Below are 55101 nucleotides of genomic sequence, written 5' to 3'. Positions count from 1 at the left end.
GTCGGCGACCGCCGACACGGTGGCGGCACTGGGGCGGCGGGTCTTCTCGCTGCACCGCAGCTTCCCCGTCATACACAGGCGCAGCACCGTGAGCAGGTTGGCCTGCGCCGCGAGCTCGGTGTGCCGGACCTGTGGAGTGCCGGTGGGTTCCTGTTGCTGTTCGACCGGTATCACTGCTCGTCTTTCCCGACTCGTGCCGCTTGCGTCCCGTTCGAGGCGTCCGGCCACGCAGCCGTTCTCGGCCCTGGGTGCTACCGACTGGTCCACCGGCCCCACCGCGCTCGGACAAGAGCGTACGGGCCGACCTTCCGTCCCCGGCGTTCGGGTCTTGGGCTACTACACGGCAACGAGGCGCACTCGGTCGCCGCAGAGCTTCGTCATGTCGTCGATGTCCGAGGTGAGCATGACGACCGGGCGGCGCTGCCGCAGCGCCATCTCGGCCACGGCCGCGTCGATGGCGTATTTGTGACCATGAAGCCCGGCATTGATCAGCAAGGCTGAGGCGGCCTTTGCCTCCTCGTCGCCGATGTGCACGATCCGCACGCCGGACAGGACCCAGGCGAGCCGCGCCTTGTCGGTCCGGCGATGCACCGCTTCGATGATGGTCAGTGCGCTGATGACGACCTCCATGCCCCGCTTGCGGGCTTCGGCGACGAGGGCGACGACGGGCTCGTGATCACTGACGAACTTCGACAGGCCCTCGCAGTCGAGAACGAGGGTGCCTTCGTGGCTCAGCTTGCGGCGGGCCACTGCCCCTCCTCGGCGAACACCTCGTCGAAGACCCGGCGTGCCCGCTCCTGCTCGTGCTCGGAGATCGGCCCCTGACGGCGTTCGTAGTCGGCCAGGTACTCATCCAGGATTTGACCGCGCAGCTCGCGCTCCACCGCTTCGGTGATGAACGCGGAGAACTCACGCTTGCCGACTCGTCGGCGGATCGCCTCCGCCGTCCCCTCGGGGAGGGAGAGGCTGACCCTGGTGGCTGGCCCTTCGCCGACGTTGTAAGGAATCTCGCTCATGGGATCGACATTATCAAACAAGTAGGAATTCTGCGTGAGTGCAGCACCCACCGAACGACGTGAGCCACCCACCCGTCATCTCGCGGTCTCAGTTCTGGTCTCATTCACCCGCGTTCAGTTGCGTCCAGACGTCACTGAACAATCCGATCCACCGCAGGTCAGAACGCCCCCGTTCTCCGCCGAACCCCCGGACGAACATTTGGAAAGCGTGTTGGGGGCAACCCCTCACGAGTTCGAATCTCGTATCCTCCGCAGCCGCCTGACCAGGCGAAACGAAGAGCCGGACCGCTCATAGCGGTCCGGCTCTTCGGTATGCCCTGGTTGCAGTTTCGGTTGCATTTATAGGCGACATTTAGGACACATCCTCAAGCACGAAAGGCGCACGCTCAGGTCCTGCAGGGCGACCGACACAGACCCTGAGGAGCTTTGACACCGAACGCGGTCATGGCCCCGCGCCCGTCGATGCGTTATGCACCCATCGCGGCCTGACCTGCGACGACTCTGATTTCTGCGGATCCACGCGGATCTGCCCATGGCCCCGGAGCGATCTCGCGGTTACAGCCCGATCATCCGGACCTTGCTGTCGCACAGCCGGGTCAGGTCATCGACATCCGACGTGAGGATGGCGACCGGGCCAGGCTGACGCAAGGCCGCTTCCGCGACGGTGGCGTCGATCGCGTACTTGTGTCCGTGCAGATCGGCACCCTTGAGCAGTTGGGCCGCCGCCTTGGCCGCCGCCTCCGTGATCGGCTCCACCTTGACCCGGGAGAGCGCCCATTGCAGTCGGGGCAGGTTCACCCTGGCGTGGCTCACCTCCACGATGGTGTTGGCGCTGACGACAAGGTCCGCTCCCATGTCGTGGAACACCTGGAACATCGCCAGAACCTTCCGGTCCTGCGCCATCCAGGCCGACAGCCCCTCGCTGTCCAGGACGAGGGTCTCGATGTGCCCGCTCACGCGGCGCTCGCGCCGCCGGCGGCCGACGTCGTACCGAAGATCCGCGCCCGCGCCTCGGCCAGCTCTTCCTCGCTGAAGGCCCCGTGCTCGTCTGTGTAGCTGCGCAGGTCAGCCCCCAGGAGCTGGTGCCGGATCTGTCTGGCGACCGCTTCGGCCACGTAGCCGGAGATGTTGTCCGTGATCTTCTTCAGCTCCGCCACCTGCTCGGTGGGGAGTGTCACCGTGATCCGTGTGGTGTCAGCCATAGCCGCAAGCATACTGCGGTATGCGTGCCGCGTGCTGTCTGTTCCCTGCAGTCGGCCCCGATCAGCGGCAGTCGGGACGACTGTCCGTTCGAGCAGGGGCTCAGCTGGGCAGTTGTACGACGCGCCGGTTCAGCGGGCCCAGTAGCGGTATGCCTCGATCCATTGCGAGCCCTCGGGGACGGGTTCCGGCAGCGGCAGGTCCAGAATTCCGATGTCCTGTCGGACCGGCCCCCGGGCGCAGCGTGCGACTACGCGTCCGTCCTCGGCCAGACCGACACCGACCACGCTCACCTCGACGCCGAGAACAGTCGTGGTGAACGGCACGGCAAGGCTCTCTTCGATCACCGTGAAGAAGCCGGTGAGCTGCTCATCCTCGCCGTAGGCGTCGACAGTGGCCTCCTCGACCAACGCCTCCAGCGCGGCTGGGTCCCAGGTGCTCATGGCATCACCGTAGCGCTGCACCGTACGTATGAGGACCGGTGTGTTCAGCAGCGGCGCATCCGTCGTGGTGCCGTCGCCGGCAGTCAGGCCAAGGCTCGTGGTTGCCAGCGTGTGACATTGCCTGGTGGAGTTCGGTAGTGAGCGGCCCAGGGGAGGGTCCGGCAAGCGACAGGGCGGAAGAGAGTGGCACGAGTCGTCTACGAGAGCCGAGTACGGGCGTGAGGAGCGCACCGCCGCTGGCCCGGCAGGAAACATCCGCCTTCGTGAGGGAGTTGCTCGGCGCCGGCTGGGCGGCGGTGTTCCTGCCCGGTGAGCCCGCCCGCCTCGGGCGGCTGTTGTTGTGGAAGCCGACCGGGGCAGCAGCCGGAGACAGTGTGGCGCCCACCGGCCTTGAGACCGAGGCGGTGGAGCTGGTCCTGCCGCACGGCCGCTCGGTCAGGCGGCGCAGGGTCGAGGGTTACGCGCTGCCTGTCGCCGTCGCTGTCTCCGCCCTGGTCAATGCGGAGCCGACGCATCCCTCCGGCGCCGCCTGGCAGGCCGCCACTCGCTTCGCGCTGCGATTGCTCGCCGACGGCCGCCTCCACCCGGCCCTCACCCCCGCCGGTTACGACACCTGGCAGGTGGGTCCCTTCACCGCCGCCCAGCGCCGGACACTGGACGCCCTGGCCGCCGCCTTCCCGCCACACGCCCACTGCCTGCCCGAGCCCGGCCCTGCTCCGGTACGGATCGCCGAACCAGCCGCTCTGGTACGCCAGTTCTGCGACGCGGTCGCCGATGATCTGGTCCGTACGCCGGCCGCGCCGCTCGCCATGGGAGCGCTGCCGTACGCCTGGCGCGAGGCCCGCGCCGTGCCCGCCTTGCGTGAATGGGCCGAGGAGACCCGGGCGGCGCTCACCGCCGAGGTCCGCGTCTCCCTGCGCGTCGACGTACCCGAAGGACGCCGACGGCAGTTCCGGGCAGTCCTGCAACTGCACACCGCGGCGGACCCGGCGCTCGTCGTCGAGGCCGCACGGCTCTGGAGCGAGCCGGCCGAAGTGGAACGGCTGCTCGGCCCACGCGTCGAGACCGAGACCCTTCTCGCCCTGCGCCGCGGCGCCCGCGCCTGGCCCCCGCTGCGGAGGCTGCTCGACGGTGCCGCTCCCGATCAGCTCCGGTTGGCCGACGACGAAGCCTTCGATCTCCTTGGGGACGCCACGGACGCGCTGCGCGCGGCCGGTGTCGACGTGCACTGGCCGCGCGACCTGGTCAAGGCGCTCACCGCGACCGCGGAGATCGGGCAGCGCACCGCCCCCGGTTCCGCCGCGGGCGGCCTGCTGGACACCGAGGCCCTCCTCGACTTCCGCTGGCAGGTCTCCCTTGGCGGCGAGCCGCTCACCGAGGCCGAGATGGATGCTCTCGCGGAGTCACGCCGTCCCCTCGTCCGGCTTCGCGACCAGTGGGTGGTCGCCGACCCGAAGCTGGTGGCCCGCGCCAGGCGCCGCCGGATGGAACCGCTCACCCCCATGGAGGCGTTGAGCGCCGCGCTGACCGGCGAGTCCGAGAGGGACGGTGACCAGGTCCCCTGTACGGCGGTCGGTGCGCTCGGCGAACTGGTCGCTCGTATCCGCGATCCCGAGTCCCGCACTCCCGTGCCCCAGCCCGCCGCACTCAAGGCCACGTTGCGCGAGTACCAGAAGCGGGGCCTGGCCTGGCTGGCCGAGATGTGCGCACTCGGCCTCGGCGGCTGTCTCGCCGACGACATGGGCCTGGGCAAGACCATCACCTTGCTCGCTCTGCACCTGCACCGCCAGAGCGACCCCACCACCGCGGGCCCCACCCTGGTCGTCTGCCCGGCCTCCCTGCTCGGCAACTGGCAGCGCGAGGCCGCCAGATTCGCACCGCTCACCCCCGTACGCCGTTACCACGGCGGGGACCGCCACCTGGGGGACCTGGCCGGCGACGAGATCGTCCTGGTCACCTACGGGGTGCTGCGCCGCGACCGCGAAGTGCTCGCTGAGACAGCCTGGTCGCTGGTGGCCGCCGACGAGGCCCAGCACGTCAAGAACCCCTACGCCGTCACCGCCCGCGAACTGCGTGCCCTGCCCGCCCGTGCCCGCGTCGCTCTCACCGGCACCCCCGTGGAGAACAACCTCTCCGAGCTGTGGGCACTCCTCGACTGGACCACCCCCGGGCTCCTCGGCTCACTCACGGCCTTCCGTGACCGGCATGCCCGCGCCATCGAGGCGGGCGCGGATCCCGAGGCAGCCGAGCGCCTGTCCCGTCTCGTACGTCCCTTCCTGTTGCGCCGCAAGAAGTCCGACCCGGGCATCGCGCCCGAACTGCCGCCCAAGACCGAGACCGACCACGTCGTCCCGCTGACGGCCGAGCAGACCAGCCTGTACGAGGCACAGGTCCGCGAGACCATGGCGAAGATCGCGGAGTCGGAGGGCATCGCCAGGCGCGGTCTGGTGCTCAAGCTGCTCACCGCGCTGAAGCAGATCTGCAACCACCCCGCCCAGTATTTGAAAGAGCCCCAGCACGGGAACGAGCACGGCCCGCGCCAGTCCGCTCCCCTGCGGGGCCGCTCCGGCAAGCTCGACCTGCTCGACGAACTCCTCGACACCATCACCGCCGAAGGCGAATCCGTACTGGTCTTCACGCAGTACAGACAGATGGCGGCGCTGCTGGAGAAGCATCTCGCCGAACGCGGCGTCCCCACTCTCTTCCTCCACGGTGCCACCCCCGTCGCGCGGCGCGAGGAGATGGTGGACAGCTTCCAGCGCGGTGAAGTGCCGGTGTTCCTGCTGTCGTTGAAGGCGGCGGGCACCGGACTCAATCTCACCCGCGCCACTCACGTCGTGCACTACGACCGCTGGTGGAACCCGGCCGTCGAGGACCAGGCCACCGACCGCGCCTACCGCATTGGCCAGGACAAACCCGTCCAGGTACACAAGCTCCTCGCGGAGGGAACCGTGGAGGACAAGGTGGCGAAACTGCTCGAAGCCAAACGCGCCCTCGCCGACGCCGTCGTCGGCTCCGGCGAGGCGGCCCTGACCGAACTGTCCGACGCCGACCTCGCCGAACTCGTCGCCCTGGGAAGGCAGTCATGAGCCCCGCTGTCCCCGGCCCGCGCCGTGCGCCCGCCCGCGGCAAGCGAGCCTTCGCCGCGACCTGGTGGGGCCAGGCATGGGTGGCCGCCCTGGAGGACTCCACCCTGGACGCCGGACGGCTCTCGCGCGGACGCACCTACGCCCGCAAAGGCATGGTCGGCCCGGTCACCGTCGCTCCGGGCAAGGTCAGTGCCGCTGTCCAGGGCAGCCGCCCGCGCCCGTACCGCTCCTCAGTCCACCTGCCCGTCCTCACCGACCCTCAGTGGGACACCCTGCTCGACACGATCGCGGCCCGCGCCGGACATCTCGCGGCACTTCTCGACGCCGAGATGCCCGCCGAACTCGTGGACGACGCCCGGCACGCAGGCGTCCCACTGCTCCCACTGCCCACCGAGCTGGATCCGGAGTGCTCCTGCCCCGACTGGGGATACCCCTGCAAGCACGCCGCCGCGCTCTGCTACGCCATCGCCGCCACCATCGACACCGACCCGTTCGTGCTCTTCGCGCTGCGCGGCCGCGGTCGCGAGGAGGTCTTCGCCCAGCTGCGCGGACTCCGTACGGCAGCACAGGAGACGGCCGCCCCACCGGCACCGGCCGGCATCCCGGCCGCCGCCGCGTACGCCCGCTGGGCCGAAGAACCCCCCGAACTGCCCGAACTCCCGGAACCCGCCGCCCACACCACAGCACTGCCCGTCGCCCCGCCACCCGGCACCGGCCTGGCCGCCGCGGACCTGGAACGCCTCATGGCCGATACCACCGCGCGCGCCGCCCGGCTCCTCGCGGGCGACACCGCCGACCTGTACCTGAGTCAGCACCAGGACGCCGTGCGCATCGCCGCGAGCAACGCCGGCCCCGAGTGGCTCCACTACCTGATCCGGAACACCGGCACCAACGCCACTGCCTTCGCACGCCTCACCCGCGCCTGGCGCCACGGCGGCCTCACGGGCGTCACCGTCGCCGAACAGCCCTACGCCCCCGACCCGACGGTGATGAAGGCCACCCGCGCCGCCCTGGGCACGGCCCTCTCCGAGATGACCGACTCCCCCACACACCTCAGAACCTGGCGCAACCGCCTCACCCTCACCCACCACGGCATCCAGCTGCGTCTGGGGCCCGACGCCCGCTGGTACCCCTACCTCCAGGACGACGACGGCGAATGGTGGCCCGCGGCACCAGCCGACAGTGATCCGGTCACCGCGCTCACCGCGGCCTGGTCGCAGAACAGGGAGTAAGGAGGCGACTCCCTGCTGACCAGGAACCACGAGCCTCACCGGGCACGATGTCGAAGGGCCCACCGTTCGCGGTGGGCCCTTCGTCGTTGTCCGTCTCAGGTTCCGTCTCAGTTGGCTGCCCGCTGCTCGCTGCTCGCTGCTCGCTCGGGATGGGTGACAACCGACTTCGATGCGGAAGTATGAGGGGGTGAGTCTCATAGACATGAGTGAGCGTGAGTACTGGGCCTTCGTGTCCGAGAGCCCCGAGGTGTTCGTGGGACAGGCCACACTCGCCCGCGTGGAGAGTTTCCTGATCGGCTACGACGCCCACGCACGGCGGCACGGCGGCCCTGGGCTCGACGGCTGGCGTGACTGGCTGGTGGCCAGGCGCGGCCGGGAATGCCAGCACGCTTGGATGGGTCTCGTCCGTCACATCGCCCTCCCCGATGAAGGTTGGGATCACTGGCAGCTCTCACCGGAGCAGGAAGAACGTGTCATCACAGTTCTGTTCGCGCTGCTCGATGAGTTCCTCGCGGAGCGGGCAGAGCAGTCCTTCACGCCTGACCTCTCCGCATGAGGCTTTAGCTGGCCCAGGGCGGCTCCCAGAGAGCGTCGCCGACCTGTTGGGCGACCTTGCGGAGCAGCGTCCCGGTGACGTGCATGTAGCGGGCGCGCATGCGTGCCGCTCCCCCGGGCTCCCAGCCCATGATCGCGTCGACCACTACGTCCGGGACGCCGAGGATCAGGAGGACGGTCGCGGCGGTGTGGCGAGCGTCATGGAGACGGCCGTCGCGTACGCCCGCGTCTTTGAGGAGCTTCTTCCAGGTGTGGAAGTCGGTGTTCGGGTTGAGCGGGCCGCCGGTCGGGGAGGCGAAGACGTATCCCTTGTCCTGCCATCGGCTCCGGCCTCGATTCGTTCCTCGTCTTGCTGCTCCTGGTGCTGGCGAAGGAGCTTGATCAGCGGGTCGGGGAGGCCGATCGTTCGGCGTCCGGCTCGGGACTTGGTGGACTTGTGTTCGCGGCGGGTCTGCTGTTTCCGGGGGCAGTAGCCGGCCTTCCGACCGCACGGGGTGTCTGCGCAGCCGTGGGCGTACTTGGGGCGGAGGCGGTTCTTGCGGATGGGGACGTACCCAGCGTCCAGGTCGACGTCTTCCCAGTGGAGACCGAGCGCTTCCCCTTGGCGGAGCCCGAGGGCCAGGGCGACGACCCACCTCGTGCTGTTGCGGAGTTCGGCGGCCTCGACGAGGAGGCTCTGAACCTCCTCGATCGTGAACGGCTCGATGTCCTCTTCTTCGAGACGCGGAGCCTTGGCGATCTCGGCCACGTTGGTGGCGACGTGACCGCGTCGCTTGGCCTCACCCAGGGCGACTCGGATCGTCCGGTGAGCGTGGTGGGCGGTGCCGGCGGAGCTCCCGGACTCCTGCATCTTCCCGTAGAGGCGCTCAAGGTGCTCGGGCTCCAGCTTGTCGAGCTTGTGGGCACCCAGGCGGGGACGAGGTGTACACGTACGTCGACCTCATAGCCGTCGTACGTGTTCTCGGAGACGTACCGCTTGGCGATGTTCTCGACCCAGTGCTCAAGCCAGGCTTGCAGCGTCCAGCTCTGCCCCGGCTTCCTGAGCTTCTTGTCGTCCCGCGCCCGCTCCATTTCGCGTACGGCCCTGGTGACTTCGGCTGCTGGCCCGCGACGGCGATCGCGTACCTCCCACCGAGGCGTGGCCCGGCGGCTGCTGCCCCCCGCGACCACGACGGCCCGGATCGGCGCCGACCTCACCGCCGCCGTCACCGGCACCCCGTCCGCGCGACTCTCGGCGCTGCTGGATTCGATGGCCGACCGGGAGACCAGTGGCACAGCGTCGGTATGGCGCTTCAGTGCCGGCAGTATCCGCCGGGCCCTGGACGCCGACCGCACCCCGGACGACATCACAGCCGACCTGGGCGGTAGCTCCGCCACGGCCCTGCCACAGGCGCTGACCCATCTCATCGCCGACACCGCGCGAGATCGGAGATCGTCGCCCGATACGCGAAGCACCTGTCGTACAGCGACGTCCGACGGATTGCCCATGCCATCGACACCGGTGAGGCCATCACTGTCGAGTACACCGCCACCTCGGGCAACCGGACCGTACGGACCCTCAGCGACCTGGAACTCGACCCGCCCTACCTCGACGCGTGGTGCCACCTGCGCGAAGCGGAACGCGTCTTCACTCTCTCCCGCATCCATGGCGTGATGCCCGTGCAGGGCTCGGCTGCCAAGCCGGGTGCCCGGGGTGTCACCCCTGCGGGCACCTCGCGAGATATACTTGGACCCACATTTGATATCAGGGAGGCACTCGTGAGTCGGACGGTTATCGACCTGGACGACGACCTGGTCGCGGACGTGGCCAAAGCCCTCGGGACGAGCACCAAGAAGGAGACAGTCAACACCGCTCTTCGCGAGGTGCTGGAGAGTCGACGTCGTGCCCTGGCTCTCGCCCGGCTGCGGGCCGCGGCCGGGGACGGCGCATTCGATCTGGAGCTGTTCGAGAACAAGGGGAACTACCGCCGGTGAACGCGGCCCAGTTCCTGATCGACACCAGCGCGCTCGCTCGGTTCATGCGCGAGGACGCGGAGCAGTACGGCTGGGACCAGGCGGCAGCCGCCGGGCTCATCGCCACCTGCCCGATCACCGAGCTCGAGTTCTTCTACAGCGCCCGGTCGGCCGCCGACAGGGCGCGCGGCGTCGAGGACGTGCGACTGATCTTCGGTTGGGTTCCCGTCGACGACCGCGCACACGACCGCGCCTGGCAGGTCCAAGAAGCTCTCACCAAACAGGGAAGGCACCGCAGTGCGGGTGCGGTTGATCTCGTCGTCGCCGCGACGGCCGAGTTGCAAGGGCTCACCCTCCTGCACCGCGACCACGACTTCGCCTGCATCGCGGCAGTGACCGGCCAGGCTCTTCAGTGGTACGGCCCGGAGAGCGGCAAATAGCCGGGCGGTGGTTGCAGTTCTGGTTGCATTCACCTCCGTACAGCACCGGTCAGAAGCCCCACCCACCACAACTGCACCGCAGGTCAGAACGCTCCCGCACACCCCTGTACATGCAGGTACCTCGCCGACATGCTCGCGCTCACCAGCAGTCCTGCCAGGATCCGCTGCCCCCCGACGGCCCGGGACCCGCACAGCTCCGAGGAGCCCCCCGCCCCCGGCAGAACAGCTCAGTGCACCGACAACCCCCCATCCACAAAGATCGACTGACCCGTGACATACCCCGACGCCCCGCTCGCCAGGAAGACCGCGGCGCCCGCGAAGTCGTCGGGGAGCCCGTTGCGGCCGGTCATGGTGCGGGCGGCCAGGGTGGCGACCTGGTCCGGGTCGGTGGCGAGGCGGGAGTTGAGGGGGGTCAGTACGAAGCCGGGGACGAGGGTGTTGCAGGTGACGCCGTGTGGGGACCAGGCCTCGGCCTGGGAGCGGGCCAGGGACTCCAGGCCGCCCTTGGAGACGCCGTAGGCGCCGCTCTGGACGAAGGCGCGGTGGGCCTGCTGGGACGTGATGTGGATGATCCGGCCGAAGCCGCGCTCGGCCATGCGGGGGCCGAAGCGCTGACCCAGGAGGTAGGGGGCCTCCAGGTTGACGGCCATGGTGGTGTCCCACACGTCGTCGGTGAGCTCGGTCATCGGTGGACGCAGGTTGACGCCCGCGGAGTTGACCAGGATGTCCGGCTCGCCGAACAGGGCGGCGGCCGCCTCCGCCGCCGTACGGACGCCCTCCCTCGTGCTCAAGTCACCGCTCACCCAGGCCGCCCGGCAGCCTTCGGAGGACAACTCCGCAACCGTGTCCGCCAGTTCCGCCTCCCTGCGCGCCACGATCACCACGCTCGCCCCCGCCCGTGCCAACGCCCCCGCGATCGCCCTGCCGATGCCCGAACTGCCCCCGGTCACCAGCGCCACTCGGTCGTCCAGCGAGAAGAGTTGGGAGAGATACGCCTGGGAAGTCATGGCCGCACCCTAAGTCGGTACCCGGGCCCCCATGACCCGCATTCTCGTCGGCACGTGCTCCTGGACCGATCCCGCGCTCGTCCGCAGCGGCTGGTACCCGCCGGGGCGGCGGGACGCCGAGGGGCGGTTGCGGTACTACGCCGAGCGGTTCCCGGTGGTGGAGGTGGACGGCACGTTCTACGCCCTGCCCAGCGAGCGCAACAGCCGTCTGTGGGTGGAGCGCACGCCCACCGATTTCGTGTTCGACGTGAAGGCGTACGCCCCGCTCACCGGGCATCCGGTGAAACAGCCCGCGCTCGCGGACGTGCCGTTGGACGAGGTGTGGGCGCGGTTCGCCGCCGGGGTCGAGCCGTTGCGGGAGGCCGGGCGGCTCGGTGGGGTGCTGTTCCAGTTCCCGCCGTGGCTGCGGCCGGGGGCGCGGGCGGAGCGGTTCCTGGAGGAGACCGCGGACCGGACCGCCGGATGGCCCGTCCAGGTGGAGTTCCGGCATCCGTCCTGGTGGGAGGACGGGCAGCAGGACCTCACCTGTGCGCTGCTCGGCAAGTACGACTTCGCCGCCGTGGCCGTGGACATGCGCCAGGGCCTGCCCGCCTCCCTGCCGCCGGTCACCCCCGTCACCGCGCCCCGGCTGTCCGTCGTGCGCTTCCACGGGCGCAGCTCCTCCTGGGGCCGCGGCAGCAAGGAGGAGCGTTTCCGGTACGACTACCCGCGCGCCGAACTCGCCGAGTGGGTACCGCGGTTGCACGCACTGGCCGAGCGGGTCGACGAGCTCCACGTCCTGTTCAACAACTGCTGCGGAGCGGCCGCCGTGCACGCCGCCGAGACGATGGCGGACCTGCTCGGCCCGCTTGACCCACTCGACCCGCTCGACCCGCTCAGCCCACGATCCTCACCGTCTTCGTGACACTGATCTGGTCGACGTCCGAGACCCTGATGGTCGCCTTCATCCGCCAGTCGCCCGCGAGGGGCAGGGTGAGGTCGTTGGTGCCCCAGTAGCCGCCCTTGTTCCTCAGCTGGGCGTCGATCGGGCCGATCTGCTTGGCCGGGAGGGTGAAGGACAGCCGGAGTTCGGGGACCGTGGCGAGGCCTCCGTCGGCCGCGTAGACGAGGGCCTGGACCGAGTTCTCGCCGGTGCGCCCCGGGTCGAGGGTGATCTGCACCTTGCCCGTGGCGCCGCCCACCGCGAAGGGGACGTTGGTCACGGACGCGGCGGGCAGTCCGCCCGTGGCCGGGCCCGCCTCGGCCGCCTCGGCCTGCGCCCGGCCGGGCAGCGTGCCGCTCAGCACGGTGCTCAGCACCAGGACCACGACCCCGACGGCCACTTCGGCGAGCACGGAACGGCGCAGGCCGTGCCGGTAGGCCGGTGAGGCCGGACCGGGGGTGACGGGCGCCGGTTCCGGAGCCGACGGCGATCCGCCCACCCGCTCCGGCGCCTCCTCCCGTACGACCGCCGTCGGCGCCTTCTCCCCCACGACCCCCGTCGACACCTTCTCCCGTACGACCGCCGCCGGCACCGTCTCCCGCACGGCCGACTCCGCCTCCGCCTCGGCCGCGACCGTCTCCGACTTGGCCGCGACCGTCACCAGCCGTCCCGTCCACTGCCGCGACAGCCTCGCCGCCGCCAGCAGCAGCGTCACCGCGAGCAGCTTGAGGACGAGCAGATGGCCGTACGTGGTGCCGGTGATCGCGCCCCAGGAGCCGAGGCCGCGCCAGGACTGGTAGACGCCGGTGCCGACGAGGACCGTCACGGAGGCGAAGGCCAGCCGGGAGAAGCGGGCGGGGACGGCGGCCGGGAGCTGCGACGAGGCCCCGTACAGCGTGGCGAGCAGGGCCGCGAGGCCGCCCAGCCAGACGGACATCGCCAGCACGTGCAGCACCGCTGACGTCATCGCGACCGGCACCTGGATCCCGGCGGACGCGTGCTCGGCGGCCGCCCAGGTCAGCGCGAGACCCACGGCGAGCGCGCCGCCCGCCGCCTGCCACACGCGGGGCAGCCTCTCCTCGCCCAGCCGCAGCAGTCGTACGACGAAGAAGTACGCCACCAGCAGCAGTGCCAGGCGGACCAGGAGGGCCTCGCCGGGGCGGGTGGTCAGGGTGCGTTCGAAGGCCTTCAGGGAGAACGCGGAGGCCGGACCCGCTCCCGACTCGTACGGCGCCCGCAGCACCAGCAGGAACACGGTCGAGCCGAGCAGGGTGCCCCAGCCCGCCCACAGCAGGCGGCGCAGCCGGGCCGGCTCCGGGGGGCGGCAGGCGGCGACGAAGACGGCGGTGCCGATGAGCAGGGCCGCGGCGAGGTAGGCCAGGTAGCGGCCCATGTTGAACAGGCTCTCCGTGGCCGGGTTCTCGGTCGGGCCGGTGTCCGCGACCACGATGGCCGGGGAGGGTTTGCCTACGGAGAACGTGAAGGCGCCGGAGACCGGGTGGCTGTCGGCCGAGACCACCCGCCAGGCCACCGTGTAGGTGCCCTGGGCGAGCTTGGCGGGCAGGGAGACACGGGCCGTCTCCGAGCCGCCCGCACCGTGTCCGGCGCCACCGACCTTCAGGCGCTTGCCGTCGGGGTCGAGCACCCGGAAGGAGTCGTCGAGCAGGCCGACGGACTCGGTGAAGGTCAGGGTGATGTCACGGGGGGCGGACTTGAGGACGGTGCCGTCCTTCGGGTCGGTGGCCCGGAGGGCCGCGTGGGCCGAGGCCGCTCCCGCACCGCCGAAGAGGAGCAGGACCAGCACGCTGCCCAGCAGCACCAGCCCTTGAAGTCCTCGCCTTCGCCGGCCTGCGCTGCTGCCTGCACGCTCACACCTCACGTCACTACTCCGTACCTGGGCTCGCGGTCTTCCCGACATGTACGGACGCGAACCCCCGAGCGCTCACCACGTCGGCCGGGCGGACACCCCGCCGTCCACCACCAGGTCGTGTCCGGTGACCCAGGACGCGAGCGGGGAGGCGAGGAACACGCACGCGTCGGCCACGTCCTCGGGCCGCCCGAGCCTGGCCAGAGGCGCCTTCCGCGTCCACCGCTCCACCCCTTCCGGCCAGGCCGCCGCCAGCCCCTCCCGGTCGATCAGCCCGGGCGAGACCGTGTTCACCCGGATGCCGTGCGCACCGTACTCCAGGGCCGCCGCCCGCGCGTGCGCCACGATCGCGGCCTTGGAGGCGGAGTAGTGGGCGTGCTCGGGCGCGGGGTGACCCGCCTCGACGGACGCGATGTGGGTGACGGACCCGCCCGGCCGCATGACCTCCGCGGCCGCCTGTGTGCACGCGAAGACACTGCCGAGGTTGGTGTCCACGACGGCCCGCCACTGCGCGGCCGTCATCCCGGGCAGGGGCTGGGTGGGCTGCACGCCGGCGTTGTTGACCAGGGCGGTCAGCCCGCCACCCCACGCGGCGGCCTCCCGGACCAGCCGCCGGCACGCGTCCTCGTCCCGCAGATCCGCTTCCAGTACGACGGCCCGGGCGCCCGAGTCCTCGATACGGGACGCCACTTCACGCGCCGCCGTCACGGCCGTACGGCAATGGAGGGCGACCGCCGCGCCCCGCTCGGCGAACCGCAGCGCGATCCCTCGTCCGATGCCGCCGCCCGCGCCCGTGACCAGGGCGACCTGTCCTTCAAGGAGTCTCATGGACGGCACAGTCGCGCGATCCGGGCGGCCTCGGACGGGTAACGCGCCGTCAGTTCGGCCGCACTGCCGTGCTCGTAGTCCTCGTAGGTGAAGCCGGGGGCCATCGTGCAGCCGAAGAAGGTCCAGGCGCCGCGGGTCGCGGCCCCCATCCAGGTGCCCGCCGGCACGGTCAGCTGGGGGTGCTGGCCGGCGCGTATGTCCGGGCCCAGGACGGCGGTGGCCGTCGTGCCGTCCGGGGCGAGGAGCAGCATCTCCAGCGGGTCGCCGAGGTAGTGGTGCCAGATCTCGTCGCTGGGCAGGCGGTGCAGGGCGGAGTAGTCGTCCGCGGTCAGGAGGGCGACGATGGCCGTGCCGTGCGGTCTTCCGTCGGCACGCTCGGTTCCGGCCCAGGTCTGCCGGAACAGTCCGCCCTCGCGGGGGATCGGTATCAGGCCGTAGTGGGCGACGAGGTCGTCAGGCGTCACCCGGGAAGGCTACCTCCCTTGTCAGGAACGCCAGTTGGGCGTGCTTCTCGGGCAGATGCACGTCGGGGAGGTCGATCTCCGGCAGCACGACCGCGTCTCCGGCGACGAAGCCCTGCTTCAGGAAGCGGGCGACGGCCTTCTCGTTGCGCACGTCGGGGTCGACCACGACCCGCCGCTTGTCCAGGCCCAGCAGTACGTACGAGGCCACGACGCCGAGCAGCGCCGACGACCAGCCGGTGCGGTTGCCGTGCGGGCCGGGGGGCGGGAGCAGCAGGTGGAGGCCGATGTCACCGGGTTCGACGGGGTAGCACTCGCTGACGCGGTCGGCCTCCGGCTCGTAGGTCTGCAGGAGTCCGGCCGGTTCGCCGTCCTTCTCCAGCAGATAGGCGTGGTGGGTGTCGAGGGTGTCCAAGTGGGCGTAGATCGCGGCCACTTGCTCTTGGGTGAGGCCGTTCATGCCCCAGAACGCGGCGCGTTCCTCGCGCACCCAGGCGTGGACGGTCGCGGCGTCGGCGTGCGGGTCGAGACGCAGGATGCGGACGGTGCCGTAGCCGTCCACCGTCCGGGTGTGGACCGCTTCACGGGTGGGGGTGTCGGACATCGGTCTCCTCAGTCTTCCTTCGTCAGGTACTGCAGGTCGGTGACGACCGGGACGAGATCTCCCCTGAGCCACAGGGGGAGTTGGTCGCGGTGATGCGGTGAGCCGGGCGTGCCGGAGGCGCCCAGCGGGACCACCCAGAGACTGTCCTCGCGGCGGGCCAGGTCCCAGACGTAACGGGCGGCCGGGCCACGCGCGGCGAGGTCGGTGAGTCCGGGCACGGCGGAGGTGCACAGGACGCAGTCGTGGTCGCCGGACAGGGCGGGGGCGAGGGGGGCGTCCCGCTCGTTCTCGGGAAGCGCCCGCCAGGGGGCGAGGCGATGGGTGTCGCCCCAGGCACCCCGCGGCGGCTCGGCGGCCACCTCCTCCACGGCGGCCCGCACGGCCTCGGCCCGGGCGATGCCGTACAACTCCTCGGCACGCAGGAGGTGTTCGAGTGCGAAGGCGATCCGGGGGACGAGGCCGAGCCAGGGGAGGAGGACGTCCGGGTAGGCAGGCGGCTCGGCCAGGGCGGCGAACGCGGGGTGTGCGGCGAGCCGTCGTACGACCGCGCTGCGCACGGCGGCGTACAGGGCGGCCTCCGTGCTGCTCGCGGTCATACGGCGGTCCCAGTGAAGGATCGTTTCCCTGATGGTCGTGGCCTCGGGGCTCAAGCGAGCGTCGTCCAAGGCCTCGATGTGATCCAACAGGGGCTGTGCCGAGGCGAGATGGGTGTCCATGTGGATCAACGGCATGTCGGCGGCCGACCACCGCTCCTTCTCCTCCAGCAGGGCGGTGATGCGGTTCGCCCGGTGGGGCGGGGCGAACTCCACACCGAATGGGGCGGCGGGCCCACGCTGGTTGGCCATCACGGCGACGCCGTCGGTGAGACCGGCGCGGGGAGTGTCGTGCCATCCCCGCCAGTCGTGGCCGGGTTCCCAGGCGGGGACGGGCCGGAGCCGGTTGGCCTGGGCGCGCACGGGGACCCGGCCGGCGACCCGGTGCAGCAGCCCGCCCTCGGTGTCGGCGGCCTGGACGACGTTCACGGGCTCGGCCCACAGGTCGAAGGCACGGTCCACGTCGGCGGTGCGGCGGGCACGGAGAAGGGGGAGCAGGGCGCTGAAGCCGAGGTCCTCGGTGACCCGGGGTGGGTAGCGGAGGGAGAGGGCGACGAGGGTGGCGGCCGTGTGCCCGGGAGTGGCTGCCCGTGCGGGAGCGGGGGCGGACCGGGAGGCATCCGTGGTCGGAGGCTCCTCCAGTACTCCTTCTCCCTCCAGCCCCTCCGGGCCTCCCGCGATCACCGGGCCCCGCTCCGTCTCGATCACCTCGATCTCGACCGGGGTCTCGCCCGCCACCTCGACGGTCTCGGTGTGGCGGGCGGCGCGGTGCCAGGTCCCGTCCGGGCCGAGGGCCTCCACGCCGGCCCCCGTGCGGCGCAGGCGCTCGCGGTAGAGGTCCTGGTAGTCGGCCATGGCGTTGGTGATGGACCAGGCGACCGTGCCGGTGTGGCCGAAGTGGGCGATGCCGGGAACGCCGGGGACGGCGAGACCGATGACGTCGAACTCGGGGCAGACCAGGTGGATCTGCTGGTAGACGCCGGGGTCCTCGATGTAGCGGTGCGGGTCGCCCGCGAGGACGGCGTGGCCGGTGGTGGTGCGGGCGCCGGCGACCAGCCAGCCGTTGCTGCCGGAGGTGCCCGGGCCGTCGGCGGCGAAGAGACCGACCGCGTCCGGGCCCAGGTGCCGTATCGCCTCGTCCCGCCAGAGCTTGGCGGGGAAGCCGGCGAAGAGGATGTGCGTGGCGAGCCAGACGCCGAGCGGGGTCCAGGGCTCCCAGCGCCCGGGGGCGAGCCCGACGCGGGCGAACTCGGGGGCCGAGGTGGACGGCAGTTCCTCGTTCACGCCGTCGACGTACGCCCGCACCCACGCGGCCGTCTCCGGGTCCCGTCTCTCCAGCGCCGCGAAGCAGCGTCTCGCCGTGTCGTCCAGGCGGGCCCGTCTCGCGAGGGTGTCCCAGGACACGGCCCCGGCACCGAGGAAGGCGGCCGAGGTGCCCTGGGCGCGGTGCCGTTCGACCTCCAGCTGCCAGGCGCGGTCGCGGGCGGTGACCCGGCCCTGAGCACGGGCGAGTTCTCGCGCGCTGTCGGCGCGGAGGTGGGGGATCCCCCAGGCGTCGCGGTGGATCTCGATACTCACCCTCGAACCCGCCTTCCCTTAAGTTAGGCTTACCTAAGTAATCTCGATGATCCTACGCGAAGGGCGACAAGGCCATGGGGCAGGGGCACGGCTGGGAGGGAGCGGTCCTGCGACTGCTGCGCGCGAAGGACTTCGTGTTCACGGTGACCGGCGCCGAGGACGTCACCGACGCGTACCGGCGGGTGCGTCTCACCGACGGCGGGATGCTGGCGGTCACCGGCGTCCATCCCACGATGTGGGTGCGCCTGTGGTTCGCCGCCGCGGGCAAGCCGCACCAGCGCGCCTACACCCTGGTCGACCCGGACCCCGAGGCGGGCACCTTCACCCTGGAGTTCGCGCTGCACGACGGAATCGCCAGCGACTGGGCCCGCGCCGCGAAGCCCGGCGACACCGTCGAGGCCACCGTCCACGGCACCGGCTTCGACCGCCCGGACCCCGAGCCCACCCATGTGTTCGCCTTCGGCGACCCGGCCTCCCTGCCCGCCCTCAACTCCCTCCTCGACGCCCTGGACTCCTCCCCCGCGACCGTCTGGTTCGAGGGCGGCGACGAGGGCCTCCCCTTCCGCACCGACCCGTCCCGCCACGAGGTCCGCCGGGTGCTCCGGCTCGACTCCGGGGCGCACCTGGTCGACCAGGTGAAGGCGGACCTGCCCGCCCTGCTGCGGAGCCAACCGGACGCGTACGTCTGGATCGCCTGCGACACGGCGACGACCAGGACCCTGTCGTCGTACGTCCGCAAGGAGCTCGGCGTGCCGAAGGAGCGGGTGCAGGCGCTCGGCTACTGGCGGGACCAGCCCGTCGGCTCCCGCGGCTCCCGGTAGAGGCACGCTGCCGGCGGGGGCATCATCGGGGACATGGACGTCACCCTGCACCTCGCCCAGGACCCCGAGGCCGACGAACTCCTCGGCCGCTCACCGCTCGCCGCGCTGGTCGGGATGCTGCTGGACCAGCAGGTCCCGATGGAGTGGGCGTTCAAGGGTCCCCGCACCATCGCGGACCGTCTCGGCGCGAGCGACCTCGACGCGCACGACATCGCCGCGCAGGACCCGGAGGCCTTCGTCGCCCTGCTCTCCGAGAAGCCGGCCGTGCACCGCTATCCGGGCTCGATGGCCAAGCGGATCCAGCAGCTGTGCCAGTACCTCGTCGAGCACTACGACGGTGAGGCCGAGCTGGTCTGGAAGGGCGTGGACGACGGCCGCGAGCTCCTGCGCCGCCTGGAGGAACTGCCGGGCTTCGGCAAGCAGAAGGCGCAGATCTTCCTGGCGCTGCTGGGCAAGCAGCTCGGGGTCCGGCCGCAGGGCTGGCAGGAGGCCGCGGGCGCCTACGGCGAGCCGAAGTCCTTCCGGTCCGTCGCCGACATCACCGGTCCCGAGTCGCTGACCAAGGTCCGCGCGCACAAGCAGGAGATGAAGGCGGCGGCGAAGGCGGCCAAGGCGGCCGGAAAGTCCTAGTCAGCCGGGTGGCCCGCCCCACACCCCCTCGGCCGTCGCCACGCCTGCTGCAGCCGGGTGAATTGCGGGGCCGAAGTGATGACGCGCGCGTGCCGGTGGGGGAGACGACGTGTGTGAGTTCCGTACGACGTGCCCCGTGCAGCCGTGACTGGCTGCGGGTGCTCGTGCTGCTGCTCGCGTTGCTGGTTTCCGGCGCACATGTGCAGGCGCACCCGATGCCACCCGTCCCGGCCGGGGAGCTCGTCGAGTACGACGTCCTCGACACGGCCCTGCGGCCACCGGCTCGGACCGTCCACCGGATGGCCGTACCTCCGCGCCCTGCTCCGCGCCTTGCTCCGCGACCGGAGACGGATCCCGGCCTGCCGGCAGGCCGTCGTCCCGCCCTCTCGGCGTCCCCGCGACCGCCGAAGGCACTGCCCGCCCTGCGCTCCGTGGTCCTGCGCTGCTGACAGAGCCCGCTCCCCCAGGCCTGCTCAGCCGTCACGACTCACGCGAGGAACACCGTCATGCCCGTCGACCCGTACGCGGTCCTGCGCGCCCTGCTGCGCGCGGAGGCCGCACGCAGTGCGCCGAAACCGCGGAGCACGAACAAGCAGCCCCCGCCGAGAGAGGAGAAGCGCGGCTGATCCTCCGGAGGAGGCGGCGCTACCGCCTCCTCCGGGCCGTACCGAAGACCGAGCGGGTGATCTCCCGCCCGATCTGCGTGCCCAGCGACCGCGCGAGCGACTTGAACATGCCGCTGCCGACGACCTGTTCGACAACGGAGGGCTCCTCCTCGTGCGACCGTGGCGGGGCCTTCATCTCGTCCGGGCCCTTCGCGCCACGGGAGTCACCGCGGGAGTCGAGCTTCTCGTACGCCGACTCCCTGTCCACAGCGTGTGCGTAACGCCCGTACAGCGAGGAGGACCGGACCGCCGAGTCCAGCGCACCGGTGTCGACGGGCCCCATCAGGGACTCGGGAGCACGCAGGCGGGTCGCGGCGACGGGCGTGGGAGCCCCCTTCTCGCTCAGCACGGTCACCACGGCCTCCCCCGTCCCCAGGCCGGTGAGCAGTTCCTCCAGGTCGTACGCGGAGTCGGGGAAGGTCTTCACGGTCGCCTTCAACGCCTTCTGGTCGTCCGGCGTGAAGGCCCGCAGCGCGTGCTGGACCCGGTTGCCGAGCTGGGCGAGCACGTCGGCGGGTACGTCCTTCGCGGTCTGCGTGACGAAGAAGACGCCGACCCCTTTCGAGCGAATCAGCCGGACGGTCTGCGTGAGGGAGTCGAGGAACGCCTTCGAGGCCCCGTTGAAGAGCAGATGCGCCTCGTCGAAGAAGAAGACGAGCTTCGGCCGGTCGACGTCCCCGACCTCCGGCAGATCGTGGAAGAGATCGGCGAGCAGCCACATCAGGAAGGTCGAGAACAGCCGCGGCCGGTCCCGTACGGCGGCCAGTTCCAGGACGGACACCAGTCCGCGCCCGTCGTCCGCGGTCCGCAGCAGTTCGGCGGTGTCGAACTCCGGCTCACCGAAGAAGTCGGCCATGCCCTCCGCCTCGAAGGCGGTGAGGGAGCGCAGGATGACTCCCGCCGTGGCCGTGCTCAGCCCGCCGATGTCCTTCAGTTCGCCTTTGCCCTCGTCGGAGGTGAGAAAGGCGACGACGGCCCGCAGGTCCTTGAGGTCGACCAGTTCCAGGCCCTTCTGGTCGGCGTAGTGGAAGATCAGGCCGAGGGACTGCTCCTGGGTCCGGTTGAGCTGGAGCACCTTGGACAGGAGGAGCGGCCCGAAGCTGGTGACGGTGGCCCGGACGGGGATGCCGTGTCCGATGCCGCCGAGGGCGTAGAACTCCGCGGGAAAGCCGGTGGCCTCCCACTGCTGGTGCACCTCCGCGGCCCTGGCCTGCAGCTTCTCGTTCCGCGCACCCGGTGCGGAGATCCCCGACACATCGCCCTTGATGTCGGCGAGGAAGACGGGCACCCCCTGCGCCGACAACTGCTCGGCGATGAGCTGGAGCGTCTTGGTCTTGCCGGTGCCGGTGGCGCCGGCGACGAGCCCGTGCCGGTTGAGCATCGGCAGGGGGATCCTGACCTGCGCGTCCGGGAGGCAGACGCCGTCCCACAGCAGCGCGCCGAGATCGAGCGCGGGCCCGCCGAAGGCGTAGCCGGCGGCGATCTCCAGGGCCTCCTGGGGCAGCGCGGCGGAGCCGGACTGTGCCTCCGGCATGGACCGGTCGGCGGTTGCCGCGGCGGCCCCTGTCACGCCCTTCGGCGGGGTCTTTCGCTCGTTCATACCAAACCCCTGCTCCCGGTTAGCCCCTTTTCGCGGCTTTTTTCAAGCGTCGCACTCGGTCGCCATGGCTGCGCCCGGAAGGTCTTGACCGGTAGGCTTTCCGTGTGATCTTCAAGCGCATCGGAAACGGCCGGCCGTACCCCGACCACGGCCGGGAAAGCACCCGGCAGTGGGCGGACGTCGCACCGCGCCCGGTCCGCCTCGATCAGCTGGTGACGACCAAGGGCCAACTCGACCTGGAGACCCTGCTCGCCGAGGACTCGACGTTCTACGGCGACCTGTTCGCGCACGTCGTGAAATGGCAGGGCGACCTGTACCTGGAGGACGGCCTCCACCGCGCGGTGCGGGCGGCGCTCCAGCAGCGACAGGTGCTGCACGCGCGCGTGCTCGAGCTGGACTGAGTGACCGCGCTGTAAAGGTTTGACCCTTTCGGGTTCTCCTGCGCGGCGGCCAATGATCATCTAGTAGGCATTGCCGCCCGGGCGCACTACGCTGCGCCCATGAGCATGCTGACGCCTCCCGGCATGGGCGGTAAGTACCGGATCACGGGCGACAAGTACCCCCGGATGCGTCGGCCCCGGCGGCGCGGCAGGCTCGCGGTCGGCGTGGTGGCCTCCGTCGCCGCGCTGAGCCTCGTCGGCTGGGGCACGCTCCAGCTCATCGACGTGTTCACGGGCGGTGGTGACCAGGCCTCCGCGGCCGGCTCCAAGACGAACTGCCCGACGAAGGCCGGCGCGTCCCCCTCCGTCTCCGCGGCCCCTCTCCCCAAGCCGGGCCAGATCACCGTCAACGTCCTCAACGCCACGGCGCGCGGCGGGCTCGCCAAGAAGACGGCGGACGAGCTGAAGAAGCGGGGCTTCAAGATCGGCGACGTGGGCAACGCGACGGCGACCTACGACAAGAAGGTCAAGGGCACGGCGATACTGCTGGGCCCCTCGTCCGCCCTCAAGACCTCCCTCCCGGTCCTGAGCACGCAGCTCACCTCCGCGGAGACCCGCACGGACACCCGCAAGGGCACCGAGCTCGACCTGATCATCGGCACCGGCTTCAAGAGCCTGACCCCCAAGACAGCAGCCGACAAGGCACTGACCACGCTGAACGCACCGGCGCCTACGTCCACGGGGCCGAAGAAGCACTGCGGGTAGCTGCGCTGGGCTTGGGCGGGGCGCCTATGGGGGTGCCGGGTCCTGTTGTGGGGCGGGTGCGGGTGCGTTGTGGCTGGTCGCGCAGTTCCCCGCGCCCCTAGGTAAGTGCAGTCACGCCGGCCCGGACGGGACCGTACGCCACCTCGCGCGCCACCACCGGCCGTCCGACACCTTCCCCCGCCGGGACCGCGCGCCCCGACGGGCCGTTGGCCGCGTACGGCGGGCAGGGGACGGGGTGGGGGGTGTCCGCCCGCAGCGGCCGGCGTCCGTTACCGGGCACATCTCAAACCACAGCAACCGCCGGACCGAGGACGGATACCCCCCACCCCGGCCCCAAACCGCACCGCACGCGCTACACCCGCCCCCACCGGGGCCGCGCAGGCCGCCGCAGGCATCCAGGGGCGCGGGGAGCTGCGCAAAAACGCCCGCCCCCACCCAACCCGCAACAGGCTGACGACGGCTACTACTCCGCCGCCCCGTAAAGCCGATCGCCCGCGTCCCCCAGCCCCGGGACGATGTAACCGTGCTCGTTGAGGTGGTCGTCGACCGCAGCCGTGACCACCGTCACCGGCGTACCCGCCAGCTCGCGCTCCATGATCTCCACACCCTCCGGCGCGGCCAGCAGCACCACCGCCGTCACATCGTCCGCACCGCGCTTGATCAGCTCACGGATCGCCGCCACCAGCGTGCCACCGGTCGCGAGCATCGGGTCGAGGACGTACACCTGGCGCCCCGAGAGATCCTCCGGCATCCGCGCCGCGTACGTCGTGGCCTGGAGCGTCTCCTCGTTGCGGATCATGCCGAGGAACCCCACCTCGGCGGTCGGCAGCAGACGGACCATGCCGTCCAGCATGCCGAGCCCGGCCCGCAGGATCGGCACCACCAGGGGGCGCGGGTAGGAGAGCTTCACGCCGGTCGTGGCGGCGACCGGGGTGCGGATGTCGACCGCCTCGGTCCGCACGTCGCGGGTGGCCTCGTAGGCGAGCAGGGTGACCAGCTCGTCGGCGAGGCGGCGGAAGGTCGCGGAGTCGGTGCGCTGGTCGCGCAACGCGGTGAGCTTGTGGGCGACCAGAGGGTGGTCGACGACGTGGAGACGCATGTCCACAACAGTAGCCGGGACCTTCGAACCCCTCGCGCTGGCGTCAAACCGCCCGACGGGGGGAACGTGGGAGGGACGGACTGGGGTGATGAACCGATGCCTGACCTGCCTGAGCACAAGCCGTCGCACGACCTGTCGCACGAACCGCCGTCACAGGAGACCGACGCCGAACGCCGTCGCCGTCGTGCGCAGTTCCTGCGCGATCTCGCGGAGGCCCGGGAACTGCGCGACCGGGTGCAGCCGCGCCGCGCGAAGGTGGCCCGGCTGCGGCACGCGATGCGCATGCGGACCTTCCGCTGGTAACGAAGATCACGTGACCCGAACCGCCTTGAACAGGTGGCCGTGCGTGGGCCCTTGGGAAAGCCGCGTACGATCCCGCTCGTGGCGGCGACGAGTGCGCCGGTGAGTCCTTCACGTACGTGCCGACGCACGTGCGATCAAAACCACCGGACACAGGGTGCCGAAGACGCCCCCTGAACGCCTTGTTTCTGCCACGATTCCGAGTGGGTGGGGCTCGGAGCCGAGCTCTCCCCACCCGAACCTCCGCCGGGGGGACCCCCAACCGGCACACCTATGACCAGTGGGAGAGTCACGGTGTACTTCGCCGCACTGCTCGCGCGCACCGAAGACGGGTGGGAAGCGAGCGACACAGAGCTCCTCGACAATGTGGAGACGCTGTCGGATCTGGCCGACCTCGCCCGGGAAGCCGCGGCCGAGGACGACACGGTGCTCGTGCTGATCGAGCAGGAGGACGCCTGGTTCGGCGTCGTCCGCATCGACGGCGAGGAAGACCCTCGTATCTACGTCTCGGACGCCGCCGCGGCCGCCCGCAGCTCGTACGGCGAGATCCTGCTCACCGACGAACTGCTCGGGAGGGAGCCCGCCGACGACCCCGACCTCGACGCCCTCGACCTCGACGGCACCGAGGACGGTGAGGACGAGGATGAGGACGACGAGGACGTCACCGCCGAGGCGGTCGGCTCCGGAGAGGCCGTGCCGCACGGCCCGGTCGGCGACGCCCAGGTCCTCGACGACCTGGGCGTCAGCGAGAAGGAGCTGAAGGCCCTGTCGGGGGACGCCGTCACCGAGATCGCCGAGGCCCTGGGCGCCTCGGAGGTCCTGGAGACCGTCCGCTGACCGCGGGGACCGGGAACGAGGACGTCCCGGACCCGGTACGCGACCGCTGGCGGGCCGCGATGCGGCTCGCCCTGGACGAGGCCGGCCGGGCGGGCGCGGACGTGCCGGTGGGCGCCGTCGTACTGTCCCCGGACGGTACGACCGTGCTCGCGGCCGCCCACAACGAACGCGAGGCGGTCGGCGACCCGACCGCGCACGCGGAGATACTCGCGATCAGGCGGGCGGCGGCGGAGCTCGGCGAGTGGCGGCTGACCGGCTGCACGCTCGTGGTCACGCTGGAGCCCTGCACGATGTGCGCGGGCGCGATCGTGCAGTCCCGGGTGGACCGGGTCGTCTACGGCGCCCGGGACGAGAAGACGGGCGCGGCCGGCTCCCTGTGGGACGTCATCCGCGACCGGCGCCTCAACCACCGCCCCGAGGTGGTCGCGGGAGTCCTCGCGGACGAGTGCGCCAGGCTCCTCACGGGGTTCTTCAGAGACCGCTGAATACGGATTTCAAAGCACGCCCCACCTTGCTGTAAGGTCTCCCTCGGTAGCGTGTCCGAGCGGCCGAAGGAGCTCGCCTCGAAAGCGAGTGTGGCGCAAGTCACCGAGGGTTCAAATCCCTCCGCTACCGCTTGTGAAGGGCCCCGTCGACAGACGGGGCCCTTCTTGCGTACTGATCACCCCGGCTACACTCGCGCCCCAGTAGACACAGCAGTACCAGAAGCGGGGGAGGCCGCGATGGCGGTGAACGGAAAGAAGATCGCCGTCTATGTGCTCGTGGTCTTCGTGATGTACGTGATCATCACGGACCCGAAACAGGCTGCCGAGTACGTGCAGATAGGGTTCCAGGGCATATCGGACGCCGCCAAGGCCGTGGGCGACTTCTTCACATGGCTGGCCGACGGCGCGCACTAGCTGGGAGTTCAGATGATCCGCCACCTCGTCCTCTTCAAGCTCAACGAAGGTGTCGAGCGGGACGACCCGCGCGTCGTCGAGGGCGTCGAGGCCTTCCGCGCGCTGGACGGCAAGATCCCCGAGATCCGCTTCTGGGAGCTCGGCTGGAACCTCAGCGACCGCCCCATCGCCTACGACTTCGCCATCAACTCCGGGTTCGAGGACGTGACCGCGCTGCGCACGTACGTCGAGCACCCGGAGCACCAGGCGGGCGTGGCGCTGTGGAAGGAGTTCGCGACCTGGGTGATCGCGGACTACGCGTACTGAGCCCGAGTGCTCCGAAGCCTCCTGCCGGGAACGGCGGGAGGCTTTTATGCGTCCTTCACCCCAGTTGCCCCTCAACACGGCGTAACCCAACGTTATACGGTGCTTGCACACAGTGCACATGTCTTGTGATGCTATGACCGCTTTTGACGGATGAGTTGACCAGCGAAGAGGTGGCGTTGACCGTGTCGGCCAGTACCGCGCCTCCCCAGGAGGCCCCCCAGGAGGCCGCCCCACGCAGTCGCGGCGCCGACACCCGGGCGCTCACCCAGGTGCTCTTCGGCCAGCTGAAGGAGCTCCAGCCGGGCACGCCGGAGCACAACCGGGTGCGGACGGCGCTCATCGAGGCCAACCTCCCGCTCGTGCGCTATGCGGCAGCCCGCTTCCGCTCCCGCAACGAGCCGATGGAGGACGTGATCCAGGTCGGCACCATCGGGCTCATCAACGCCATCGACCGCTTCGACCCGGACCGGGGCGTGCAGTTCCCGACCTTCGCGATGCCGACCGTGGTCGGCGAGATCAAGCGGTACTTCCGCGACAACGTCCGCACCGTCCACGTACCGCGCCGGCTGCACGAGCTGTGGGTGCAGGTCAACGGCGCCACGGAGGACCTGACCACCGCCTTCGGGCGCATCCCGACGACCGCCGAGATCGCCGAGCGGCTGCGCATCACCGAGGACGAGGTGCTGTCCTGCATCGAGGCCGGACGGTCGTACCACGCCACCTCGCTGGAGGCGGCCCAGGAGGGCGACGGACTGCCGGGACTGCTCGACCGGCTCGGCTACGAGGACCCGGCGCTGGACGGCGTGGAACACCGCGATCTGGTCCGCCATCTCCTGGTGCAACTTCCGGAACGGGAGCAGCGAATCCTGCTGCTGCGCTACTACAGCAATCTCACCCAGTCGCAAATCAGCGCGGAACTCGGCGTCTCACAGATGCACGTTTCGAGGCTACTCGCGCGTAGCTTCCAGCGGCTGCGATCCGCCAATCGGATCGACGCATAGTCTTCGGCGGATTGCCGATGCATAAGGGGCGCACGGTCGCACATTCCGGAACACCGCAGTTCGCAAGCGGGATCGAGAAGTAACCGGCGCGAGCGAATCGCTCACCGGCGCCGTTCCCGGCCCTTCTGGGCCTAAAAACCGTCAGACCCCCTTTATCCAGGGCGTATTCGGGTCTCACATGTCGACATGTCACTACAGCGTGTTGCCGACATGTGACATTCTGCGGGAAGCGCGTTTGCCGAGGCTTCGGCTCCGGTATTCAGGTGAAGGCTGACGTTCCACCACGGGGCGTTCGCCGCGACCGTCCCGCGACCCAAAGGGGGTGGCATGTCCGCAGAACAGGGCAGCTCGAAGGTGCTCACGCTCACGAAGAGCGAGGCCGAGCCCGCACTCGACGACGTCACGACTGTCGAGGCCGCGCCGGCCCCGGCGCTCCCGGCTCTCCCGGTGGTGTCCGGAGCCATCGACACCCGCACCCTGTCCCGCTCCCTCTTCCTGCGGCTTGCCGCACTCGACGAGAACAGCCCCGAGCGTGCGTACGTCCGGGACACCCTCATCGAGCTCAACCTCCCGCTCGTTCGCTACGCGGCAGCACGCTTCCGCTCCCGCAACGAGCCGATGGAGGACATCGTCCAGGTCGGCACCATCGGCCTGATCAAGGCGATCGACCGCTTCGACTGCGAACGCGGCGTGGAGTTCCCGACGTTCGCGATGCCGACGGTGGTCGGCGAGATCAAGCGGTTCTTCCGCGACACGTCGTGGTCGGTCCGCGTCCCGCGCCGCCTCCAGGAGCTGCGGCTGGCCCTCACCAAGGCCAGCGACGAGCTCTCCCAGAAGCTGGACCGCTCTCCGACGGTGGCCGAACTCGCCTCCGTGCTGGGCGTGTCCGAGGAGGACGTCGTCGACGGCCTCGCGGTCGGCAACGCGTACACCGCGTCCTCGCTGGACTCCCCGGCCCCGGAGGACGACGGCGGCGAAGGCTCCCTCGCGGACCGCCTCGGCTACGAGGACACGGCCCTGGAGGGCGTCGAGTACCGCGAGTCCCTGAAGCCGCTGCTGGCCAAACTCCCGCCCCGTGAGCGCCAGATCATCATGCTGCGCTTCTTCGCCAACATGACCCAGTCACAGATCGGCGAGGAGGTCGGCATCTCCCAGATGCACGTCTCCCGCCTCCTGACCCGCACACTGGCCCAGCTGCGGGAGGGCCTGATCTCGGACTGACCGCTGCGCTGGGCTCGGGCGGGGCGCCTATGGGGGTGCCGGGTCCTGTCGTGGGGCGGGTGCGGGTGCGTGGGGGCTGGTCGCGCAGTTCCCCGCGCCCCTGGGTGGGTGCAGTCGCGCGGGCCAGGATGGAACGTTCGCCACCTCACGCGCCACGACGGGTCGTTCGACACCTTCCCCCGCCACGACCGCGCGCCCCGATGGGCCGCTGGCCGCGTACGGCGGCAAGGGGACGGGGTGGGGGGTGTCCGCCCGCAGCGGCCGGCGTCCGTTACAGGGCACTGCTCAAGAAGCAGCTACCGCCGGACCGAGGACGGATACCCCCCCCCACCCCGGCCCCGACCCACCCACCGGACCGCACGCGCTACACAAGCCCCCACCGGGCCCGCGCAGGCGCCGCAGGCATCCAGGGGCGCGGGGAACTGCGCAAAAACGCCCGCCCCCACACACCCGCACCAGACCGCCGCGGAGTTACCCGAGCGCCAGCCAAGCCACCCCCGCCACGACCGCCACCGCGATCACCACGCCGATGATGAGGCCGATGCGCGGCCCGCCCGATGCGGCGGGTGCGGCCTGCTGCCGGCCGCCCTGCGGTCCCTCGTCGACGAACGCACGGAACATCTGAGTGCTGCCGGCGGGGTCGTAGTTGCCCTGGGGGCCCTGGTTGTCAGCCATGCCCCGAGACCCTAGCGAATCAGGGAGCCGGGCCCAAGTGCGGGGCGCACCCGGGCTTCAGCAGGTCCCACATGCCGGTTTACGTTCGCAATACTTGCCTTTGCCAACTTTTTATACCGCACCTACGCCGTTTTATTTGCCTGTAGCAACCAAGCACGCCTATGGTTGCCCTAAGCAACGAATACGGGAGGTGTGATGGCCGAGCAGGCGCGATACGAAGAGCTGATCCGCCAGTTCAGCGCCTTCGGAGCCGTGAAGAGGGAGATGGGACGGATGATGCCGTCCGAGTGCCCCTCCGGTTCCGCCGCCGTGCTGACCCTCCTCGGGCGCTACGGGGACATGCGCATGAGCAAGCTCTCCGAGCTGCTCGCCGTGGACATGTCGGTCACCAGCCGCCACGTGGCGCACGTCGCCGAGCGCGGCTGGATCGAGCGCTCCCCCGACCCGGCGGACAAGCGTTCCCGCATCCTGCGGCTGACGCCCGCCGGCCGGTCCCTCCTCGACCAGCTCTCCCGCCGGACCTGCCACATGCTCGCCGAGCGGATGGGCGACTGGAGCGACGACGAGGTGGCCCAGCTGACCACGCTGATGGCCCGCCTGCGGGCGAGCTTCGACGACACCCGCACCCACGACACCCACGGCCGCGAACCCCGCCGCCCCGAACCCCGGCCGCCCGCACCCCCCGTACTCGAACAGACCACCCGTACACCCGCGATCACCCAGTAAGAGAAGGAAGCCCATGGCAACGACCACACCAGCCGGTGTGCGGGCTCACGCCAAGCACGGGGGAGGCTCCGCGGAGTACGCCCCGATGACGCACCGGCAGATCATGGAGGCCATCTCCGGCCTGCTGCTCGGCATGTTCGTGGCGATCCTGTCGTCCACGATCGTCACCAACGCGCTCCCGCACATCATCAGCGACCTCGGCGGCGGCCAGTCCGCCTACACCTGGGTCGTCACCGCCGCCCTGCTGTCGATGACCGCGGCCACCCCCCTGTGGGGCAAGCTCGCCGACCTGTACAGCAAGAAGGCGCTCGTCCAGATAGCCCTGGTCATCTACGTCCTGGGCTCCGCGGCCGCCGGTCTCTCGCAGAACGCCGGCATGCTGATCGCCTGCCGAGTCGTCCAGGGCATCGGCGTCGGCGGTCTGTCCGCCCTGGCGCAGATCGTCATGGCCGCGATGATCTCCCCGCGTGAGCGCGGCCGTTACTCCGGCTACCTCGGCGCGACCTTCGCCGTCGCCACCGTAGGCGGCCCGCTGCTCGGCGGTGTCATCACCGACACCTCGTGGCTGGGCTGGCGCTGGTGCTTCTACGTCGGCGTCCCCTTCGCCGTCATCGCGCTGATCGTGCTGCAGAAGACCCTGCACCTGCCCGTCGTGAAGCGGGACGTGAAGGTCGACTGGGGCGGCGCGTTCTTCATCGCCGCCGCTGTCTCGCTGCTGCTCGTCTGGGTCACCTTCGCCGGTGACAAGTACGACTGGATCTCCTGGCAGACGTACGCGATGGTCGGCGGTTCGATCGTCCTCGGTCTGATCTTCGTGCTGGTCGAGTCCAAGGTGCGCGAGCCGATCATCCCGCTGCGGCTGTTCAAGAACCGCACGATCACCCTGGCCTCGCTGGCCTCGCTGTTCGTCGGTGTCGCGATGTTCACCGGCACGGTCTTCTTCAGCCAGTACTTCCAGCTGGCCCGCGACAAGTCCCCGACGATGTCGGGCGTCATGACGATCCCGATGATCGGCGGACTGTTCATCTCCTCCACCGTCTCCGGGCAGTTCATCACCCGCACCGGGCGCTGGAAGGCGTGGCTGGTCAGCGGTGGTGTGCTGGTGACGGCCGGTCTCGGTCTGCTGGGCACCATCCGGTACGACACGGCCTACTGGAAGATGTCGATCTTCATGGCCCTGCTGGGTCTCGGCATCGGCATGATGATGCAGAACCTGGTGCTGTGCACCCAGAACCAGGTCGACCCGAGCGACCTCGGTTCCGCCAGCTCGACGGTCACCTTCTTCCGTTCCCTCGGTGGTGCGGTCGGCGTCTCCGCGCTCGGCGCGGTCATGTCCCACCGGATCACGCACTACGTGTCGGACGGCATCGCCGCCCTCGACCCCAAGTACCAGGCCGCCCTGGCCGGTTCCGGCTCCTCCACCGACAGCATCCCGGACCTGGCCAAGCTCCCGGCCCCGGTGCGCACGCTCATGGAGAGCTCCTACGGCCACGGCATCGCCGACGTGTTCCTGATCGTCGGCGCCCTCGCGGCCGTCGCGTTCCTGATCACCCTGTTCATCAAGGAGGTTCCGTTGCGGACCAAGGGCGGGCTGGCACAGGCCGCGGCGGACGACTCGCCGGCCGAGGTGCCCGCGGCAACGACCGAGGCGCCCGCGGAAGCGGCCGAGGCTCCGGCCGCCGGGCACACCCCGAGCTGGGCCACGACCACCACCTCCGACACCGAGACCGCCCCCGAGGGCACGCAGCGGCTGTCCGCCGTGGCCACCCTCGCCCGTCCCGAGGAGTCCCCGGCCGGCTCCGGCGGCATCCCGGTCCGCGGCTTCGTGCGCGGCGCCGAGAGCGCGCCGGTCCCCCAGGCCGCGGTCACGCTGATCTCGCTCGCGGGACGGCAGCTGGGCCGCTCGGTCACGCAGGCCGACGGTTCCTACGCCGTCGAGGCGCCGAGCGTGGGGTCGTACGTCCTGATCGCCTCCGCGGACGGCTTCCAGCCGCAGGCGTCCACCGTCCTGGTGGGCGGCGAGCCGGTGGCCTACGACATCCTCCTGAGCGGCACCAGCGGGCTGAACGGGCTCGTGCGGTCCGCGCAGAACGGGGAGCCGGTCAAGGACGCGATGGTGATCGTCACCGATGTGCGCGGCGACCTGCTGGCCACCGGGACCACCGGTGAGCAGGGCGAGTTCGCCTTCGGCGAGCTGGTGCCGGGTGCGGTGACCGTCGCGGTCAACGCCGCCGGGTTCCGGCCGCGCGCCCTGCCCGTCGAGGTCGGCGGCACCGGCGTCACCCGGATCGAGGTCGACCTCGACTCGGGCGCCCATCTCCAGGGTGTCGTACGGGCGCCGCACGGTCCGCTGGCCGACGCGCGGGTCACCCTCGTGGACGCGGCCGGCAACGTGGTCGGCACCGCCACCACCGGGTCGGACGGGGCGTACGCCTTCACCGACCTGGACGGCGGCGAGTACACGGTCATCGCCACGGGCTACCCGCCGCAGGCGACGGCCCTGACGGTCAGCGGCCCCGCGGTCGACGGCCACGACATCGAACTCGCCCACCCCGGCGAGTAGTTCAACCGCTCCGGCCCGTGGCAGGGAGCGCGCGCTCCGAGCGGAGGCGCGCGCCCGCCACGGGCCGGTCTTCTTCGAGGAGGTACATGACATGGGACTGACCGCGAGGATCCGAACCCGGGACGGCTGGGCCGTGTCGCACGCGGTCGTCACGGTGACCGACATGACCGGTACGCAGGTGCTGCGCGCGGAGGCGGACCCGGAGGGCGCCGTACGGGACGGGACTCCGCTGGAGCCGGGGCCGTACACCGTCATCGTGACGGCCGTCGGCTACGCGCCCGCCGCGTCGAGTGCGATCGTCACCGCGAGCGGCCGGGCCGAGGTCGGTACGGTCACCCTGGCCCGCATCGGCGGCGCGGAACTCCCGCCGCCGGGGCCCTGGACCGTGGACCCGGCCCACTCCAGTGTGGGCGCGATCGCCCAGCACCTGGGCATCTCCAGCGTGCACGGCCGTTTCACCGACTTCACGGCGGCGATCGAGGTCGCCCCGGACGACGTGACCAAGTCCCGGGTGGAGGCGGTGATCCGGGCCGCCTCCATCGACACGGGGAACGCGATGCGGGACGAGCACCTGAGGTCGGCGGACTTCCTGGACGTCGAGCGGTACCCGGAGATCACCTACCGGTCGACGGGGCTGACGGTGGCCGGCACGGATCGCTGGACCGTGCGGGGCGAACTCGCCATGCGCGGTGTCGTACGGCCGGTGGACCTGGACCTGGCGTACCTGGGCACCGGCGCCGACCCCTGGGGCGGGACTCGCGCGGCCTTCCGGGCGACGACCCAGCTGCGGCGGGAGGACTTCGCCATGAACTACAACCAGGTCGTGCAGGCGGGGATCGCGGCGATCGGTACGACGCTGAAGGTCGAGCTCGACGTGCAGGCGGTGCAGGGGGAGTCGCTGCCGCAGGCCTGAGGGCGTGGGCCGTTGTCAGTGGCGGGGCGTACGGTTCCGGGCGCTGCTGGATCTGCTGCCCGAGGCGCCCGCGCGGGCCCGAGGGAGCCGACCGGCTCGGCCGTGACACCGTGCACTGGCACGTCGTGGCGCTCCAACTAGGCTGATTCCATGGCACCGAACATTGCGACCAACAAGTCCGTCTCCCTGGATGAGCTGCTGGACTTCGTACGGCCCCGGCACCGGGCGATCCTGCTGACCCGGCGGGCGGACGGGTCCCCGCAGGCCTCGCCGTTGACCTGCGGGGTCGACGACTCGGGGCGGATCGTCGTGTCGACGTACCCCGAGCGGGCGAAGACGCGGAACGCGAAGCGGGATTCCCAGGTCAGCGTGATCGTACTGAGCGACGACTGGGACGGGCCGTGGGTCCAGGTCGACGGAACCGCGGAGGTCATCGACTCGCCGGAGTCCGTGGAGCCGTTGGTGGAGTACTTCCGGAACATCTCCGGGGAGCACCCCGACTGGGACGAGTACCGGGCGGCGATGGTGAAGCAGGGGAAGTCGATCATTCGGGTCACTCCGGTGCGGTGGGGGCCCGTGGCCACCGGTGGATTCCCTGCGCGGCTGGCTTCGCCGGAGTGAGCGCCTGCTCGCGCAGCCTCCCGCGCCCCTAAGGGCGCTCGACCATCGCCTCGATTCCTTTGACAAGCAGGTCGAGGGCGAACTCGAAGTCCCTGTCCCGCATCTCCTCCACCGTGTCGCCGCCGCGTGCCTTCATGATCTCCTCGTTCTCCCTGAGGATCTCCGCGGCGCCGGGGGACCGGGTCGCCGCTGTCATGGCGTGCCGGAAGTAGGCCTCCTGGGTCATGCCGGCCTGGGCGGAGCGGGTGATGAAGTGGCCCTCGATGGTGCCGAAGCCGTAGACGAACTGGAAGACGGCGGAGATCGCGCCGGTGATGCCATGGTCGGGCAGGCCGGTCCTGCGCACGACCCGGTGCACGGTCCGGGACAGGGCCAGGGAGTTCGGGCCGATGTTGAGGAAGGTGCCGACCAGCGGTGAGACCCAGGGATGGCGGACCAGCAGGCCCCGGTACCCCCCGGCCACCGTGCGCATTTGGTCCCGCCAGTCCTCGTCGGCGTCCGGGTCCGGCAGCTCCAGCTCGCCGAAGGCCGCGTCCAGGGCGAGTTCGAGGAGGTCGTCCTTGGTGTCGACGTACCAGTAGACGGACATCGCGGTCACGTTCAGCTCGGCGGCCAGCCGCCGCATGGAGAACTTGGCCAGCCCCTCGGCGTCCAGGAGACGGACCGTCACCTCGGTGATCCGGTCCCGGTCAAGGCCGGACGGCTGCCCGCCGCCTCGTCCGCCCCGGCGCACCTTGCCGTCCAGCCAGACACTGGTTCGCGCGGCCGCTTCTTGGCCTGCCTTCACCATGGCGCACCTTCCAAGACATCGTTCACTTGCCAAGATGCTAGGCCTGCACCGACCTGTGAGGGGCGCTGGGAACCGCGCGACCAGCCACATCGGGCCCGCGGCCGGGAGCGCGGTCGCGGAGGCCCGATGAGCCGAAGCCGCCGTCCCACTAGGCGCCCTGCGCCCGTTCGGCCCGGCGCAACAACACCCCCGCCACCACCCCGCCCAGCAGCACGGCCACCGCCCCCACCAACTGACTGCTCTCCAGGCCGGAGGCGAACGCCTCCGTGATCCGCGCCCTCTCCGACACCGACCCCGCCTCCGCCAGCGCCCCCGGCAGGGACACCGCGGCCACCGAAATCCCCGCCGCGAACCGCGCGTTCAGCACCGCGCCCAGGACCGCGACGCCCAGCCCCTGCCCGAACTCCGCCACCGTGCCGTTGATCCCCGCGCCGACCCCGGCCTTCTCCGGCGGGATCGCGCTCATGATCGCGTGTGCCATCGCGGGACTGGCGACCGCCGCCCCCGCCCCGATCAGCACCAGCCCCAGCAGGGTGCCCGGATAGCCGTGGTCGGTGAGCGTGGCGATGGAGAGGAGGCCCGCGGCCATCACCGCCATGCCGAGGCCGATGGAGAGCGGCGTCCCGAGCCTCGTCGACCACTTCGCCGCGAGGCCCGTGAAGTTGAGGGCCACGATCATCAGCGCGAGCGGGGCCGTCCGCAGCCCCGCCTCCAGGGGGCCGTACCCGAGGACGAACTGCATGTGCTGGGTGAGCAGGAAGAGCGAGCCGCCCATGCCGAAGGTGATCAGGACCGCCCCGGCCACCGCTCCCGTGAACCGGCGGTCGCGGAAGAAGTGCATGTCGAGCATGGGATGCGGGATCCGGCTCTCCCAGTACGCGAACCCGGCGAGGACCACGACCGCCACGGCCGCGGGCCCCAGCACCCGGCCGGACGTCCAGCCGTGCCCGGGGCCGGAGATGATCGCGAACACCAGGGAGGCCATGCCGATCGTGGACAGCAGGGCGCCAAGGAGGTCGGGCCGGTCCCCCCGGGGGTTCTTGGACTCGGGGACCAGGAGCACGACCGCGACCAGGGCGAGCGCGGCGACCGGCAGGTTGATCAGGAAGATCGCGCCCCACCAGAAGTGGTTCAGCATGAAGCCGCCGAGGAGGGGCCCGGCCGCGAAGCCCAGGGAGTTGACCGCCGCCCAGATGCCGATCGCCTTCGGCTGTTCCTCCGGCGCGAAGATCTGCATCGCCACCGCGAGCGTGGTGGTCATCAGCAGCGCGCCGCCCACGCCCATCCCGGCCCGGGCCGCGATCAGCTGGGCGGTGGAGTCGGCGAGACCCGCGACCAGCGACCCGACGCCGAACAGCACCAGCCCCGTGGCCAGCATCTTCTTGCGGCCGTAGCGGTCGGCGGCGCTGCCCGCGGTGAGCAGCAGCCCCGACTGCACCAGCGAGTACGCGTTGATCATCCACTGGATGTCGGAGGTGGCGGCGCCCAGTTCGCTCGTGAGAGAGGGGATGGCCACGTTCAGGATCGTGTTGTCGAGCAGCACGGTCAGCTGCGCGAGACAGATCACGCCGAGTATCAGCCAGCGCTGGGGATGGCCCTGGGAGACGGCGACGGGCGCGGGAGCGGGAGCGGTCATGTTGTACACCGTAGAACGGTTCCTATACGGCGTACAACACACTTTCCCGCCGTACGACGAGAAGGGCGGCGACCGAAGTCACCGCCCTTCCGCTGAGGGGAACCGTCAGCTGCTCGCCTTCTGGGTGAGGTCGTAGAAGGTGGCCGAACCGACCGTGACCTTCTTGAAGTTGGCCTCGACCCACGAGGTGATCTGCGAGGACGTACCGCTGCTGCTGCCGCCCATGCCGCCGCCGGAGCCGCCGGCGATGAAGTAGTGGATCTTTCCGTCCGCCACGTACTCCTTGAACTGGGCCAGCGTCGGGGACGGGTCGGTGCCGTTGAAGCCGCCGATCGCCATCACCGGGTCGCCGGTGGAGAGCTGGTAGCTCGCCGCGTTCTGGGCGCCGATGGCCGCCGCCACCCAGGTGTACTTCGACGAGTCGGTCTCCAGCAGCTTCTTGGCCGCGGAGGTGACGCTCGCGCCGTTCAGCAGGCCGCCGACACCACCGCCGCCGCCCCCGCCGCCGTCGCCCGTCTGGCCACCGGGGCCGCCCTGCTGACCCCGGGTGCCGCCGTTGCCGTTCTGCTGGTTCTGGCCGGGCATGCCCCCGCCGGGGAAGCCGCCCGTGCCGCCGCCCTGCTGGTTCTGGGTGTTGCCGTTGCCGTTCTGCCCGGGCATACCGCCACCGAAGCCGCCCCGGCCGGCGCCGCCACCGCCCGGACCGCCGCCACCGCCCATCATGGACGCGCCCGCCGGACCCGCCGTCACTATGGAACCGGTGTGGCCCTCCTGGAGGGTGCTGATCGTGTACGCCGTCGGGCCCGCCAGGGAGGCCAGAAGGCCCAGTGAGGCCGCCGCGAGGGCGAGTTGGCGGCTGACGCGGCCCGCGAAGACCAGGCCGAGCGCGGCGACCAGGCCGCCGATCAGGATCAGGTACTTCAGCCAGGGCAGGTAGTCGGAGGTGCGGTTGAGCAGGAAGTAGCTCCAGGACACCGCCGCCACGACCGAGGCGGCGAGGGTGATCGACGCCCACAGTTCGGCACGCTTCTCCCACAGGACGCCCGCGCCCATGCCGATCACGGCCGCGATGTAGGGGGCGAGGGCCACCGTGTAGTACTGGTGGAAGATGCCCGCCATGTAGCTGAAGACGACCGTGGTCATCAGCAGCGAGCCGCCCCAGACCAGGAACGAACCGCGGGTGACGCTGGTGCGCTTGAGCTGTCGGGTCGCCACCAGGCCGGCGACGAGCAGGATCAGCGCGGCCGGCAGCAGCCAGGAGATCTGCCCGCCGATCTCGGAGTTGAACATCCGGTCCCAGCCGGTCGCACCCCACTGCCCGGTGCCGCCTCCGCCACCGCCACCGCCGACCGAGCCGGTCTCGTCGCCGCTGAGGCGACCGAAGCCGTTGTAGCCGAAGGTCAGTTCAAGGAAGGAGTTGTTCTGGGAGCCGCCGATGTAGGGGCGGGAGGAGGCGGGCCACAGTTCGACGATCGCCACCCACCAGCCGCCGGAGACGACCAACGCGCCGGTGGCCGCTGCCAGTTGACCGAGCCGCTTCCTGACGGGGACCGGCGCGCAGACGGCGTAGACGATCGCCAGCGGCGGCAGGATCAGGAAGGCCTGGAGGGTCTTCGCGAGGAACGCGAAGCCGATCACGGCACCGGCCCACAGCAGCCACTTCGTCCGGCCGTCCTCCAGGGCGCGGACCACGAACCAGCAGGCGAGCGTCATCAGCAGCGCCAGCATGGCGTCGGGGTTGTTGAACCGGAACATCAGCGCCGCGACGGGGGTGAGCGCGAGCACGGCGCCCGCGATCAGACCGGCCGCGGGGCTGAACCGGCGGCGCACCGAGGCGTGGACGACGGCGACCGAGCCGACACCCATCAGGACCTCGGGCGCGAGGATCGCCCAGGAGTTCAGGCCGAAGATCCGCACCGACAGCTCCATCGGCCACAGCGAGGCCGGGGGCTTGTCGACGGTGATCGCGTTGCCCGCGTCGAGCGAGCCGAAGAAGAACGCCTTCCAGGACTGGCTGCCGGCCTGGACCGCCGCCGAGTAGAAGGAGTTGGCGTAGCCGGAGGAGCTCAGGTCGTACAGGTAGAGCAGGAGGGTCGCGGTCAGCAGGCCGAGGAAGGCCGGGCGCGCCCAGCGGGGGTCCTCGGGGCGGCCGCGCCACAGTCTGCGTACGAAGGGCTGCTGGGGTTCACCGGACTCGGGGGCCGGGGGAGCGACCGGCGCCTCGGGGGCCGTCGCCGCCGGACCCCATCCGGAACCCTGCTGGGCCGGACGGTCGGTCTGCGTGGTCATCAGGAGTTCCTCGGGTCGGTGTCGGTCGGGCGCACCGGATCGAGCCGCATGGTGGCGTCCTTCCAGGAGCGCTGCTCCGCGGCTTCACCGGCGCGGAACTCGGTCGTGTCGTACGGGGACGGCGTGCTGTACGGCGTGGTGGCGTACCGGGGTGCCTGGGGTGCCGTCGGGCGCTGGGGAAGCGGTCCGTACGACTGCTGCGGTGCGGCGGGGGTGTGCGTGGCGACGACCGTGGACCGGGGGTGGTCCGACCGGGGCTGGTCCGACCGGGGGTGGTCCGACCGGGGCTGGTCCGACCGGGGCTGGTCCGAGTGGGGCTGGTCGTCCTCGCGGTCGGGGAAGACCCAGGCCCGGAAGAGCAGGAAGCGCAGCACGGTCGCCGCGAGGTTGGCGGCGATCAGCACCGCCAGCTCGGTGGAGTGCGCGGGGTCGCTGCTGGCCGCGTTGAGCGCGGCGAGGGAGCCGCTGGTCAGCGCGAGGCCGATGCCGAAGACGACCAGGCCCTGCGCCTGGTGGCGGACGGCGCCGCCCCGCCCGCGCACCCCGAAGGTCAGGCGCCGGTTGGCGGCGGTGTTGGCGACCGCGGAGACCAGCAGGGCCAGCGCGTTGGCGGTCTGGGAGCCGCCGAACTGCCGGAAGGCGCTGTAGAGGACGAGGTAGAAGAGGGTCGACAGACCGCCGACGACACAGAACCCGACGAGCTGGCGGGCCAGCCCCTTCGGCACATCCTGGATCTCGCGGTCGCGCGGGTCGTCGCCGAACGGCCGGGTGATCCGGTCCAGCGGCAGCGACCCGCCCGCCAGGGCCTTGCCCACCCGCCACACGCCCTTGAGGTCCTCGGTCGCCGTCTTCACGATGTGCACGGTGGAGTTCGGGTCGTCGACCCAGTCGACGGGCACTTCGTGGATACGGAGTCCCGCGCGCTCGGCGATGACCAGCATCTCGGTGTCGAAGAACCAGCCGGTGTCCTCGACGAGCGGCAGCAGGACCTGCGCCACGTCACGCCGGATGGCCTTGAAACCGCACTGCGCGTCGGAGAAGCGGGCCTGGAGGGAGCCGCGCAGGATGAGGTTGTAGGCGCGGCTGATGAACTCGCGCTTGGGGCCGCGCACGACCCGGGAACTGCGGGCGAGCCGGGAGCCGATCGCCAGGTCGGAGTGGCCCGAGATCAGCGGGGCCACCAGCGGCAGCAGGGCGTTGAGGTCGGTGGACAGGTCCACGTCCATGTAGGCGAGGACCGGGGCGTCCGAGGCGGACCAGACGGTCCGCAGCGCCCGGCCGCGGCCCTTCTGCTCCAGCCGGAAGGCCCTGACCTCCGGTATCTCCGCCTCCAGCCGCCGCGACACCAGGGGCGTGGTGTCCGTCGACGCGTTGTCCGCGATGGTGATGCGGAACGCGTACGGGAACGTGCGCCTGAGGTGCTCGTGCAGTCTCAGCACACACGGCTGGAGGTCCTTCTCCTCGTTGTAGACGGGGATCACTACGTCCAGGACAGGCGTACCGGCGTCGCCGGCCGGGAGGTGCTCCCGCGCCGGCAGGGTGCCGGGAGAAGAGTCGGTTCGCATGGGAACGACTCTGGTCAAGCCCCCTGTTGCACCCATATGGCGGCGCTGTGCTGTGCCTGTGAGTGCGATTGCCAGTTCGTTTCGGGCGCCGGACGGGGGGCCACGGGCCCGACCGCGGGCAGGTGCATGGTGAACACGGTCCGCCCCGGAACGCTGTCCACGGTCACCGCACCGCCGTGCGCGGTCGCGACGGCCTGCACGATGGCGAGGCCGAGGCCGGTGGATCCGGTGGCGCGGGAACGCGCGGAGTCGCCGCGCGCGAACCGTTCGAAGACGTGCGGGAGCAGGTCGGACGGGATGCCCTGGCCGTTGTCCTCGACGTCCACGCATATCCACGGGCCGCGGCGCTGCACGCGCGCGGTGACCGTCGTACCCGGCGGGGTGTGCTTGCGGGCGTTGCCGAGCAGGTTGATGAGCACCTGCTGGAGGCGGGCCGCGTCACCGGAGACGAGGGCGGGTTCGTCGGGCAGGTCGAGGCGCCAGTTGTGGTCCATGCCGGCCGCGCGGGCGTCGCTGATGGTGTCCACGACGAGCGGGATGAGGTCGGTCTGCTCGAACTGCAGCGGCCGCCCGGCGTCCAGGCGCGCGAGCAGCAGCAGGTCCTCCACGAGCAGGGTCATCCGACCCGCCTCGGACTCGATACGGCCGAGGGCGTGCCGGGTGTCGGGGCCGACCACCTCCCTGCCGCGCCGGGTGAGCTCGGCGTACCCGCGGATGGAGGCGAGAGGCGTTCTCAGCTCATGACTGGCGTCGGCCACGAACTGGCGCACCCGCGTCTCGCTCTGCTGGCGTGCGTGCAGGGCGCCGTGCACGTGGTTCAGCATCCGGTTCAGCGCGGCACCGACCTGCCCGACCTCGGTGTGCGGGTCACACTCCGCCACGGGAACCCGCTCGCTCAGGTTGACCTCGCCGGTGTGGAGAGGCAGTTCGGAGACCCGGGTGGCGGTGTTGGCGACCCTGCGGAGAGGGCGGGTGGCGAGTCCGACGAGGACGTAACCGGCGATGACGGCCGCGCCGAGGCCGGCGGCGGTGACGCTGATCTCCACGAGGATCAGGGTGTCGATGGTGGCGTCGACGTCCTTGGTGGGGACGGCCACGTAGGAGGCGGAGGTGTCGTTGGAGGCGTACCGGACGAGGTAGTCACCGATGCCGGGGAGCTCGACCTTGTGCTGCTTGTTGTCCTTGGGGACCGCGCTGAGCACCTTGGTCTGGGCGGCCGTGAGGCTCTCGGCGGTCATCTCGAAGTTCTGGTCGGAGCCGGACTTCACCCCGCGCTTGGCATCGGTGATCTCGCCCTTCTCCACCTTGGCCGCGATCGTGCCGTCCGGCCCCGGGCCGATCACGAACTTGGCGGGGCTGTTCTGCCGGTTGCCCTCACCACTGGGGTTCTTCTTGTCATTGCCGCCGTTGTCGAACTGCCCGGGCGGGGGGTCGCGCGGCGCCGCCCGTGACGCGGCCTCGTTCAGCTTGCCGCTCAGCTGGTCGTACAGATGCGACCGCAACGCCAGTGTCGTCACGGTGCCGATCACCGAGCAGACCACGGCGATCAGCACCACCGACGCGACGACGAGCCGCGTCCGCAGCGTGCGCGGCTTTCCTGTCCGCCCTGCCCGCTTCTGCGCCCGCGGCCGTCGTCGCCCGCTCATGAGGCGGCGGGCTTGATCAGGTAGCCGGCGCCACGCCGGGTGTGGATCATCGGCTCCCGTCCCGCGTCTATCTTGCGGCGCAGGTAGGAGATGTAGAGCTCGACGACGTTGGCCTGACCGCCGAAGTCGTACGACCACACCCGGTCGAGGATCTGCGCCTTGCTGAGCACCCGCCGGGGATTGCGCATCAGGAACCGCAGGAGCTCGAACTCGGTCGCGGTGAGATGGATGTTGTCCCCCGCCCGCGAGACCTCGTGGCTGTCCTCGTCGAGGGTGAGGTCACCGACGACCAGCACGGAGTCGGAACGGCGGTCGGCCGCGCCGGAGCGGCGGATGAGGCCGCGCAGCCGGGCCACGACCTCTTCGAGGCTGAACGGCTTGGTGACGTAGTCGTCGCCACCGGCGGTGAGCCCGGCGATCCGGTCCTCCACGGCGTCCTTCGCCGTCAGGAACAGCACGGGCACGTCCGGCAGTTCCCGCCGCAGCCGCCCGAGGACGGTCAGCCCGTCCATGTCCGGCAGCATCATGTCCAGGACGACGGCGTCGGGCCGGAACTCCCGTGCGGTCTGGACGGCACCCGTGCCGTCCCCCGCGCTGCGGATCTGCCATCCCTCGTAGCGCAGGGCCATGGACAGCAGTTCGGTGATCGACAGCTCGTCGTCCACCACAAGCACTCGGACGGGGCTCCCGTCCGGCCTCAGCAGTTCGGTGCGCCCCTGGGGCGAGGTCGTGGTCATGGTGGACACCCTGTCGGGACCCCCTGAGAGCACCCTTTCGACAGTCTGTGATTTTCCTGAGAAACACACAGGCGCCTCTCAGGCAACGCCTGGGGAACTGCTTGTCCGACGGGACGGCCGAGGCATCCGGCCGGGGCATCCGGCCGAGGCTCCGGCCGCTAGCGGACCGGTCCCTGCTCGTCCACATGAACCGTCGGCGCCCCGAGGAACACCTCGGCGCCGACCGGGCCGTAGGCGATGTTGAAGGTGTCCAGCCAGTACGACCAGTCCCGCAGGCCGACGGCGCTGCTGAAGCGGTAGTTGAGCCGCCACCGCACCCACTGCCCGGGCTCCAGCCGCACGCCCGGGCGCCGCCGCGGCCGGGGCGGCACCCCGAACATCGGCCTCACCCTGGGCAGCACCCGCAGCCGCCCGTCCGCCTCACTGAGCTGGACGTCGACGCCTTTGAGGTTGTCGCCCTGCTGGTCGTGCGGCACGAAGTCGTCCCGCTCGTCCATCCGGACCGCGTGGACGAACGACGCTTCGGCCCGCCCCACCGCGGACGGCGGCAACGCGAAGCCGACCGGAGCCGCGTTCCTCCGTGTCGCGGCCTCGCCGCCACGGGACCGCTTCGTCCATGACGTGCGTATCCACTGCACGGTGACGTCCATCCCCGGCCCTCCCCTCGTCGGACTTGTCGGACCCGTCGGGCCCGACAGGCCCGTCAGAACAACCCGTCCTGAACCCCCGGTGCCTCCTTGAACTCTCTCACCGGCACGGTGATTTCCGCCCCGTCGGCCGGGACGAGTTCCCACCCCGTCATCAGCCGGGTGTCCAGTACGACGGCTCCCCCGCGCTCCGCCTCCAGGTGCAGGTCGGGTCCGGCGGCCGCGAGGAGCCGCCCGCCCACCGACCCGCCCGCGACGAGCTCGCTCACCTCACCCACGGCAATGGGCAGCCCGGCGAGCCCGAACACCTCGACGTGGTCAACCGGTTCGTACGGCGCGCGCTCCAGGGAGTCCGGCCAGCCGCCCAGTCCCCCCGCCCGCGCGTGCAGCTCGGCGAGCTCGGCGGCCCGTTCACCGGCCGACACCGGCAGGGCGGACCGTACGGCCCGCTTGGCGCCGTAGGGAATCCGGTCCGGCACCGAGAGCGCCGCCCGCAGCAGCTCCTCGGTGCGCCGCGCGGCCATGAGCGGACCGGTGCCGAGCCAGCTGAAGCAGACGGCGCCCTGCTCCAACAGGCGCGCGGAACCCCGCTCGTGCGCCGTGATGCCGACCTTGACCATGCCGGGCCCGAACCACGCCAGATACACCCGGTACGGCCGGGGGTCGTCCGCGAGGGTGTCGGCGGCCACGGAGTGCGCTCGGTCCAGCCGCGCGCACTCGTCGCACCGCGCCCCGGTGCTCCGCCCCGACACCGCGGCCCGCGTCGGACACGCGTGCCCCCGCGCTCCCACGCATGTCCGCACACCCCCCTCCGCGACCCCGAAGGCCACCCGCTTCCCCCAGGTCAGCGCACTGCGCCGCCCGCCCTCCCACCGCAGCACGGAGCCGTCCGCGAACCACGACAACCCCGAACACTTCCATCCCTGTGCCATCCCTCACGAGAGTAGGGGGCACCACTGACAACGGGGCAGAACGAGGGCGGACTGCACGAGGGCCGCCGGGGCCGGTACCGGTTCAGCCCACCGAATCCGCAGAGACCGGTTCCGAGGTCCCCACGGCTCCTGCCTCCGTCACCGCGGCCCTCAGCTGGACCACCCCGGTCCACGGGCCGCGCCCCGCCATCCGGCACCCGACGCACCCCGGATGTCCCTGCCGTGCGCCCGTGTCCCGCACCCGCATCCCCCACTGCTCGCGCGGCCGGCGCCCCGGTGGCTTGCCCCAGCCGGTCAGGTGCAGGGCCCAGGTGACGAGGGCGCTCGCCACGGTGATCACGAGGCCGAAGGCGCTCAGCACACCGGACCCCAGGCACACCCGATGCACGCCGAGCCCCGCCCCACCGCCACTCCGGCCCAGGCCCTGGAGGCGATGGACTTCTTCATCGCCACCGCCCACCTCGGCCAGCAGGAGATGGCCCAGCGGCTGGGCCTCAACGTCACCGACCTGCTGTGCTTCGCCTGCGTCCTGAAGGCCGGCGAGGACCTCCTCACCGCGGGCGACCTCGCCGAGCACGCCCATGTCACGACCGGCGCGGTCACCGGCATCCTCAACCGCCTCGAACGCGGCGGCTACGTCACGCGCGTGCCCGACCCCAACGACCGCCGCCGTGTCCGGATCGCCGCGCTGCCCGACGCGGTGGCCAAGGTCGTCGCCCTCTACCAGCCGTACTACGACCGCCTCGACGCCGTCTTCGCGGGCTACTCCGCCGACGAGATCGCCGTACTCCACGACTGGTTCAGCCGGTCCACTAACCTCGCGCTCGCCTATATCGAGGAGCTGCGGGCGAAGGACGCGGGGGGTGGGTGACGGGAGCGAGTTCTGCCGGGGACCCGTGCTGTCGGGGGCGAGTTCTGCCGGGGACCCGTGTTGTCGGGGGCGAGTGCTGTCGGGGGCGAGTGCTGTCGGGGGCGAGTGCCGGGGTCACCCCACCCCGGGGGTGGAGCCAGCCCTACCTTCGGTCCGGTAGCACACTCCATCGTTTCGGCGGGCCCGCCACGGCATCGTTGATCGCGGCTGGTCCACCCGGGATCCAGCGGATCGACACGCCAGCGCCGAGCCGGAGGAAACCCCATGGAGCCGCAGACGGCCGACCGGACCACGTCCAAGTCCCCGTCCACGCCCGGCCCTCTCGCCTCCTTCGTGCGCTTCGTCGTCTACGGCGGCGGGATCGGCGTCCTCTCCAGCTTCGCCGTACCGCTGGTGGCACTGACCATGCCGTGGACGATGGCCAACGCGGTGATCACCGTGGCCTCCACGCTCCTGTGCACCGAGCTGCACGCCCTGTTCACCTTCGGCACCGGCCGCCGTCCCGGGTGGCGCCGGCACCTCCAGTCCTCCGGCTCGGCGGCCGCCGCGTACGCCGTCACCTGCGGCGCGATGTTCCTCCTGCACGCCGTCCAGTCCTCGCCGGGCCTGCTCACGGAACAGGTGGTCTACCTGAGCGCCTCCGCCCTCGCCGGCATCGGCCGCTTCCTGGTCCTGCGCCTGTTCGTCTTCACCGGCACCCACAAGTCCCGGCGCCCGTCCGGGCCTGTTGTCACCCTGCCCCGCCCGACCCTGCCGCGAGCGGCGGTCAGCACCGCCTGCTGACCGGGGCCCGGCGCCGCCACCGCTTCCGGGTTCCTCGACAAGGTGAAGCGCAGCCAATGCGCAGCCGTTCAGCGTTCAGCCGCCCTGAAGACAAGGCGCGACGTCCCGAACCCCGCCGGCTCCTCGCCGAGTTCACAGACCGCTGCGCCGCCGGGATGCCGACGGCCACGATCGAAGAAGGGCTACGACAACCTCGCGAGGGAGGCTGGCAGCCCTCTGGAGGTACAGCTGCCCCCACCCCGAATCGGGCGGACGGCTCCATGTCGCGCCCCCGACATCGGCGGCATCGTAGAAGCCATCAGCTCCCGGCCCCTGGTGAAAGGAACTCCCATGAACCAGCTCCTGTCCTCCCCGCCGGCCAAGACCTCCCCCGAGAGCGAACTGGCCCCGCTCCTCACCGCCTGGGACCAGGCCCACCCCACCACGGCCGACCCCGACTGGCGCCACCTGCTGGACGAACTCGCCCATCCCCGCACCACCCAGGCCTTCCACGGCCTGGCCACGAGCACCGCATGAGGTCACGCCGCACCCGCACCGAGCAGTCAGCTGCCGAACGATGCCGACCGACACGACAAAGCCCCCTCCAGGACAATCCCGAGGGGGCTTTGATCTGCTGTGCACTCGGCAGGATTCGAACCTGCAACCTTCTGATCCGTAGTCAGATGCTCTATCCGTTAAGCTACGAGTGCTTGTTCTGTTTTCTCGCCGTTTCTTGCCCTTCCGGGCCGCTCGCGGCGACAGGAAGAACATTACATGACTGCCGCTCGCATGTGAAATCCGTTTGCCATACCCATTGTGACCTGCGGAAACGTACATCTGAGCGAGATCGAGAACGGCCGGGAACGACGAAGCCCCGGTCGCTCGGACCGGGGCTTCGGTGATCTTGCGCGGAGGCGGAGGGATTTGAACCCTCGATGGGATTTAAGTCCCAAACCGCATTAGCAGTGCGGCGCCATAGACCGGACTAGGCGACGCCTCCAGCACAGCCGCCCGCGCGAGCGCGAGTGGTGCGTGCAGATGATGACACAGCCGAAGGTCGCGCCACCAATCGGTTCCCACGGTACTAGGCGGGCGGGGCGCAGGGCAAAGTGCTTCCGCGCAACGTACGGCCGCGTCCGCCGTTAGTCAGGGCATGTCATACGTCACCCGGATCGGCCGGCTCGCCCGGTTGAGCCCGCTCCCCCTGTTCCTCGCCGCCCTGGCGCCCCGTCCCCGCGTCGGCGTACACCGAGACCGGCGACCACCTCACCGTCACCGTCCGGGACGCGGGCAACGGCGCCGATCGGGCCGATCGGGCCAAAAGGACCTACGAGGTCGACTGCCATCCCGCTCGCGGCACCCACCCCGACCCCGCCGGCGCGTGCGCCGTCCTGGACAGGAACACGCGGTGGGGGCGCGACACCTTCGCCCCCGTCCCCGAGGGCAGCGTCTGCACGATGCTCTACGGCGGTCCCGCGACCGCCCATGTCACGGGGACCTGGGCCGGGCGCCCCGTGGACGCCCGGTTCGACCGGAGCAACGGGTGCGAGACCGCGCGCTGGGACCGGTTCGTGCCGCTCCTGCCCAGCATGGGCACCTAGTCCCCGAGAGGCGGTCACACGTTCTACTTCACTTCGTCGTGCGACCTCCCTCTCATCCGGCACCCCCGCGCAGGCGCTGCGCTTAGACTCCCTCGCGTGACACGTCGCGGGCCCCTTGGCAATATGGCCCGAGCGGTCGGCAAGGTGCGGTAACAGGGAGGAAGCGTCTCGTGAGCAGCAGGCCATCCCGAGGCGCTGCTCGCCTCGCAGCCATACTCGACGCGCTTCCCGACGCGTTGGTGCTGGTCAACGCCAATGGGACCGTCGTCAACGCCAACACCATCGCCCTGGAGGCGTTCGAGGCGCCGGGGACGGCTCTCGTGGGGCGGGGGCTGCTCGATCTGCTGCCGCAGTTCGACTCGCGGCTCATCCCGGGCTCCATGCGGCGGCCCGACCACATGGACCCGCGCGGGCGGACCAAGCCGACCCGGATGGTGGCGCGCAGGACCGACGGCACCGAGTTCCCCGTCGAGGTCACCAGCGCCAACCTGGAGAACGGCCAGCAGGCCTACGACGGTTACGGCTACAGCGGCGACGAGCTGCTCATGCTCGTCGTACGGGATCTGACGGGGACCGTCGACACCGAGGCCGAGCTGGCCCGTTCGCAGCGGCAGACCGAGATGATCCTGCGGGCCGCCTCGGAGGGTGTCGTCGGGACCGACACCGACGGGCGGATCGTGCTCGTCAACCCGGCGGCCGCCCAGATACTGGGTTACCGGGCCAGCGACCTCGGCGGCCGCGAGCTCCACGACCTCATCCTGCACTCCCGCGCCGACGGCACCCCCTTCGCGTACGAGGAGTCCCCGCTCGCCGACACCCTGCGCTCCGGGCGCAAGCACCGGGTGCGCGGGCAGGTGCTGTGGTCGAAGAAGGGTGAGAAGGTCCCGGTCGACCTGACGACCGCGCCCGTGCGCGACGGCGACCAGCTCGTCGGCGCCGTGCTCACCTTCACCGACCGGCGGCCCTACGACGCCCTCGCCGACGAGAAGTCCACCGCGGAGAAGGCCCACGCGGAGGAGCTGGAGCGGCTGGAGGAGGAGCACGCCTCCGAACTCACCGCGCTGCGCCAGAAGCACATCACCGAGCTGGAGGAGCTCCAGGAGCGGCACGACGAGGAGATCGCCTCCGGCGAGGAGCGGTACGCCGCGCTCGGGGAGCGCGAGAAGGACCGGTACGAGGCCCTGGCCGGCCGGCACGACCAGCTCCTCACCCTGCTCGGGCGTTCCCTGCGCGGACCCCTCGACGAACTGCGCCGCGAACTGTCCGCGCTCGCCGCCGACGACGCCGGACAGCTGTGGCCCGAGGCCAACCAGGTCCTGCACCACCTCTCGGCCGGCTACTCCCGCATCACGCACCTCATCGACAACGTCCTCGGCTACCAGCGCCTCGACGCGGGCGCCGACGACATCGTCCGTACGAACGTCATGCTCGACGCGGTCGTCGCCGCCGGTGTGGACGGTGCGGTCGAGCTCATCGGGCCGGGGCGCGTCCAGTTCGCCGTGCACGCGCCGCCCATCGAGGCCGAGGTCGACGCCCAGCGCCTCGCGACCGCGCTCGCGCACCTCATCGCGGACGTGGCCGGGGTCGACGCGACCGGGAACTCTCCCGTGTCCGCGGGCGGTTACATGGACAACACGGTCGTGGTGGCGGCCGCGCAGCGCGGCGAGGGCGTACGCATCGAGGTGCGCGGGCCGTACGCCGGGGGAGACCCGGTGCACGAGCCGATCGTGCGCGGGATCGTGCGCGCCCACGGCGGTGTGCTCCAGACGCACGAAGTGCCCGGCATGAGCGGCAGCGCGTACGTCCTCGAAGTGCCCATCGGCGGTGGGGCGGGGGCCGTCGCGGTTCCCGGTCCGGCCGCGCTGGAGGCGGGCCCCCAGGAGGGCGCCCCCGTGGAGACCGCCCCTGCCGAGGGCGGCGGACGGCGGCGGGCCCGGCGCTCCTCCACCGACTCCTTCCTCGACGCCGACGTCCCCTCCGGAACCTCCGGGACCTCCGGGACCTCCGGGACCGACGAGTCCGTCCCGCCCACCGGGCGACGCAGGCGGCGGGCGGCGGGCGAGCAGGAACAGGCCGTGTCCGTACCGGCGCAGGCCTCCGGTGACGACGGGGACGGCTCCGGCGGTACGGGACGGCGCCGCGGGCGGCCCGCCGAAGGTGCCGAGGCCGCCGAAGCCGGTGTGGCCGAGGGTGCCGTGGTGATGGCCTCCGAGCACGGCGCCGGTTCGGCGGCCGTGGGCACCGGTCTGGGCGGGACCGTGCCGCCGCAGGGCGTGCCCGTGCCGGCCGGGGGCCGGGCCCGGCACGACGGCGGCGAACAGCACGCGCTGCCGGCGGCGTTGCCCGCGGGCGGTTCCGCCGAAGGGGGCGGCCGGCCGCAGGGGCAGCTCGAGATCGCCGGGCAGGGTCCGTCCGGCGACGGCACACCGCAGCAGGACGGGCGCCGACGGCGTGCCCTCGCGGCCGCGTCGGAGCGCGCGGCGGCTCAGGAGGCCGCCCCCCGCTCGGTGTTCGCCCTCCCGCCCGCCGACGCGGACCGACCGGCCGACGGCACGGACCCGGCGGGGCCGGCGGGACTGGCCCAGGTACAGGCCCAGGCACCGGTCCCGGGCCCGGCTCAGGCGCAGGTGCAAGTCCCGGGCCAGGTCGCGGGACAGGCGCACCTTCCTGGACAGGTGCCGGTGCCCGGGCAGGGCCAGATTCCTGGACAGCTGCCGGGCCAGGTTCCGGCACCGGGTCACGCCCAGGTCCCTGCCAACGCGCAGGTGCCCGGCCCGATCCAGGCCCCGGGGCAGGCCCCGGCCGCCCCCGTTCCCGCCAACGGCCTCGTGCAGCACCACCCCGCCGACGTTCACGGCGACGAGGGTCGGCACGACGCCGTGCCGCACGACCAGGCCGACGACCACACCCCGCCGCAGCCGCACCCCACCAACGCGCCGACGGGCCGCCGTCGACGCGCCGTGGCCCAGCCCGCTGAGGCGACGGCCAGTACCGCGCAGGAGGTCCCTGTCCAGGCCGGACACGGTGTCCAGGCAGCCCTCCCCGGCGCGGTGCCGTCGGCCCCGTTCCCGGGTGTGCCCGTGCAGAACGCGACCGGACAGGCCGGCCTGATCCCGCAGGCCGTGCCCACTCCGGCCTCGCCGCTCCCAGCGGCCCCGGCCCAGCCCGTACCGGCCCCCGGTCTGCCCCTGCCCGCCGAGGCACCACAGCCGCAAGCAACGGCACAAGCACCGGCCGCGCCTGCTTCCCAGCCCTGGCCCGGCAGCCACGACGCCTCCGGGGCCGACATCCCCGTACCGGCGAACGGCGCCGCCACCGCCGTACCCCCGAACCAGCCCGCGCCCCAGCACGCGCAGGTCCCCGAAGCCGGTCAGCCCACTCCGCCGCCCGGCACGCCGCAGGCGGCGCAGCCGCTGCCCGCCGAAGCCGCGGTGGCACCCGCCGCGCCCGTCGACCCGAACTCCACGCAGGGCCGGGCGTTCAGCGTGCGGACCCTCGGTCAGGGGGTTCCGTTCACCCGGCAGGCGGTCCAGGTGCAGCAGCCGGGGACGGCCACGCCTCCCCCGCACCAGTCCGGTGGGTCGGGACGGCGGCGCAAGCTCGGCACCCGGCCCGATCCCGTGGCCGCCGCGGCCCCGGAGCCGGGGACGCGTCCGGCGGCCGAGCAGGCCGTGTCCGCACCGGCACAGGCACCGCAGCCGTCGCCGGCCGGGCAGTCGCGGCTCGCGCACGCCACCGAGGCGGCCGGGCGGTCCTACGCCATAGGGGCACCGGACGAGAACGCCGCCGAGGGGCCCGAGCCGTTGGACGGTCCCGGTGGGGCCGTCGAGATCCCGGACACCCCGCGGCCGCAGCCGATGGACGACGAACTGCCCCCGGAGCCGCTGGACAACCCGCGGCGGCTGCTGGTGTGGCCCGCGCCGGACGTGACGACCCAGCAGGCGCTCAGCGACCGCGGGTACCGGCCGGTCATCGTGCAGTCGCGCGAGGAGGTCGACGCACAGATCGCGGCCTTCCCCGCCGCGCTGTTCGTGGACCCGCTGACCGGGCCGATCACGCGGACCGCGCTCCAGTCGCTCAGGCAGGCGGCGGTGGCGTCCGAGGTGCCGATCATGGTGACCGCCGGGCTCGGACAGGCCTCACGGGAGGCGGCGTACGGCGCCGATCCCGCCGTCCTGCTGAAGGCGCTGGCGCCGCGGGACAGCGAGCAGCACCCGCCGCGCGTGCTGCTGATCGAGGAGCACGCCGAGATCGCGCTGGCGCTGACCGCGACGCTGGAGCGGCGGGGGATGCAGGTCGCGCGGGCCGCGAGCGACGCCGACGCGGTGACGCTGGCGGGACAGCTCAGGCCGAACCTCGTCGTGATGGACCTCATGCAGGTGCACCGGCGGCGGGCCGGGATCGTGGACTGGCTGCGGGCGAACGGGCAGCTGAACCGGACGCCGTTGGTCGTGTACACGGCTGCCGTGGATCAGGCGGATCTGCCTCGGCTGGCTTCCGGGGAGACGGTTCTCTTCCTTGCCGAGCGGTCGACGAGTGCGGAGGTTCAGGCGCGGATCGTGGATCTGCTGGCCAGGATCGGGACGAACTGAGGGCGCCATTCGACTGAGGGTGTCGCCCGACTGAGAGTGTCGTCCGGCTGAGGGTGCTGTCCGGCCGAGGGTGCTGTCCGAGGTGCCGCGGTATGCCGTCCGGCGGCTGCGGCGCCGTCCTGGCTTGTCGCGCAGTTCCCCGCGCCCCTGAAGGCCTCCGCGTGCCCCTGAAAACCTGCCCGCGCCCCCGACTACCTCTCCCTCGCCCCTGCGTATCTCTCCCTACTTGGCCACCAGTCGCCGTGCCGCCTCCTTCACCGACGCCCGTAGCCGCTCCCGGTCCGTCGGCTCGCCGCCCACCAGGATCCGCTTCATCTGCGGGACCACCGCCGCCCAGTTGGCCACCGCGATCAGCAGGAACAGCAGGTCACGTGCCGGTACGGCATCCGTGACGACCCCGCGGTCCTGACCGTCCTGAAGGGTGGCGACCTTCGCACGGTAGTGCTCCTGGCGTTCGGCCTCGTCGGGGAGTTCGGTGGTGGCGCCGTACTCCAGCCCCTCCCAGAAGAGCAGCCGCAGGACCTCCGGGTGAGCCTCGTGGTAGTCCATGAGGCGGTCGATCCAGCTCTCGATGTCGTCCGAGTCGACCGGGACGGCGACCGCGAGATCGAGCATGACCTTGCCCAGGACCTTCGTGAACAGCTCCGCCTTGTTGCCGAAGTAGGCGTAGATCAGCTGTTTGTTGGCCTTGGCCTCGGTCGCGATGCGGTCGATGCGGGCGCCCGCGATGCCGTGCCGGGCGAACTCGGCGACCGCCGCCTCGAAGATCCGTGCCCTGGTCGCTTCGGGGTCTCTTGCTGCTGCCATGGGGCCAGGGTAGGCGCACCGAGGGAGGTAACCAACTATTTGGTTGACAGGGAATCGGCGGGCCTCCCACACTGTTGCACTGTTCCAACCAACCAGTTAGTTGTGGGAACTGACTCGAAGGAGTCCCCGGTCATGCCGCCAGCAACCGTCACCACCGGACGGTCCACGCAGGTCCCCGCCGAGCGCGCGGGCTCGCTGCTCCTCACCCTCATCGCCGTCTGCACCGCCGTCACGGCCGCCAACATCTACCTCGCGGCCCCGCTGCTCCCCCTCATCGCCCGCGACTACGGCTCGACCCCCTCCGCGGTGGCCTGGGTCGCCTCGGTCGCGCAGTTCGGCTACGCGGCGGGCCTGCTCTTCTTCGCGCCGCTGGGCGACCGGGTGAACCGGCGGCGCCTGGTCGCCGCTCTCTCGCTCGTGACCACCGCGGCCCTGACCGCCGCCGCGCTCGCCACCGGCACCACCGCCCTGGCGGCCGCCGTCCTGGTCGCCTCCGCGGCCACCGTCGTCCCCCAGCTGCTGGTCCCGCTGGTCGCCCAGCGGGCCCCCGCCGACCACCGGGCCCGCCATGTCGCGGCGGTCATCGCGGGCCTGTTCACGGGGATCGTCGCGGCCCGGGTGCTCGGCGGGCTGATCGGACAGGCCTTCGGCTGGCGGACGGTGTTCGTGGGCGCGGCCGCCCTCACGGCCGTCCTCGGGCTCGCGACGGCGTACGCCCTGCCGGCGGAACACACGCGCCGCACCGGCCCGCTCTTCTCGGGCCTGACCGCCCTGCCGTCCGTCGTGCGCCGCTCGCCCGACCTGTGGCGCGCGTGCGTGCGGCAAGCGGGGATGTACGGCGCCTGGAGCGCGCTGTGGACCTCGCTGGCCATCCTGCTGACCGGCCCGTCCTACGGCCTGTCGACCGCGACCGCCGGGCTCTTCGGCCTCTTCGGGCTGACCGCGAGCGTTGTGGCGCCGCTGGCCGGGGGGTTCGTGGACCGCTTCGGCGCCGCCACGGTCGTACGGTCGGCGTATCTGCTCGCGGCCGTGTCGGTGCCGCTGTTCTGGCTCGGCGGGCACGCGCTGTGGGCGCTGTTCGTCGCGGCGATCGCCGTCCACGCGGCCCTGGTCGCCTCCCACGTCGCCAACCAGACCCTCGCCCTGACGACGACCTCGACCCCGGCCACCGCCAACACGGCGTACGTCGTGGCCGGTTTCGCCGGCGGCGCGACGGCGTCGGCGCTCGCCGGTTCGGCCTTCGGTTGGTGGGGCTGGGGCGGGGTGTGCGCGGTGGCGGGCGTGTGGCTGGCGTTGGGATGGGCTGCCACGTCGGTACGGCGGTGACGGTTGCCGTACGGCCGGGCGATCGGCGTGGGGAGCCCTACGGCCCTCGGCTGTGACGTCGGCCGGTCTCACCGTCGATCAGGGCCCCGGGTCCGCCCGGGACGCCCTGATCGCCGTATCCCTCGTGCCTCTCAGAGCTGGGTGACGTCCAGCTCCCCCTCCGCGTACCGCTTGCGGAGCACCTTTTTATCGAACTTGCCGACGCTCGTCTTCGGAACCGCCTCGACGATCGACCAGCGCTCCGGGAGCTGCCACCTGGCGATCCTGCAGACGTCGCTCGCGAGGAAGGCGCGCAGGGACTCGAAGTCGGCGGTGGAGCCCTCCTTGAGGACGACCGTGGCGAGGGGACGCTCGCCCCACTTGTCGTCGGGGACGGCGACGACCGCGGCCTCGGTGACGTCCGGGTGGGACATCAGGGCGTTCTCCAGCTCGACCGAGGAGATCCACTCGCCGCCGGACTTGATGACGTCCTTGGCGCGGTCGGTGAGGGTGAGGAAGCCGTCGGCCGAGATCGTGCCGACGTCGCCCGTCTTCAGCCAGCCGTCCTCGCTGAACTTGTCGGCGGGGCGCAAGGGTTCGGCGTCCGGGCCGTTGTAGTAGGCGCCGGCGATCCAGGGGCCGCGGACCTCCAGTTCGCCCGCGGACTCGCCGTCCCAGGGCAGGCGCTCGCCGCCGGGGCCGGTGAGGCGGGCCTCGACGCCGCTCGGGAAGCGGCCCTGGGTGAGGCGGTACGCGAACTCCTCGGGCGTGCCGACCACATGGGCCGGCGGGCGCGCGACGGTGCCGAGCGGGGAGGTCTCCGTCATGCCCCAGGCGTGGCAGACCCGCATGCCCAGCTTGTCGAAGGCCTCCATCAGGGAGGGCGGACAGGCCGAGCCGCCGATGGTGACCTGGGTGAGGGAGGAGACGTCACGGGGCTTGGCGGTGAGCTCGCCGAGCAGGCCCTGCCAGATGGTCGGGACCGCGGCCGCGTGGGTCGGCCTCTCGCGCTCGATCATCTCGGCGAGGGGGGCGGGCTGCAGGAAGCGGTCCGGCATCAGCATGTTGACGCCGGTCATGAAGGTGGCGTGCGGCAGGCCCCAGGCGTTGA

53 protein-coding genes, 3 tRNA genes and 4 pseudogenes (2 of these 60 only partly in view) are annotated in these 55101 nt (G+C 71.3%); 31 read left to right on the top strand and 29 right to left on the bottom strand.

What is annotated here, in order from left to right:
- The 6 genes from RKD20_RS23185 to RKD20_RS23160 all read right to left on the bottom strand — a co-directional run.
- Positions 1 to 174, bottom strand: partial view of a hypothetical protein gene (locus RKD20_RS23185; protein ID WP_424879390.1) — the 5' portion only. It extends 579 nt beyond the left edge of the window; 174 of the gene's 753 nt are visible here — the first part of the coding sequence; the start codon lies at positions 172 to 174; its stop codon lies off the left edge, out of view.
- Between the two features lie 162 nt (positions 175 to 336).
- On the bottom strand, positions 337 to 750 hold the full coding sequence (locus RKD20_RS23180) for a DNA-binding protein (protein ID WP_391176221.1): 414 nt from the start codon (positions 748 to 750) through the stop codon (positions 337 to 339).
- Positions 732 to 1016: a hypothetical protein gene (locus tag RKD20_RS23175; protein WP_149827015.1), complete on the bottom strand. Its 285-nt coding sequence runs from the start codon at positions 1014 to 1016 to the stop codon at positions 732 to 734. The genes RKD20_RS23180 and RKD20_RS23175 overlap by 19 nt, the downstream gene beginning before the upstream one ends.
- A gap of 555 nt (positions 1017 to 1571) precedes the next feature.
- Complete coding sequence (locus tag RKD20_RS23170; protein ID WP_424879389.1) at positions 1572 to 1973, bottom strand: DNA-binding protein; 402 nt, start codon at positions 1971 to 1973, stop codon at positions 1572 to 1574.
- A complete protein-coding gene (locus tag RKD20_RS23165) occupies positions 1970 to 2218 on the bottom strand; it encodes a hypothetical protein (protein WP_424879388.1) in 249 nt (82 codons plus the stop codon). The genes RKD20_RS23170 and RKD20_RS23165 overlap by 4 nt, the downstream gene beginning before the upstream one ends.
- Before the next feature lie 129 nt (positions 2219 to 2347).
- Positions 2348 to 2659 (bottom strand): hypothetical protein, encoded by a 312-nt coding sequence (locus tag RKD20_RS23160; RefSeq protein ID WP_424879387.1) that lies wholly within the window; start codon positions 2657 to 2659, stop codon positions 2348 to 2350.
- A 263-nt stretch (positions 2660 to 2922) separates the two neighbouring features.
- Here RKD20_RS23160 and RKD20_RS23155 point away from each other — a divergent pair, with 263 nt between their 5' ends.
- From RKD20_RS23155 to RKD20_RS23145, 3 genes are all read left to right on the top strand, one after another.
- Positions 2923 to 5748, top strand: a complete 2826-nt coding sequence (locus RKD20_RS23155; RefSeq protein WP_424879386.1) for a DEAD/DEAH box helicase — start codon at positions 2923 to 2925, stop codon at positions 5746 to 5748.
- Positions 5745 to 6980, top strand: a complete 1236-nt coding sequence (locus tag RKD20_RS23150; protein ID WP_424879385.1) for an SWIM zinc finger family protein — start codon at positions 5745 to 5747, stop codon at positions 6978 to 6980. Before RKD20_RS23155 ends, RKD20_RS23150 begins: the two co-directional genes overlap by 4 nt.
- 202 nt (positions 6981 to 7182) lie before the next feature.
- Positions 7183 to 7536, top strand: coding sequence for a hypothetical protein (locus tag RKD20_RS23145; protein WP_424879384.1), 354 nt, complete (start codon positions 7183 to 7185; stop codon positions 7534 to 7536).
- Positions 7537 to 7540: 4 nt separating this feature from the next.
- Here RKD20_RS23145 and RKD20_RS23140 read toward each other — a convergent pair.
- Positions 7541 to 8717, bottom strand: a pseudogene (locus RKD20_RS23140) (tyrosine-type recombinase/integrase).
- Here RKD20_RS23140 and RKD20_RS23135 point away from each other — a divergent pair.
- From RKD20_RS23135 to RKD20_RS23120, 4 genes and pseudogenes are all read left to right on the top strand, one after another.
- A pseudogene (locus RKD20_RS23135) lies at positions 8623 to 8898 on the top strand (helicase-associated domain-containing protein); the annotation flags it as partial. The pseudogenes RKD20_RS23140 and RKD20_RS23135 overlap by 95 nt on opposite strands.
- Positions 8899 to 8966: 68 nt before the next feature.
- Positions 8967 to 9161: pseudogene (locus RKD20_RS23130) on the top strand (hypothetical protein); the annotation flags it as partial.
- A 132-nt stretch (positions 9162 to 9293) separates the two neighbouring features.
- Positions 9294 to 9509 carry a type II toxin-antitoxin system VapB family antitoxin gene (locus RKD20_RS23125; RefSeq protein ID WP_053752751.1) on the top strand — a complete coding sequence of 72 codons (216 nt, stop codon included), beginning with the start codon at positions 9294 to 9296 and terminating at the stop codon, positions 9507 to 9509.
- Positions 9506 to 9928: a PIN domain nuclease gene (locus RKD20_RS23120; protein WP_424879383.1), complete on the top strand. Its 423-nt coding sequence runs from the start codon at positions 9506 to 9508 to the stop codon at positions 9926 to 9928. Before RKD20_RS23125 ends, RKD20_RS23120 begins: the two co-directional genes overlap by 4 nt.
- Before the next feature lie 227 nt (positions 9929 to 10155).
- Here the strand turns inward: RKD20_RS23120 and RKD20_RS23115 are convergent, their stop codons facing one another.
- Positions 10156 to 10935 (bottom strand): SDR family NAD(P)-dependent oxidoreductase, encoded by a 780-nt coding sequence (locus RKD20_RS23115; protein WP_424879382.1) that lies wholly within the window; start codon positions 10933 to 10935, stop codon positions 10156 to 10158.
- Between the two features lie 31 nt (positions 10936 to 10966).
- Between RKD20_RS23115 and RKD20_RS23110 the strand changes: the two genes are divergently transcribed.
- Positions 10967 to 11839, top strand: a complete 873-nt coding sequence (locus RKD20_RS23110; protein WP_424879381.1) for a DUF72 domain-containing protein — start codon at positions 10967 to 10969, stop codon at positions 11837 to 11839.
- On the opposite strand, the gene RKD20_RS23105 is transcribed toward RKD20_RS23110, so the two are convergent.
- From RKD20_RS23105 to RKD20_RS23085, 5 genes are all read right to left on the bottom strand, one after another.
- Positions 11811 to 13676: a copper resistance CopC/CopD family protein gene (locus RKD20_RS23105; RefSeq protein WP_424879380.1), complete on the bottom strand. Its 1866-nt coding sequence runs from the start codon at positions 13674 to 13676 to the stop codon at positions 11811 to 11813. The genes RKD20_RS23110 and RKD20_RS23105 overlap by 29 nt on opposite strands.
- A 123-nt stretch (positions 13677 to 13799) precedes the next feature.
- Positions 13800 to 14552 carry an SDR family NAD(P)-dependent oxidoreductase gene (locus RKD20_RS23100; RefSeq protein ID WP_424879379.1) on the bottom strand — a complete coding sequence of 251 codons (753 nt, stop codon included), beginning with the start codon at positions 14550 to 14552 and terminating at the stop codon, positions 13800 to 13802.
- On the bottom strand, positions 14549 to 15016 hold the full coding sequence (locus RKD20_RS23095; protein WP_424879378.1) for a cupin domain-containing protein: 468 nt from the start codon (positions 15014 to 15016) through the stop codon (positions 14549 to 14551). The genes RKD20_RS23100 and RKD20_RS23095 overlap by 4 nt, the downstream gene beginning before the upstream one ends.
- Complete coding sequence (locus RKD20_RS23090; protein ID WP_424879377.1) at positions 15006 to 15617, bottom strand: GNAT family N-acetyltransferase; 612 nt, start codon at positions 15615 to 15617, stop codon at positions 15006 to 15008. The genes RKD20_RS23095 and RKD20_RS23090 overlap by 11 nt, the downstream gene beginning before the upstream one ends.
- A gap of 8 nt (positions 15618 to 15625) precedes the next feature.
- Positions 15626 to 17788: a penicillin acylase family protein gene (locus RKD20_RS23085; protein ID WP_424879376.1), complete on the bottom strand. Its 2163-nt coding sequence runs from the start codon at positions 17786 to 17788 to the stop codon at positions 15626 to 15628.
- A 74-nt stretch (positions 17789 to 17862) separates the two neighbouring features.
- Between RKD20_RS23085 and RKD20_RS23080 the strand changes: the two genes are divergently transcribed.
- The 3 genes from RKD20_RS23080 to RKD20_RS23070 all read left to right on the top strand — a co-directional run bounded on the left by RKD20_RS23080 (position 17863) and on the right by RKD20_RS23070 (position 19688).
- Positions 17863 to 18609: a siderophore-interacting protein gene (locus RKD20_RS23080; RefSeq protein ID WP_424879375.1), complete on the top strand. Its 747-nt coding sequence runs from the start codon at positions 17863 to 17865 to the stop codon at positions 18607 to 18609.
- 33 nt (positions 18610 to 18642) lie between these two features.
- Positions 18643 to 19239 (top strand): HhH-GPD-type base excision DNA repair protein, encoded by a 597-nt coding sequence (locus RKD20_RS23075; RefSeq protein WP_424879374.1) that lies wholly within the window; start codon positions 18643 to 18645, stop codon positions 19237 to 19239.
- 113 nt (positions 19240 to 19352) lie between these two features.
- Positions 19353 to 19688 (top strand): hypothetical protein, encoded by a 336-nt coding sequence (locus tag RKD20_RS23070; protein ID WP_424879373.1) that lies wholly within the window; start codon positions 19353 to 19355, stop codon positions 19686 to 19688.
- Positions 19689 to 19884: 196 nt separating this feature from the next.
- Here RKD20_RS23070 and RKD20_RS23065 read toward each other — a convergent pair whose 3' ends face one another.
- Positions 19885 to 21438, bottom strand: a complete 1554-nt coding sequence (locus RKD20_RS23065) for a helicase HerA-like domain-containing protein (protein WP_424883296.1) — start codon at positions 21436 to 21438, stop codon at positions 19885 to 19887.
- A 170-nt stretch (positions 21439 to 21608) separates the two neighbouring features.
- On the opposite strand from RKD20_RS23065, the gene RKD20_RS23060 reads away from it, so the two are divergent.
- Together RKD20_RS23060 and RKD20_RS23055 are read left to right on the top strand one after the other, a co-directional pair.
- Complete coding sequence (locus RKD20_RS23060) at positions 21609 to 21905, top strand: type II toxin-antitoxin system VapB family antitoxin (RefSeq protein WP_003999914.1); 297 nt, start codon at positions 21609 to 21611, stop codon at positions 21903 to 21905.
- Between the two features lie 99 nt (positions 21906 to 22004).
- Positions 22005 to 22649, top strand: coding sequence for a LytR C-terminal domain-containing protein (locus RKD20_RS23055; protein ID WP_424879372.1), 645 nt, complete (start codon positions 22005 to 22007; stop codon positions 22647 to 22649).
- Positions 22650 to 23112: 463 nt separating this feature from the next.
- Here the strand turns inward: RKD20_RS23055 and upp are convergent, their stop codons facing one another.
- Positions 23113 to 23748, bottom strand: a complete 636-nt coding sequence (upp, locus tag RKD20_RS23050; RefSeq protein WP_031061692.1) for a uracil phosphoribosyltransferase — start codon at positions 23746 to 23748, stop codon at positions 23113 to 23115.
- Between the two features lie 96 nt (positions 23749 to 23844).
- Here upp and RKD20_RS23045 point away from each other — a divergent pair, with 96 nt between their 5' ends.
- The 8 genes from RKD20_RS23045 (at position 23845) to RKD20_RS23010 (ending at position 28312) form a co-directional block, all read left to right on the top strand.
- Positions 23845 to 24051, top strand: a complete 207-nt coding sequence (locus RKD20_RS23045) for a hypothetical protein (RefSeq protein ID WP_381335921.1) — start codon at positions 23845 to 23847, stop codon at positions 24049 to 24051.
- Between the two features lie 291 nt (positions 24052 to 24342).
- Positions 24343 to 24885, top strand: a complete 543-nt coding sequence (locus tag RKD20_RS23040; RefSeq protein WP_424883295.1) for a hypothetical protein — start codon at positions 24343 to 24345, stop codon at positions 24883 to 24885.
- Between the two features lie 59 nt (positions 24886 to 24944).
- On the top strand, positions 24945 to 25370 hold the full coding sequence (gene tadA / locus RKD20_RS23035) for a tRNA adenosine(34) deaminase TadA (protein ID WP_424879371.1): 426 nt from the start codon (positions 24945 to 24947) through the stop codon (positions 25368 to 25370).
- 45 nt (positions 25371 to 25415) lie between these two features.
- Positions 25416 to 25500: transfer RNA gene (locus tag RKD20_RS23030), tRNA-Ser, on the top strand.
- Between the two features lie 107 nt (positions 25501 to 25607).
- On the top strand, positions 25608 to 25784 hold the full coding sequence (locus RKD20_RS23025; protein WP_020124971.1) for a hypothetical protein: 177 nt from the start codon (positions 25608 to 25610) through the stop codon (positions 25782 to 25784).
- A 12-nt stretch (positions 25785 to 25796) separates the two neighbouring features.
- Positions 25797 to 26090: a Dabb family protein gene (locus RKD20_RS23020; RefSeq protein WP_020124970.1), complete on the top strand. Its 294-nt coding sequence runs from the start codon at positions 25797 to 25799 to the stop codon at positions 26088 to 26090.
- A 170-nt stretch (positions 26091 to 26260) separates the two neighbouring features.
- On the top strand, positions 26261 to 27091 hold the full coding sequence (locus RKD20_RS23015) for an RNA polymerase sigma factor SigF (RefSeq protein ID WP_424883294.1): 831 nt from the start codon (positions 26261 to 26263) through the stop codon (positions 27089 to 27091).
- Positions 27092 to 27418: 327 nt separating this feature from the next.
- Entirely contained in the window at positions 27419 to 28312 is an 894-nt protein-coding gene (locus tag RKD20_RS23010) for an RNA polymerase sigma factor SigF (RefSeq protein ID WP_020124968.1), read from the top strand.
- Between the two features lie 471 nt (positions 28313 to 28783).
- On the opposite strand, the gene RKD20_RS23005 is transcribed toward RKD20_RS23010, so the two are convergent.
- Complete coding sequence (locus tag RKD20_RS23005) at positions 28784 to 28987, bottom strand: hypothetical protein (RefSeq protein ID WP_020117517.1); 204 nt, start codon at positions 28985 to 28987, stop codon at positions 28784 to 28786.
- A 195-nt stretch (positions 28988 to 29182) separates the two neighbouring features.
- Between RKD20_RS23005 and RKD20_RS23000 the strand changes: the two genes are divergently transcribed.
- The 4 genes from RKD20_RS23000 to RKD20_RS22985 all read left to right on the top strand — a co-directional run bounded on the left by RKD20_RS23000 (position 29183) and on the right by RKD20_RS22985 (position 33810).
- Positions 29183 to 29713, top strand: a complete 531-nt coding sequence (locus RKD20_RS23000; protein ID WP_424879370.1) for a MarR family winged helix-turn-helix transcriptional regulator — start codon at positions 29183 to 29185, stop codon at positions 29711 to 29713.
- Positions 29714 to 29726: 13 nt separating this feature from the next.
- The gene (locus tag RKD20_RS22995; RefSeq protein WP_424879369.1) at positions 29727 to 32276 is read left to right on the top strand and encodes an MFS transporter; all 2550 of its coding nucleotides are present in this window, start codon (positions 29727 to 29729) and stop codon (positions 32274 to 32276) included.
- Positions 32277 to 32367: 91 nt separating this feature from the next.
- Positions 32368 to 33189: a YceI family protein gene (locus tag RKD20_RS22990; RefSeq protein WP_424879368.1), complete on the top strand. Its 822-nt coding sequence runs from the start codon at positions 32368 to 32370 to the stop codon at positions 33187 to 33189.
- A gap of 150 nt (positions 33190 to 33339) precedes the next feature.
- Entirely contained in the window at positions 33340 to 33810 is a 471-nt protein-coding gene (locus tag RKD20_RS22985; RefSeq protein WP_020117522.1) for a PPOX class F420-dependent oxidoreductase, read from the top strand.
- A 28-nt stretch (positions 33811 to 33838) separates the two neighbouring features.
- Here RKD20_RS22985 and RKD20_RS22980 read toward each other — a convergent pair whose 3' ends face one another.
- From RKD20_RS22980 to RKD20_RS22940, 9 genes are all read right to left on the bottom strand, one after another.
- Positions 33839 to 34600, bottom strand: a complete 762-nt coding sequence (locus tag RKD20_RS22980) for a TetR/AcrR family transcriptional regulator (protein WP_424879367.1) — start codon at positions 34598 to 34600, stop codon at positions 33839 to 33841.
- Positions 34601 to 34748: 148 nt separating this feature from the next.
- Positions 34749 to 36236, bottom strand: a complete 1488-nt coding sequence (locus RKD20_RS22975; RefSeq protein ID WP_424879366.1) for an MFS transporter — start codon at positions 36234 to 36236, stop codon at positions 34749 to 34751.
- Positions 36237 to 36341: 105 nt separating this feature from the next.
- Positions 36342 to 38525: an ArnT family glycosyltransferase gene (locus tag RKD20_RS22970; RefSeq protein ID WP_424879365.1), complete on the bottom strand. Its 2184-nt coding sequence runs from the start codon at positions 38523 to 38525 to the stop codon at positions 36342 to 36344.
- On the bottom strand, positions 38525 to 40090 hold the full coding sequence (locus RKD20_RS22965) for a glycosyltransferase (protein ID WP_424879364.1): 1566 nt from the start codon (positions 40088 to 40090) through the stop codon (positions 38525 to 38527). The genes RKD20_RS22970 and RKD20_RS22965 overlap by 1 nt, the downstream gene beginning before the upstream one ends.
- A 14-nt stretch (positions 40091 to 40104) precedes the next feature.
- Positions 40105 to 41736, bottom strand: coding sequence for an ATP-binding protein (locus RKD20_RS22960; RefSeq protein WP_424879363.1), 1632 nt, complete (start codon positions 41734 to 41736; stop codon positions 40105 to 40107).
- Entirely contained in the window at positions 41733 to 42473 is a 741-nt protein-coding gene (locus tag RKD20_RS22955; RefSeq protein WP_041821748.1) for a response regulator transcription factor, read from the bottom strand. Before RKD20_RS22955 ends, RKD20_RS22960 begins: the two co-directional genes overlap by 4 nt.
- 158 nt (positions 42474 to 42631) lie before the next feature.
- Entirely contained in the window at positions 42632 to 43123 is a 492-nt protein-coding gene (locus RKD20_RS22950) for a hypothetical protein (RefSeq protein WP_424879362.1), read from the bottom strand.
- A 53-nt stretch (positions 43124 to 43176) separates the two neighbouring features.
- On the bottom strand, positions 43177 to 44052 hold the full coding sequence (locus RKD20_RS22945; protein WP_424879361.1) for a DUF2797 domain-containing protein: 876 nt from the start codon (positions 44050 to 44052) through the stop codon (positions 43177 to 43179).
- 82 nt (positions 44053 to 44134) lie between these two features.
- Positions 44135 to 44512: an HGxxPAAW family protein gene (locus RKD20_RS22940; protein WP_424879360.1), complete on the bottom strand. Its 378-nt coding sequence runs from the start codon at positions 44510 to 44512 to the stop codon at positions 44135 to 44137.
- On the opposite strand from RKD20_RS22940, the gene RKD20_RS22935 reads away from it, so the two are divergent.
- The 3 genes from RKD20_RS22935 (at position 44435) to RKD20_RS22925 (ending at position 46222) form a co-directional block, all read left to right on the top strand.
- A complete protein-coding gene (locus RKD20_RS22935) occupies positions 44435 to 44923 on the top strand; it encodes a MarR family winged helix-turn-helix transcriptional regulator (RefSeq protein ID WP_424879359.1) in 489 nt (162 codons plus the stop codon). The two genes, RKD20_RS22940 and RKD20_RS22935, sit on opposite strands and share 78 nt — an antisense overlap.
- Before the next feature lie 264 nt (positions 44924 to 45187).
- Positions 45188 to 45706, top strand: coding sequence for a hypothetical protein (locus tag RKD20_RS22930; protein ID WP_424879358.1), 519 nt, complete (start codon positions 45188 to 45190; stop codon positions 45704 to 45706).
- A gap of 330 nt (positions 45707 to 46036) precedes the next feature.
- Positions 46037 to 46222, top strand: a complete 186-nt coding sequence (locus tag RKD20_RS22925) for a hypothetical protein (RefSeq protein WP_424879357.1) — start codon at positions 46037 to 46039, stop codon at positions 46220 to 46222.
- 100 nt (positions 46223 to 46322) lie between these two features.
- On the opposite strand, the gene RKD20_RS22920 is transcribed toward RKD20_RS22925, so the two are convergent.
- Positions 46323 to 46395: transfer RNA gene (locus tag RKD20_RS22920), tRNA-Arg, on the bottom strand.
- Positions 46396 to 46594: 199 nt separating this feature from the next.
- A tRNA-Ser gene (locus tag RKD20_RS22915) sits at positions 46595 to 46685 on the bottom strand.
- Positions 46686 to 46838: 153 nt separating this feature from the next.
- Here RKD20_RS22915 and RKD20_RS22910 point away from each other — a divergent pair.
- Positions 46839 to 47286, top strand: a pseudogene (locus RKD20_RS22910) (SSI family serine proteinase inhibitor).
- Between the two features lie 170 nt (positions 47287 to 47456).
- The gene (locus RKD20_RS22905) at positions 47457 to 51878 is read left to right on the top strand and encodes a PAS domain-containing protein (protein ID WP_424879356.1); all 4422 of its coding nucleotides are present in this window, start codon (positions 47457 to 47459) and stop codon (positions 51876 to 51878) included.
- Positions 51879 to 52100: 222 nt separating this feature from the next.
- Here the strand turns inward: RKD20_RS22905 and RKD20_RS22900 are convergent, their stop codons facing one another.
- The gene (locus RKD20_RS22900; RefSeq protein ID WP_424879355.1) at positions 52101 to 52685 is read right to left on the bottom strand and encodes a TetR family transcriptional regulator; all 585 of its coding nucleotides are present in this window, start codon (positions 52683 to 52685) and stop codon (positions 52101 to 52103) included.
- 132 nt (positions 52686 to 52817) lie between these two features.
- Here RKD20_RS22900 and RKD20_RS22895 point away from each other — a divergent pair, with 132 nt between their 5' ends.
- Complete coding sequence (locus RKD20_RS22895) at positions 52818 to 54011, top strand: MFS transporter (RefSeq protein ID WP_424879354.1); 1194 nt, start codon at positions 52818 to 52820, stop codon at positions 54009 to 54011.
- Positions 54012 to 54142: 131 nt separating this feature from the next.
- Here RKD20_RS22895 and RKD20_RS22890 read toward each other — a convergent pair whose 3' ends face one another.
- A protein-coding gene (locus RKD20_RS22890; RefSeq protein WP_424883293.1) for a long-chain fatty acid--CoA ligase crosses the window boundary here: on the bottom strand, positions 54143 to 55101 show its 3' portion. 688 nt of this gene lie beyond the right edge of the window; 959 of the gene's 1647 nt are visible here — the last part of the coding sequence; its start codon lies beyond the right edge, outside the window — the gene reads right to left on this strand; its stop codon occupies positions 54143 to 54145.

It is taken from the genome of Streptomyces sp. SLBN-8D4, from assembly GCF_049739545.1.
GTDB lineage: Bacteria > Actinomycetota > Actinomycetes > Streptomycetales > Streptomycetaceae > Streptomyces > Streptomyces canus_C.
Note: the sequence above shows the minus strand (reverse complement) of the source record. Positions and strands in the feature narration are given on the sequence as shown.

What these genes read in the sequence shown, in the direction of transcription:
- RKD20_RS23075 (WP_424879374.1), top strand. Translation starts at nt 18,643, where the DNA reads ATGGACGTCACCCTGCACCTCGCCCAGGACCCCGAGGCCGACGAACTC.
- RKD20_RS23080 (WP_424879375.1), top strand. Translation starts at nt 17,863, where the DNA reads ATGGGGCAGGGGCACGGCTGGGAGGGAGCGGTCCTGCGACTGCTGCGC.
- RKD20_RS23165 (WP_424879388.1), bottom strand. Translation starts at nt 2,218, where the DNA reads ATGGCTGACACCACACGGATCACGGTGACACTCCCCACCGAGCAGGTG.
- RKD20_RS22985 (WP_020117522.1), top strand. Translation starts at nt 33,340, where the DNA reads ATGGCACCGAACATTGCGACCAACAAGTCCGTCTCCCTGGATGAGCTG.
- RKD20_RS22980 (WP_424879367.1), bottom strand. Translation starts at nt 34,600, where the DNA reads ATGGTGAAGGCAGGCCAAGAAGCGGCCGCGCGAACCAGTGTCTGGCTG.
- RKD20_RS22960 (WP_424879363.1), bottom strand. Translation starts at nt 41,736, where the DNA reads ATGAGCGGGCGACGACGGCCGCGGGCGCAGAAGCGGGCAGGGCGGACA.
- RKD20_RS22900 (WP_424879355.1), bottom strand. Translation starts at nt 52,685, where the DNA reads ATGGCAGCAGCAAGAGACCCCGAAGCGACCAGGGCACGGATCTTCGAG.
- RKD20_RS23020 (WP_020124970.1), top strand. Translation starts at nt 25,797, where the DNA reads ATGATCCGCCACCTCGTCCTCTTCAAGCTCAACGAAGGTGTCGAGCGG.
- RKD20_RS22930 (WP_424879358.1), top strand. Translation starts at nt 45,188, where the DNA reads ATGGAGCCGCAGACGGCCGACCGGACCACGTCCAAGTCCCCGTCCACG.
- RKD20_RS23115 (WP_424879382.1), bottom strand. Translation starts at nt 10,935, where the DNA reads ATGACTTCCCAGGCGTATCTCTCCCAACTCTTCTCGCTGGACGACCGA.
- RKD20_RS23055 (WP_424879372.1), top strand. Translation starts at nt 22,005, where the DNA reads ATGAGCATGCTGACGCCTCCCGGCATGGGCGGTAAGTACCGGATCACG.
- RKD20_RS23100 (WP_424879379.1), bottom strand. Translation starts at nt 14,552, where the DNA reads ATGAGACTCCTTGAAGGACAGGTCGCCCTGGTCACGGGCGCGGGCGGC.
- RKD20_RS23010 (WP_020124968.1), top strand. Translation starts at nt 27,419, where the DNA reads ATGTCCGCAGAACAGGGCAGCTCGAAGGTGCTCACGCTCACGAAGAGC.
- RKD20_RS23175 (WP_149827015.1), bottom strand. Translation starts at nt 1,016, where the DNA reads ATGAGCGAGATTCCTTACAACGTCGGCGAAGGGCCAGCCACCAGGGTC.
- RKD20_RS22990 (WP_424879368.1), top strand. Translation starts at nt 32,368, where the DNA reads ATGGGACTGACCGCGAGGATCCGAACCCGGGACGGCTGGGCCGTGTCG.
- upp (WP_031061692.1), bottom strand. Translation starts at nt 23,748, where the DNA reads ATGCGTCTCCACGTCGTCGACCACCCTCTGGTCGCCCACAAGCTCACC.
- RKD20_RS23025 (WP_020124971.1), top strand. Translation starts at nt 25,608, where the DNA reads ATGGCGGTGAACGGAAAGAAGATCGCCGTCTATGTGCTCGTGGTCTTC.
- RKD20_RS23110 (WP_424879381.1), top strand. Translation starts at nt 10,967, where the DNA reads ATGACCCGCATTCTCGTCGGCACGTGCTCCTGGACCGATCCCGCGCTC.
- RKD20_RS22970 (WP_424879365.1), bottom strand. Translation starts at nt 38,525, where the DNA reads ATGACCACGCAGACCGACCGTCCGGCCCAGCAGGGTTCCGGATGGGGT.
- RKD20_RS22925 (WP_424879357.1), top strand. Translation starts at nt 46,037, where the DNA reads ATGAACCAGCTCCTGTCCTCCCCGCCGGCCAAGACCTCCCCCGAGAGC.
- RKD20_RS22995 (WP_424879369.1), top strand. Translation starts at nt 29,727, where the DNA reads ATGGCAACGACCACACCAGCCGGTGTGCGGGCTCACGCCAAGCACGGG.
- RKD20_RS23145 (WP_424879384.1), top strand. Translation starts at nt 7,183, where the DNA reads ATGAGTGAGCGTGAGTACTGGGCCTTCGTGTCCGAGAGCCCCGAGGTG.
- RKD20_RS23090 (WP_424879377.1), bottom strand. Translation starts at nt 15,617, where the DNA reads ATGTCCGACACCCCCACCCGTGAAGCGGTCCACACCCGGACGGTGGAC.
- RKD20_RS22945 (WP_424879361.1), bottom strand. Translation starts at nt 44,052, where the DNA reads ATGGCACAGGGATGGAAGTGTTCGGGGTTGTCGTGGTTCGCGGACGGC.
- RKD20_RS22895 (WP_424879354.1), top strand. Translation starts at nt 52,818, where the DNA reads ATGCCGCCAGCAACCGTCACCACCGGACGGTCCACGCAGGTCCCCGCC.
- tadA (WP_424879371.1), top strand. Translation starts at nt 24,945, where the DNA reads ATGCGGCTCGCCCTGGACGAGGCCGGCCGGGCGGGCGCGGACGTGCCG.
- RKD20_RS22965 (WP_424879364.1), bottom strand. Translation starts at nt 40,090, where the DNA reads ATGCGAACCGACTCTTCTCCCGGCACCCTGCCGGCGCGGGAGCACCTC.
- RKD20_RS22975 (WP_424879366.1), bottom strand. Translation starts at nt 36,236, where the DNA reads ATGACCGCTCCCGCTCCCGCGCCCGTCGCCGTCTCCCAGGGCCATCCC.
- RKD20_RS23005 (WP_020117517.1), bottom strand. Translation starts at nt 28,987, where the DNA reads ATGGCTGACAACCAGGGCCCCCAGGGCAACTACGACCCCGCCGGCAGC.
- RKD20_RS23160 (WP_424879387.1), bottom strand. Translation starts at nt 2,659, where the DNA reads ATGAGCACCTGGGACCCAGCCGCGCTGGAGGCGTTGGTCGAGGAGGCC.
- RKD20_RS22935 (WP_424879359.1), top strand. Translation starts at nt 44,435, where the DNA reads ATGCACGCCGAGCCCCGCCCCACCGCCACTCCGGCCCAGGCCCTGGAG.
- RKD20_RS23045 (WP_381335921.1), top strand. Translation starts at nt 23,845, where the DNA reads ATGCCTGACCTGCCTGAGCACAAGCCGTCGCACGACCTGTCGCACGAA.
- RKD20_RS23150 (WP_424879385.1), top strand. Translation starts at nt 5,745, where the DNA reads ATGAGCCCCGCTGTCCCCGGCCCGCGCCGTGCGCCCGCCCGCGGCAAG.
- RKD20_RS23065 (WP_424883296.1), bottom strand. Translation starts at nt 21,438, where the DNA reads ATGCCGGAGGCACAGTCCGGCTCCGCCGCGCTGCCCCAGGAGGCCCTG.
- RKD20_RS22950 (WP_424879362.1), bottom strand. Translation starts at nt 43,123, where the DNA reads ATGGACGTCACCGTGCAGTGGATACGCACGTCATGGACGAAGCGGTCC.
- RKD20_RS23000 (WP_424879370.1), top strand. Translation starts at nt 29,183, where the DNA reads ATGGCCGAGCAGGCGCGATACGAAGAGCTGATCCGCCAGTTCAGCGCC.
- RKD20_RS22955 (WP_041821748.1), bottom strand. Translation starts at nt 42,473, where the DNA reads ATGACCACGACCTCGCCCCAGGGGCGCACCGAACTGCTGAGGCCGGAC.